This window comes from Leucobacter allii (assembly GCF_022919155.1).
GTDB lineage: Bacteria > Actinomycetota > Actinomycetes > Actinomycetales > Microbacteriaceae > Leucobacter > Leucobacter allii.
Genome location: NZ_CP095045.1, coordinates 2,262,428 through 2,318,661, shown reverse-complemented (window position 1 = coordinate 2,318,661; position 56,234 = coordinate 2,262,428). Strand labels below are relative to the sequence as shown.

Here is a 56,234-nt window from a genome sequence, read left to right as displayed (position 1 = left end):
CCCAGCTGCTCGGCGAGGCGCATCGCCTCGCCGCGGCGGGGAGGCTCGTGCTCGCGTCGGGGCGGCGCGCCGTGGAGCTCGTCGTCGAGGGCGGAGCCGTCCGCGGCGCCGTGCTCGCCGCGGCGGGCGAGACGGGCCGGACGGTCGGCGCGGAGGCGACGAACGGGGGCGGCCATGGCGGCTCCGTCCTCTCTCAGGGCGCGGAGGTCGTCGAGCGCGTGCGGGCGGACGCCGTCGTGCTCGCGACGGGCGGCTACGCAGGACTGTATCCGCGCACCTCGAACCGCGCGGGTGCTCGCGGCGAGGGCGTCGTGCTCGCGGCGCGCGCCGGCGCGCTCGTCGCCGACCTGGAGTTCGTGCAGTTCCACCCCACGGTGATCGCCGGGACGGGGTCCCTCGTCTCCGAGGCCGTGCGCGGCGCCGGCGCCGTGCTCCGCGACGGGGCCGGGCGGCGGTTCATGGCGTCGCAGGATCCGCGGGCCGAGCTGGCCCCGCGCGACGTCGTGTCGCGGGCCATCCACCGCGTGCTCCGGGAGCGCGGCGAGGATCGCGTCTGGCTCGACGCCACCGTGATCGAACGGGCCGAAGGCGACGGCACGTTGGCGCGACGGTTCCCCGCCATCTCCGCCGCGATGCGCTCCCACGGTCTGGACTGGGCGCGAGAACCCGTGCCCGTGGTCCCCGCAGCGCACTACGCGATGGGCGGCGTCGCGAGCGACACGGACGGCCGCAGCACGCTTCCCGGGCTCTTCGTCGCGGGCGAGACGGCGTCGACGGGCGTGCAGGGCGCCAACCGCCTCGCCTCGAACTCGCTGCTCGAGGGCCTCGTCTTCGGCGCCCGCGCCGGCCGGGCCGCGGCGGCGTTCGCCTCGGCGGCGCCCGAGGCGCGGCGTTGGGAGACGCGCGGAGCGACGCTCCCCGTGCTCGCGGAATCCGCCGTGGAAGCCAGCCGGCTCGTGGAGGCGAGCCGGGCCAGGGGGACGGATGGCGGCGTCTTCGCGGCACGCGGGGCGACCGCGCACGGGGCGGCGGCACGCGGGGCGGCCGCGCCGGGCACCGCGTTCGCGCCGCTCACGGAGCCGGCGAACATCGCGTCGAGATACGCGCCGCTCGACATCGCGCCGATCATGGATGCTCCGATGACGGGCGCGCTCCTCCCGGGCGGACCGATCGCGGGTGCGTCGGGGGCCGCTGCGCCGACCGGTGCCGCCGAGTGCCCGGTGACCGGCACGGACGAGGCGGCGGTGGCGGCGATGCTCGGGGCGGAGCTCGGCATCGAGCGCGACGCGGCCGGACTCGAACGCGCCGCGGCGGTGTTCCGCGCCGCATCGGGTCCGGTGGCGGATCTCGCGGAGATGATCCGCATCGCGGCGCTCGCCCGCACGGAGTCCCGCGGTGCGCACGCGCGCGCCGACTTCCCCGAGCGCGATCCCGCGCAGGCGCACCGCACCGCCTTCCGCTTCGTCTTCCCGGACGCCCCGGCTCGCACCGCCGTCCCGGATACGCATGTCCCCGATGCGCGCGCGTGGAGCGAGCTCGCACGCGCCTCCTGAACGCTCCGGATCGCACCCGCCAACGACCCCGGGCCCACCACCCCACCGTACCGAGCCGAACGGCATCCCCCGACACCCGCCCCCGATGCCCGCCGGGCATCGCCCCGATCCCCACGCCACGAGGAGCCCGTCACCGTGTTGACCCGTCAGACCATCGAAACCGTCGTGCAGGCCGCGCTCGCGGAGGACGCCCCGTGGGGCGATCTCACCGTCGAGCTCGCGATCCCCGAAGCCGCACGCCTGGGCGCCCGGCTCACCGCGCGGGAGCGCGGCGTCTTCGCGGGCGGGGCGCTGCTTCTCGAGACGTTCAGGCAGGCCGACCCCCGGATCGAGGTGCGCGCGGTGCACCCCGAAGGACGGCCGTTCGCCGCCGGCGAGGTGCTCGCCCGCATCGACGGACCGGCGCGCGGCGTGCTCACCGGGGAGCGCGTGGCGCTGAACCTGCTGCAGCGGATGAGCGGGATCGCGACCCTCACCGAGCGCTTCGTCGCCGCCGTCGCGCACACCGGTGCGCGCATCGCGGACACCCGCAAGACGACGCCGGGCCTGCGCGCGCTCGAGAAGCACGCGGTGCGGGCCGGCGGCGGCGCCAACCACCGCTTCGGCCTCTCGGACGCGATCATGGTGAAGGACAATCACCTCGCCGCCCTCGGCGCCGTGGACGCCGCGAGCACGACCGAGGCGCTGCGCGGCCTGCGGGCGCGCGCCGGCCACACGACGTCGATCATCGTCGAGGTGGATCGCCTCGATCAGATCGACGCCGTGCTTGCTGCGGCGCCGACGGGGATCCTGCTCGACAACTTCTCGACCGAGGACCTCGTGCGCGCGGTCGCGATCATCGACGGCCGGGCCGTCGCCGAGGCGAGCGGAGGCGTCACCCTCGACACCGTGGCGGCGATCGCGGAGACCGGCGTCGACGTGATCTCGGTCGGCCAGCTCACCCACGGCGCCCGGGCGCTCGATCTCGGTCTCGACGCGGACTGACGGGCGGCGAAGATGCGGATGAGGGCCGGCGCTCCGGCACCCGGGGATTCCTCCGGGACGTATCTCGACGCGGCGGCGACCGCCCCGCTGCGACCCGAGGCCCGAGCCGCGATGCTCGCGGTCCTCGACGCGGGGCAGGCCAACCCGTCGAGCGTGCACGCACCGGGTCACCGGGCGCGCACCGTGCTCGCGGGCGCCCGCCTCGCGGTGGCGACGGCGTTCGGGGCACGACCGGCCGACGTCGTCTTCACCTCCGGCGGCACCGAGGCGAACAACCTGGCGATCATCGGGCTCGCGCTCGCCAACCCGCGCGGCCGGCATCTCGTCACGACCCCGATCGAGCATCCCTCGGTGCTCGAGAGCTGCCGGTACCTCGAGCGGGTGTTCGGCTTTTCGCTCGATACGCTCGCGGTCGACGGGGACGGCCGGGTCGATCCGGCGGAGCTCGCCCGCGTCGTGCGCTCGGACACGGCGCTCGTCTCGATCGGGCTCGCCAACGGCGAGGTCGGCACCGTGCAGCCGATGCCCGAGCTCGCGTCGATCGCGCGGGACCACGGCGCGCTCGTCCACACGGACGCGGTGCAGGCGGCGGCGGCGCTGCCCATCGACTTCGGCGGCGCGTGGCCGGGCGCCCATGTCGATGCGATCACCGTCGCCTCGCACAAATTCGGCGGCCCGCAGGGGGCCGGCGCGCTGCTCGTGGGGCGGGGAACGCCGCTCGAGCCGCTGCTCCACGGCGGCGGGCAGGAGCGCGGCGCCCGCTCCGGGACGGAGAACGTCGCGGCGATCGCCGGCTTCGCCGCCGCCGTGCGGGCGAGCTCCGCGAGTCACGGCACCCAGGGGCTCGCGCTCGCGCGCAGCCGGGACGACCTCGTCGCACGGGTGCGCGCCGAGATCGCGGGCGCGCGGCTCACCGGGCATCCCGATGAGCGGCTCCCCGGGCACGCCTCCTTCGTCGTGCCGGGGGTGAGCGGCGAATCCCTGCTCGTCGCGCTCGACGCGGCCGGCTTCGCGGTGTCCTCCGGCTCGGCCTGCGCGGCGGGCAAGGACGAGCCCTCGCCCGTCCTCCTCGCGATGGGCATCGCGCCGGATCTCGCGCGGACCGCACTCCGCTTCACTCTCCCCGCACCGCTCGAGCCGGGCGCGATCGATCGCATCGTCGCGGTGCTCGCGGCCGAGCATCAGGCCGCGCTCGGGATCGGGGCGACGAAACTGCCGTAGAGCGGTGCGCGCACGAGCCGGGCGACCATGCGCGCGAGGGGCTGCACCGGGTCGAGCGTCAGCGCCTCGGCGAGCTGCCGCGTCGCCACGGTCTGGTTCCCGCTCAGCCACCACACCCACCCGCTGAGCGCGAGGAGCCCGGGGCGGTGGCTCGTCGGGGTCTCGCCGAGCGCGGTGAGGAGCCGCTCGCTGAGGGCCGGCAGCCGCGCCTGCTCGGCGAAGCCGGGGCACACCGCCGTCAGGATCCCGCGGATCGACCAGCCCTCCGCGGGGATCGCGCGGTCGTCGACGGACCCGTGCGGCCCCGGACCCGCGGACCCGTCGGCGCCGGTGTCGACGGCCACGCCGAGGAAGCGCTCGGGCCCCAACCGCTCGGCGAGCTCCTCGGCGAACTCCGGTCGAGTGAGGATCGCGACGGCGAGCAGCAGCCAGCGATCCGGGTCCGCCGCGCACCGCGCGAGCGCGGCGGTCGTGGGCGGCGCGAGCGGCGGGGCCCCGTCGCGCAGCGCGCGGGCGAGCGCCGCGGTCTCCGCGATCATGGCGCGGGCGCGGCGGCGGTCCGCGGCGCGGGAAGCGCCTCCCGCAGCGGTCGACGCGTCATCCGGATTCCCGGAACCGGAGGCGCCCGGGCTCCCGGAGCCGGAGGCGCGCGGGCTCCCGGAGCCGGAGACGCCTGGGCTCCCGGAACCGGAGGCGCGCGGGGGAACGGGCTCCGGCTCCGGGAGATCGGGTGAGGGAGCGCGCAGCGCCGCACGGACCTGCGCGGCGCGCTCCGGGTCGGGCTCGGGGATCTCCCCGAGCCGCGCGAGCTCGGGCACCGTCTCGCCCGCGTCCCGGGCTTCGCGCGCGATGGGCGAGGCCGTGATCTCCGCGAGGGGTCTCCCTCGGTCGGGCGCCCGGGGGTCGAGGAAGCTGATCCAGCCGTCCGGGGCGACGCAGCAGAGCTCCCGGAGCGCGACGCGCTCGCGGCGGAGCCGGCGTTCGATGCGGCGCGCGAACCGGCGCCACGGCGGCCCCTCGGCATCCGCGAAGCTCAGCGCGCTCGAGATGACGACGCCCACCGCCGTCGGACCGGCGCCGTCATCGTAGTCGGCGATGATCCGGCAGAGGAACTCGAGCAGCTCGACCGAGTCGGGTGCGGCGTCGGTGGGCGGCAGATCGGCGCGCAGGGCATGACCGGAGCGGTCGCCCTGGAAGAACAGCACGAAGAGGCTGTCCGGCGCCGTGTAGCCGATGAGCCTCGGGAGCGCGGCGAGGAAGTCCGCGCTGCTGCGGCAGCGCAGCACGTGGGGCGGCGGAGCGGGTGACGGGTGCATGCTCCGATCCTGCGCGAGCACGGCGACGGCGTGCCCGTTGTCCACAGGATGCGCGCCGGAATCGCCGGATCCGCGCGATGCCGCTCGCTGTGAGCGGCATCGCGCGCATCCGCTCAGACCGGCATCGCGCGCGTCCGATCCGACCGGCATCGCGCGCGTCCGATCCGACCGGCATCGCGCGCATCCGCTCAGACCGGCATCGCGCGTCCGATCCGACCGGCGTCGCGCGCGTCCGATCCTGCCGGCGGCGCGTCGCGGCTACTCGACGAGCTTGCCCGCGACCGAGTCGTCGAGCTCGTCCGAGGCGAGGCCGCGGAACGACTCCGGCGCCTCGGGCAGCGGGGCGAACTCCACGCCGCCGGCGGGGCTCCACAGGAAGTTGCCGCGCAGCGCCGCGTCCTGCTCCGGGTAGTCGGAGCGGTTGTGGCAGCCGCGCGTCTCGCGGCGCTCGATGGCGCACTCGAGCGTGGCCCGTGCGGCGAGCATGGAGCCGTAGAGATCGAAGGCGTGCGCGAGGTCGTCGAAGCCCGCGATGTCGGGATGCGCGGTGACCTTTGCGACCCGCTCCTCGAGCGCGTCGAGCTTCGCGAGACCCGCCCGCAGTCCGGCGTCGCTGCGCACGACGCCGGCGTGCTCCGTCATGATGTCGCGCAGCGCGCGCTGGAGGCGGCGCGGGCTCTCCGTGCTCCTGCCGGCCGCGCCGTCCGCGGTGAGGAGGTGCTGCATCTCCGCCCGCGCCTCGGCGACCGCGGCGGGATCGCGCCGCACGCTCGTGAGGCCCGAGACATACCCGGCCGCATCGGCGCCGGTGATCCGGCCGTAGACGAGCAGCTCGATGAGGGAGTTCCCGCCCAGGCGGTTCGCGCCGTGCAGGCCGCTCGAGGCCTCGCCGATCGCGTACAGCCCGTCGACGCCCGTCCCGTGATCCTCCGGGCGCACCCACACGCCGCCCATGGAGTAGTGCGCGGTCGGGGCGATCTCGATGGGCTGCTCCGTGATGTCGAGCATCTGCAGATCGATGAGCGTGCGGTAGACACGGGGGAGCTTCGCGAGGATCTGCTCGCGAGGGAGGTGGGAGACGTCGAGGAAGACCCCGCCGTTCGTCGTGCCGCGGCCCTCGGAGATCTCCGTGTAGCTCGCGAGGGCGATGCGGTCGCGCGTGGAGAGCTCCATGCGCTCGGGGTCGTACCGCTCCATGAAGCGCTCGCCGAGCGCGTTGCGCAGGATGCCGCCCTCGCCGCGGGCCGCCTCGGAGACGAGGGTGCCCGCGGCGTCCGCGGGCTCGAGGATCCCGGAGGGGTGGAACTGCACGAGCTCGGCGTCCCGGATCCTCCCGCCCGCGAGCGCAGCGAGCCGGAAGGAGTCGCCCGTGTTCTCGTCGCGCCGCGAGGAGGTGTTGCGCCAGATGCGGGTGTGCCCGCCGGCGGCGAGGATCACGGCGTCGGCGTGGATCACGATCGGCGAGCCGTCGACGATGTCGAAGCCGTAGGCGCCGAAGATCCGCCCGTCGCTCACGAGGAGCCGGGTGATGTAGACGGTGTCGATGATCGGCACGTCGAGCTCTCGGGCGCGTCGCATGAGCGTGCGCTGGATCTCGAGCCCGGTGTAGTCGCCGGCGTAGCAGGTGCGCCGGTACTTGTGCGCGCCGAAGAATCGCTGGCTGATGCGCCCGTCGGCCTCACGGGCGAATGGCATGCCCCAGCGCTCGAGGTCCTCGATGCCGCGCGCCGCCGCCTTCGCCACCACCTCGACGATCGCGGGATCGGCGAGGAAGTAGGACTCGCGCAGCGTGTCGGCCGCGTGCTGCTGCCAGCTGTCCTCGGGGTCCATCGTGCCGAGGGCCGCGTTGATGCCGCCGGCGGCGAGGGTCGTGTGGGCGTCGTGCGCGCGCCGCTTGCCGACGGCGAGCACCTGCACGCCGCGCTCGGCGAGCTCGATGGACGCGCGGAGCCCGGCGCCGCCGGTGCCGATCACGAGGACGGAGGTGGACATGAGCCGCTCTGCGGGACGGTCGGAAGATGCTGCGAAGGTCGTCATGCCGTCCACGCTAGATTCGGTACGATGATTACTCCAATGAATAGTGTCGATGATCACGATGCGATTAAGCTATGGATATGAACCTCGAGCAGTTGCGCGGCTTCGCGGAGATCGCCCAGACCGGTCACTTCACCCGCGCCGCCGAACGGCTGCATCTCGCGCAGCCCTCGCTCAGCAGGCAGCTGCAGACCCTCGAGGCGGAGCTCGGCGTCGAACTGGTCACCCGCGCGCGCGGGAACGTCTCCCTCACCGCGGCGGGGGAGCGGCTGCTGCCGATCGCGCGCCGGATGCTGGCGGACGCCCAGGCGGCGCGCGACGAGATGGCCGATCTCGCCGGGCTCCGCCGCGGCCGCATCCGGCTCGGCGCCACGCCGACGCTGTGCACGAGCCTCGTCGCCGACGTGCTCGCGGAGTACCGCGCCCGCTATCCGGGGATCGATGTCGAGATCCTGGAGCGCGGTTCGCGCAGCCTCATCACCGCGCTCATGGAGGGGGCGATCGACGTCGCCCTCATCGTCACGAGCGTGTCCTCCGGGGCGGCGCGCGCCGTGCTCGAACGCGAGCCGATCCTCGGGGAGCGGCTCGTGGTCGTCTCCGACCCGGGGCGTCCCGACCCCTTCGCGCGAGCTGAGGGCGGCGATGCGCGGGCGGTCGAACTGCACGAGCTCGCGCGGGTGCCGCAGATCCTCTTCCCCGAGAACTACGAACTGCGCGTCACCCTCGATGCGGCGTTCCGGGCGAGCGGGCACGCCCCGCTCGTCGCGGTCGAGGGCGCAGAGATGGACGCGGCGCTGAGCTTCGCGGGGCGCGGCATCGGCGTCGCCGTGGTGCCCGCCATGGTCGCCGCCGGCCACCCCGGGCTGCGCGCCGCACCGCTCGCCGACTCCGCCCTCGCCCGGACGGTCAGCATCGCGCGCCGCTCCGACACGGCGCCGACCCACGCGGGCGCCGCGCTGCAGGGCGTCATCCGCGACGTCGCCGACCGGGTCACGGCCCCCGGATCCGCGCTCGCCCGCACCGTGACCCGGGTGCGCTGAGCACGAGCTCCGCCGCGCGAGGGTCGCGTCAGGCCTGCCGCGCGAGGGTCGCGTCAGGCCTGCCGCGCGACGAGCTCGGCGATCGCGACGGGGGCGTAGGGCGAGGTGCAGCCCGCGGAGGTCGGGTAGTCCTCGAGCACGCCGAGCCGCCCGCCGATCGCGACCGCGCGTTCGCGCTCCTCGGGGAGGTGCACCCCGATCATCGTGAGGCACCAGTTCATGGCCCACTGGAGCCGCTCGGGCGCCTCCCGCATCTCGGCCTCGATCGCGTCGAGCAGCACGGGGACGTCGAGCCCGTCCGGCCGCTTCGCCACGCGCTCGCTCGTCAGCGCCCAGCCGGCGCTCGCGACGACGGGGTCCGGGTCGTCGATCCAGCGCAGCCGCAGCTCCTCCGCGTGCGGGCTCTTCTTCACCACGTACCCGACGAGCCAGTCCTGCACCTTGGGGACGCGGGCCGCGCGGAGCATCGCATCGAGCTCGGACTCCGAGAAGGCGCGCGGTCTCGCGATCAGGATCGCGACGAGCCGCTCCGGGGTCCCACCCTCGGCCCAGAGCTCGAGGGCGAGATCCTGGTTCGACCTCAACGCCTTCGCGACGGCGCGCAGCTTCGTGAGATTCACGCCGTGATCGTCGCCGTGCCGCTCGTTCACGGCCCGTGCCCTCGGGTCCTCGAGCGCGGCGAGGGCGGCGGAGACCTCGGCCGCCGTGCTGCCCGGATGGATCGGCTCCGACATCGCTGCTCCTGTCCTCCCGGGGCGCTACGCCCGCGCGACCTCGACCTGGGCGAGGTCCGCCTCGAGGGCCACCCAGCCGAGCATGGCGCACTTCACGCGCATCACGAACTTCGAGACGCCCTGCAGGGCGATCGCGTCGCCCAGGAGCTCCTCGTCCGGCTCGCCGTCGCCGCGGGACTGGATCATCTCGCGGAACGCCCCGATGCGCGCACGGGCGTCGTCGACGGTGAGGCGCTCGTCCCGCACGAGCTGGGACAGGATCGACGCCGAGGCCATGGAGATGGAGCAGCCCTGCCCCTCCCAGGCGAGCGCGTCGATCGCGCCCGTCGCGGGATCCACCGCGATGGAGAGGTCGATCTCATCGCCGCAGCTCGGGTTGAACTCGTGGTGCGAGGCCGTGACGTCCCCCGCGGGGGCGTCGAGCGGGCCCTTGCCCACCGGCCGCTTCGAGTGGTCGAGGATGAGTTCCTGGTACAGCCCGTCGAGCGCGCTCATGCGGCCTCCACTCCGAAGTACCGCTGAGCGCCGCGGAGCGCGTCGAGGAAGCGATCGACCTCGTCCTCGGTGGTGGTCAGATGGACGCTGGCGCGCGTCGAGGAGGCCATGCCGAGCGCTCGGTGGAGCGGCTGCGCGCAGTGGTGGCCGACGCGCACGAGCACGCCCTGCTCGTCGAGGAACTGCCCGACGTCGTGGGCGTGCAGTCCCTCGACCGCGACGGCGGCGAGCGCGACGCGCCGTGCGGGATCCGCCGGTCCCAGCAGGCGCACGCCCGGCATGGCGGCGATCCCCTCGACGAGCCGCTCGATGAGCGCGTGCTCGTGCGCGGCGGCGCGCGACATCCCCACCTCCTCGAGGAACGCGATCGCGGCGCCGAGCCCCACGGCCTGCGACACCGGCTGCGTGCCCGGCTCGAAGCGCAGCGGGGGCGGCATGAACTCGGCGCGCTCCATCGTCACCCGCGTGATCGCGGAGCCGCCCGTGCGCGCCGGGGGGAGGGCCGCGAGTATCTCGGACCGCCCGTAGAGCACGCCGAGCCCGTTCGGGCCGAGCGCCTTGTGCGCCGAGAACGCGGCGAAGTCGACGCCGAGCGCGCCGAGATCGACCGGGATGTGCGGCACGGACTGGCAGGCGTCGAGCACGGTGACGGCTCCCACGGAGCGCGCGAGCTCCGCGAGCTCCGCGACGGGCGACACGGCTCCGGTGACGTTCGAGACGTGCGCGAACGCGAAGACACGGGTGCGCCCGGAGAGGGCCTCGCGCGCGTCGTCGAGCGTCCAGGTGCCGTCCTCGCGCACGGGAACGTACCTGAACTCGGCGCCGGTCCTCGCGGCGAGCCGCTGCCAGGGGATGAGGTTCGCGTGATGCTCCGCCTCGGTCACGAGGATCTCATCGCCCGGCCCCAGGGCGAAGCGCTCGCTGCCGGGGACGCCGAGCTGCGCGGCGCGCGCGCCGTCCCCGAGCGCGGCGTTCGCCTCGGCCATGCCGAGCGCCACGAGGTTCAGCGCATCCGTCGCGTTCTCCGCCCAGACGATCTGCTCGGGCGCCCCGGCGCCGACGAAGCGCGCGACCGCGGCGCGGGCGCCCTCGAAGGCCTCCGTCGCCGCCCCGACGGCTCCGCTCGTGCCCCGATGCACGGCGGCGTTCGCGGTCTCGAGGAACGACCGCTCGGCGTCGAGCACGCGGGCGGGGCGCTGGGAGGTCGCGGCGGCGTCGAGGTAGGCGGACTGCGCCGCGCCGGTGTCGCGCGCGGCGGCGTCGTGCGCGGCGAAATAGGGGAACTCGCGGCGGAGCGCGGCGAGCTCGGCCGGGGTGAACGCGTCAGCAGGCATGATCTCCATTCTTCCACCTCCGGCTCGTGAGCGGCACCGGATCGGCGGGACGCGGCGCTCGCCGCGTCGCGGCGGCGGGACGTCCCGTGCAACGCCCGGGTCCGCATCGGTATTCCGGGGACGCGCGGCCGCAGCACGGCACCGGGCGGCCGCAGCACCGCGCCGGTCGCGCGGGATGGATCTCAATCGAGCGGGATCGGCCCCGTCCGGAGGGCGAGTCGCTCGGCGGCGGGGGTGAGCGCGACGTTCGCGATGCCCGAGAGCAGGGCGAGCAGCGCGGCGCCGAGCGGCAGCAGGAGGGCGGCCCGGGTGCCCGCCTGTTCGGCGACGGCCCCCGTGATCGCGGCCGCGGCGGACTGGCCGACCATGAGCGCCGAACCGAGCATGGACATCACGGTCGCCGAGCGGCCCTCCGGGCTGCGATGGGCGCCGAAACTGTACAGGGTGACGAGCAGCGGGCCGATCCCGATCCCCATGAGCGCGAGGCTCAGGAGCATGCGCGGCAGATCATCCGCCGTCTGGAGCAGGACCGCGCCCGAGACGATGAGGAGCGCGAACACCGGCCAGCGGGCGCGGAGGGTGAAGCGCGGCGGCAGGATCGCGACACCGATGGCGAAGATCGCGGAACCGACGCCCATGACGCCGTAGACGATGCCCGCCTGCTCCGCGGCTCCGCGATCCTGCATGAACGCCGTCAGCGCCGTGAGCATCGAGCCGAAGAACAGGCCGACGGAGAGGATGCCGAGCACGGTCACGAGCAGCGCCGGGCGTCCGAGCTCGGCGGCCGGGGCGAGCGTGGCCGCGCGCTCCTCGCTCGATTTCGCCGGCGCGCTCGTGCGGTGCAGTGCGAACGCCGTGACGAACAGCACGGTGAGCACGGCCGCGCCCGCCACCGGCGCCCAGGCCCCCCAGGCGGTGGCGAGGACGCCGACGATGACGGGACCGAAGACGAAGATGACCTCGTCGGCCGCCGACTCGTAGGCGAGGGCGGTCGACATCGTCCGCGAGCGGCGGGCGAGGGGCAGCTCGCCCTGGATGATGGTGACCAGGCGCGAGCGCGACATGGGCGAGATCTGCGGCACTGTGGCTCCGGAGAGGAACGCAGCGGCGAAGACGAGCCAGATCGGCGCGTCGCCGAATGCGAGCCAGGCGAGAAGACCCAGGAGCACGCTGTTGGCGGCTCCCGCGATGAGGAGCGTCGGGCGCTGGCCGAAGCGGTCGGCGGCGGCGCCGATGAGCGGCCCGACGCAGGCGACGCCGAGCCCGACCATCGCGGAGGTGAGCCCGCCCAGTTCGACCGACTCGCGGGCGGTGACGACGAGGGTGAGCACGCCGATCACCATCATCGCGAACGGCAGCCGCGCCACGAGGGCGACGGGGTAGTAGGCGAGGCCGGTGCGGGAGATCAGCCCGCCCGCGCGGGCGGCCGGAGCGGGGGATGCAGGCGTCGAGGGCATAGCCGACCGAGTCTAGCACGCGGCCCGGCTGCCGGATCGGATCCGGCCGTCCGCGCGGCGACCGCTCAGGAGGCTGAGGCGCCGGATCCCGACGCGGCGCGCCCGACGCCCTGCTCCGCGAGGAACGCGTCGAACTCGGCCGCGCTGTCGGGCGCTCCCGCGTATGCGACGCCGTTCACGAGCACGAACGGCGTCCCCGTGACCGCGGTCGCCGGATCCGCGGCGCCGGGGACCGCGTTCGCGAACACCCAGTCGCTCAGCTCCTGGGCGCGGTCGACGAGCGCGCCGTCCGCGATGCAGGCACGGGTCTCGTCGGCGAGGCCGTCGGCCTCGTCCGCGAGCTCCGCGACGATCGCGCCGTCGTCGTGGCCGGTCGTGCCCTCCGGGGGCTGGAAGTCGGTGTCGATGAGCGCCTGGTGGGCGTCCCAGGCGGCGTCGGGCTGGTGCGCGGCCACGCAGGTCATCGCGGCCGCCGCGCGCGAGGAGTAGCGGCTGCCGGCCGAGACCCGGTCGAGGAAGGTGAGGGGCACCAGCTCGACGACGGCGTCGCCGGACTCGACGAGCGACTCGAGACGATCCTCGTTCGCCTCCTCGAACATCGCGCAGTAGGGGCAGCGGTAGTCGAGATACAGCCGGATCGCCGCCGGGGGCGTGCCGTCCGCCCGCGCGGGCGGGGCGATCTCCTGGGGCGATACCCCCGACGCGGCGCGCTCCGTCGGGAGCACCGTGATCCCCTCGCGGCCGCCCGCGGCGAAGACGACGCCGCCCGTGGTCAGCACGGTCTCGGATGCGCCGGGGGCGGCCTCGGCGCCCGGCTCGGGGGACGAGGGAGCGGAGGGCGTCGGCGCCGACGGTGCGGCGGCCTCGCCCTCGCGCGCGAGCGCACCGGTGGCGAGCGAGCCGAGCACGAAGGCGCCGGCGACGAGGGCCGCGATGAGGGAGACGGCGCCGCCCGCGACGCCGACGATGCCCGGCCCCTTCGGCTGGCGCTTCACGAGGGCGACGATGCCGAGCACGAGGGCCGCCAGGCCGAGCAGCACGCCGAGGGGCAGGGTCACGGCGAAGCCGTAGAACGCGCTCACGAGCACCGTGAGCACCGCGAGCAGCCCGAGCGCCATCGCGGCGATGGCGAGCCCCCGCCCTGCGCGTCGCGTCGCGCCCGCGGCATAGGGATGGGGCGGCGGGCCGGGCTGCGGCGGGCTCGGCTGCGCGGGTCCGGGCTGCGGGGCGTCTGGCGTCTGCGGATCGCTCATGCCCTCATTCTGACATCTCCGCGCGGGGCGCGCCCCTACGATGGGAGCATGATCCTGCTCGCGGCGACGCCCATCGGCAACCTCGGCGACGCCTCCGCCCGACTCCGCGAGACGCTCGCCTCGGCCGCGGTCGTGGCGGCCGAGGACACCAGGCACACGGCGCAGCTGCTGCGCCTGCTCGGGATCGAGCACCGGCCGGAACTCGTCGCCCTGCACGATCACAACGAGCACGAGCGGGCGGAGGCCCTCGTCGAGCGCGCGCGCGAGCAGGACATCGTGCTCGTGAGCGACGCGGGCATGCCGACCGTCTCCGATCCGGGATTCCGCGTCGTGCAGCTCGCCGCCGAGCGCGGCGTCGCGGTGAGCGCGATCCCCGGCCCGAGCGCGGTCATCACCGCGCTCGCGGTCGCCGGGCTCCCCACCGACCGCTTCGCCTTCGAGGGATTCCTGCCGCGCAAGGCGGGGGAGCGGGGGCGGGCTCTCGCCGCCCTCGCCGCCGAACGCCGCACCCTCGTGTTCTTCGAGGCGCCGACCCGCCTCGCCGACAGCCTCGACGACCTCGCCTCCGCCTTCGGGGAGGAGCGCCCCGCCGCCGTCTGCCGGGAGCTCACGAAGCTCCACGAGGAGGTGCGTCGCGGCGCCCTCGCGGAGCTCGCGGCGTGGGCGCGCGCGGGCGTGCGCGGGGAGATCGTCGTGGTCGTCGGCGGGGCCCCGGAGCGCATCGTCTCCCCGGCGGCCGCGCTCGCCGAGGTGCAGCAGCGCGTCGCCGCGGGCGAGCGGCTGAAGGACGCGAGCCGTGCGGTCGCCGCGGCGACGGGCATCGCCGCGCGCGAGCTGTACGCCGCTGCACTCGCGGACCGCGCGCGCTGAGCGGACCGCGCGCCGAGCGGCGCGTGCGCGCGTTCGACGCGTGCGGCACCGCGCGGCCCCGCCGCTCCCAGGAGACGGGCAGCCGGATGCGAAATACTCGGACGCAGTACATGCCTGCGCGGCCCATTCCGAGCTGAAGGATCCTGACCCCCGTGAAACTCACCCGTGCCCTCATCCCCACCGTCGCCGTGGGCGCTCTGCTCCTCACCGGCTGCTCGACGGGGGGCGCGCCCACGAAGGACGCCGCAGGGGCCGAATGCCTCACGGGAGGCGCCGCGAGCGACGCCGTGGCCGTCTCCGGCGAGGTGGGCACGGACCTCGAGCTCACCTCCGAGGCCCCGTACGCGGCGGACGAGATCCAGCGCACCGTCCTGCAGGCGGGCGAGGGAGCGGTCCCCGAGGACGGCCAGAACGTCATGGTCGCGATGACCATGTTCAACGGCGCCGACGGCTCCGAGATCCAGCAGGTGCCCGCGAGCTCCGTGCCCTTCACCGAGTCCTCCCTCAACGCCTGGGCCTACGAGGGACTCCGCTGCGCCGTCGCCGGCGAGCAGATCGCGATCGTGGCGCCGTACGCCGACGTGTTCGGCGAGGCGACGCCCGAGGAGACCGGCGTCGAGGGCATCACGGAGGACGACTCCGTCGTCGTCGTCATGGAGACCACCGAGATCTCGGACGAGGCGCCCACGAGCGGGGAGCCCGGCACGCTGCAGGGCGACGAGCTGCTCTCGAAGGCCGAGGGCACGGCGCAGGACGCCCCCGAGGGCCTCCCGAGCGTGAAGCTCGCCGAGAACGGCGAGCCCACCATCACGATCCCCGAGGGCGTCGAGGCGCCCGGCGAACTGCAGGTCGCCACGCTCATCGCGGGCGACGGCGAGACCGTCGCGGAGGGCGACCGCGTCTACGTGAACTACCGCGGCGTCATCTGGCGCACCGGGGAGGAGTTCGACTCGAGCTGGAGCCGCGGCGAGCCCACCGACTTCCTCACGACCCAGGTGATCGGCGGCTTCTCCGAGGCACTCGTCGGCCAGAAGGTCGGCTCGCAGGTGATCTCGGTCGTCCCGGCGGAGGACGGCGGCTACGGCGCCGATCAGCTCCAGTCCATGGGGTACGAGGCCGACGACGTCATGGTCTTCGTCCTCGACATCCTCGGCACGGTCCACGCCGACGCCGCCGAGTAACGCCGCCGAGGAGTCCGTCGGACGCGCCGCGGCCCCGCCGCCCGGGAGGGACGGCGGGGCCGCGGCGCGTCCTCGGCTTCGCGACCCGAAGTAGGCTGGGGGCATGAAGCGCGTCGTCATCCTCGGCTCCACCGGTTCGATCGGCGAGCAGGCGCTCGACGTCATCCGGAAGCACCCGTCGCAGTTCCAGGTGGTCGGCCTCGTCGCCGGCGCGCAGGCCGAGCGCGTGCGGGCGCAGGCGGAGGAGTTCTCCGTCGAGCACACCGCGCTCGGCATCGACGACGCGGTGCGGCTCATCCGCGAGGTGCCGGCGGACGTGGTGCTCAACGGCATCACGGGATCGATCGGGCTCGGGGCGACGATCGCGGCGCTCGAGGCTGGGCGCACGCTCGCGCTCGCCAACAAGGAGTCGCTCATCGTCGGCGGCGACCTCGTCACCGGGCTCGCCGCCCCCGGCCAGATCGTTCCGGTCGACTCGGAGCACTCGGCCATCGCGCAGGCGCTGCGCGCCGGACGGGGAGACGAGGTCCGCCGCCTCGTGCTCACCGCCTCCGGGGGGCCCTTCCGCGGGCGCTCCCGCGCGCAGATGCGCGACGTCACGCCGGCCGAGACGCTCGCCCACCCCACGTGGGACATGGGCCGCATGGTGACCACGAACTCCGCCACCCTCGTCAACAAGGGGCTCGAGGTGATCGAGGCGCACCTCCTCTTCGGCGTCTCCTACGGCGACATCGAGGTGGTGGTGCACCCGCAGTCGATCGTGCACTCGATGGTGGAGTTCGTCGACGGCTCCACGATCGCCCAGGCCTCGCCGCCCGACATGCGCCTGCCGATCGCCCTCGGCCTGCACTGGCCGGCGCGGCTCGCGGGCGTCGGCGCCCCCCTCGACTGGCGGCGGGCCTCCTCCTGGGAGTTCGCGCCGCTCGACGCCGAGGCCTTCCCCGCGGTGGAGCTCGCCAAGGAGGTCGGCCGAGCGCGCCGCAGCTACCCGGCGGTCTACAACGCCGCGAACGAGGAGGCCGTCACGGCCTTCCACGACGGGCGCATCGGATTCCTCGACATCGTCGACACGATCCGCGAGGTGCTCGAGGCGCACAGCGCACCCGAGCAGCTGGACCTCCCCGCCCTCGCCGAGGCCGAGCGCTGGGCCAGGGAGCGGGCGCAGCGGAGCATCGCGGCGCGCGGCTGATGCCGAGACGCCTCCCCGAAACCCCACAGCGGGGGCGGATACGCTGACCGGGTGACTGAGGTGCTGCTCTACATCCTGGGGATCCTGATCGTCGTGGTCGGGCTCGCCGTCTCCATCGGGCTGCACGAGATCGGGCACCTCGTGCCCGCGAAGCTCTTCGGGGTGAAGGTCACGCAGTACATGGTCGGTTTCGGCAAGACGATCTGGTCGCGCAGGACGGGCGAGACCGAGTACGGCGTCAAGCTCATCCCGCTCGGCGGCTACGTCGCCATGATCGGCATGTACCCGCCGCAGAAGCCCGGCGAGGCCGCCAGGGCGTCGACGACGGGCTTCTTCAACTCGGTGCTCGACGAGGGCACGACGGCCGTGAAGTCGGCGGCGCGCGGCGCCGCGGGCGGACGGCTCGACGAGGAGATCGAGCGGATCGGCGACGGGCCCGCGCCCCGTCCCGCCGACGGCGAGGCGCCCCGCGGCCTCGCCGGCATCGTGGACGATGCGCGGCTCGCGAGCGCCGAGACCATCGGAGACGACGACGCCCGCACCTTCTACCGGCTGCCGGTGTGGAAGAAGATCGTCGTCATGCTCGGCGGTCCGTTCATGAACCTGCTGCTCGCCGGCGTGTTCTTCACGATCGTGCTCGTCGGCTTCGGCCTGCCCCAGAACAGCACGACGCTCGGGCAGCTCAGCGAGTGCCTGCGGCCGGCCTCCAGCAGTGCGACGGACTGCGGAGCCGACGCGCCGGCGGCACCCGCGGCGGCGGCGGGACTCCTGCCCGGGGACCGCATCGTCGCCGTCGACGGCGACGCGATCGCCGACTGGGACGCCTTCCGCGCCGCGGTGGCGCAGTCGCCCGGCCGGGCGCTCGACGTCGTGATCGAGCGCGACGGCGCCGAGCGCAGCGTCGAGCTCACCCCGGTGGCCAACGAGCGCCTGGTGACGGACGCCGACGGCGAGATCGTGACCGGCGCCGACGGCGAGCCCCTCACCGAGACCGTCGGCATGGTGGGGGCCACCCCGGCGACCGAGACGGTGCCGCAGCCGATCTCTGCCGTCCCCGCGTACGTCGGCGAGAACATCTCGAACGTCGCCGGCGTCATCGTGGGGCTGCCGCAGCGCATGGTGGACATCTGGAACGCCGCCTTCGGCGCCGAGGAGCGCGATCCGAACGGCCCGATCAGCGTCGTCGGCGTCGGCAGGCTCGCCGGCGAGGTCGCGAGCCTCGACGCTCCCGTCGCCGCGAAGGCGCAGACCATGTTCGGCCTGCTCGGCTCGCTCAACGTCGCGCTGTTCGTCTTCAACCTGGTCCCGCTCATGCCGCTCGACGGCGGCCACGTCGTCGGCGCGCTCTACGAGGGGCTCAAGCGCGGCATCGCCCGGTTGCGCGGCAAGCGGGATCCCGGTCCCGTCGACACCGCCAAGATGGTGCCGGTCACGCTCGCGGTCTCCCTCGTGCTCGGGGCGATGACGGTGCTGCTCGTCTACGCCGACATCGTGAAGCCGGTCTCGCTCTTCGGATAGCGCGACGGCCCGGGCGGGTATCCCCAGCCCCGGCGAGTACACTCGAGGGGTGGCAGCAGTCAATCTGGGTATGCCGAGCGCCCGCGCCGTGCTCGCACCGCGGCGCCGTGCGCGCGAGATCTCCGTCGGCTCCGTGCGGGTCGGCGGCGACGCGCCGGTGTCCGTGCAGTCAATGACGACGACGCCGACGACGGACATCAACGCGACGCTGCAGCAGATCGCGGAGCTCACGGCCGCCGGCTGCGACATCGTGCGCGTCGCCTGCCCGTCGCGCGACGACGCCGAGGCGCTGCCGATCATCGCGAAGAAGAGCCAGATCCCCGTGATCGCCGACATCCACTTCCAGCCGGCCTACGTCTACGCCGCGATCGACGCGGGCTGCGCGGCCGTGCGGGTGAACCCGGGCAACATCCGCAAGTTCGACGACCAGGTCGGCGAGATCGCCCGGCGGGCGAAGGCCGCGGGCGTCTCGCTCCGGATCGGGGTCAACGCCGGATCGCTCGATCGCCGCCTCCTCGAGAAGTACGGCAAGGCGACGCCGGAGGCGCTCGTCGAGAGCGCGGTCTGGGAGGCCTCGCTCTTCGAGGAGCACGACTTCCACGACTTCAAGATCTCCGTGAAGCACAACGACCCGATCGTGATGGTCCAGGCCTACCGGCAGCTCGCCGCCCGCGGCGACTGGCCGCTGCACCTCGGCGTCACCGAGGCGGGACCGGCGTTCCAGGGCACCATCAAGAGCGCGACCGCGTTCGGGATCCTGCTGTCCGAGGGCATCGGCGACACGATCCGCGTCTCCCTCTCCGCCCCGCCCGTGGAGGAGGTGAAGGTGGGACTGCAGATCCTGCAGTCCCTGAACCTCCGCGAGCGCAAGCTCGAGATCGTCTCCTGCCCCTCATGCGGGCGGGCCCAGGTCGACGTCTACACCCTCGCCGACGAGGTGACGAAGGGGCTCGAGGGCATGAGCGTGCCGCTGCGCGTGGCCGTGATGGGGTGCGTCGTGAACGGTCCGGGCGAGGCCCGCGAGGCCGACCTCGGTGTCGCCTCGGGCAATGGCAAGGGGCAGATCTTCGTGAAGGGCGAGGTCATCAAGACGGTGCCGGAGTCGGAGATCGTCGCCACGCTCATCGCCGAGGCCAATCGCCTCGCCGCCGAGATGCCCGCCGCCGCGGGCACCGGAGCGCCTGAGATCGTCACGGCCTAGCCGGATCGCGCCGAATGGGTCCGGCCGGTGCGGCCGGCCCCGGGGCCGCGGGTGCGCCGGGGCCGTGGATCGCGCCGTGCTAGGGTGCCGGCATGCCGCGCATCGACACCGCCGTCCGAGAGATCCCCGCGTCGCCCGAACGGGTCTACGATGCCTTCATCGCCCCCGAGGCCCTGCGCGCGTGGCTGCCGCCCGAGGGCATGCGCGGCGAGTTCAGCCGATTCGATGCGAGGCCGGGCGGCTCCTATCGGATGGTGCTGCACTACGCCGACCCCGCAGCATCCCCGGGCAAGCACGGCGACGGCAGCGACGTGATGGAGGCGAGGTTCGCCGAGCTCGTGCCGGGGGAGCGGGTCGTGCTCAAGGTCGACTTCGACTCCGATGACCCGGCATTCCAGGGGACGATGCGGATGACGTGGAGCGTCGTCCCGACCGCGGCGGGCAGCCGGGTCGAGATCCGGGCCGAGGACGTGCCGCCGGGGGTGACGGCCGCGGAGCACGCCGTCGGGCTCGCCTCTTCGCTCGCGCAGCTCGCCGCGTGGCTCGAGCGCTGAGGAGCCCGCATGACCGCTCGCTCACCGCGACGACGTCTCGCCCTCGGGCGCGGCGGCCCTCCCGGCGGCGCTCCTCCCGGCGGCGCTTCCCCCCGCGGGAGACCGCCCGAGGAGCGCGAGCCCGATCGCGCCGCTCGGCACGTCCGCCGAGGTGACGCGCACCCGTGCGGGCGTGCCCGCGGCGAGACCGTCCGCCGGGCAGAACGCCGTGACGGCGGGCTCCGCGAGCTGCACGCGGGCGCGGTCGCCGCGCACCTCGATCACGACGGCGTCGAAGGCCTCGCCCACGCGATCCCGCACGAGCGCCGCCTCCACGCGGTCGAGCGCGGCCGAGGAGATCCGCCCCGCCCGCTGATTCGAGGCGCGCATGAGCCCGGGCACCTCGGGCAGGCTCTCCCGAGCCCACTCGGGCACCTCGCGACCGGCGCAGAGCGCCGCGCAGACGACGAGGCCCCAGCGGTCCACGAGGCGGCGCAGCGGCGCGGTGACGTGCGCGTAGGGAGCGGCGATGGCCGCCTGGCGCGGATCTGCGGGCCGGGCGAGCCGGGGCTCGCCGCCGGTCTCGTCGAAGGCCGCGTAGTCGGCGCCGCGGAAGAGGGCCGCGGCGGCCTGCAGCACCGCGGCCGTGGCGGGCGTCCCCGGTGCGAGCCCGCGCAGGTAGTCGCCGTAGCCGAGCCCCGCCGGCCAGGGACGGCCGAGCGCGGAGACCCGCGCGCGGAACTCCGCGAGCGCCGCGGCGTCCGGCTCGGGCATGGTGCGCAGGATCCCGATCCCGCCCGCGAGCATGATCCCGCCCGCGGCCATCCCCGCCAGCAGCGACAACTGCGCGTTCCACTCCTCGACGGGCAGGGGGAAGCGGCGCTCGATGCGATACCCCGAGCCGTCCCTGACGATCTCCTCCTCGGGAAGGTTCAGGCTGGCGCCGCCGCGCGAGCGCTCCTGCGCGATCCGGAGCGCGCCGAGCTCCGGGAGCAGCGCGAGCGGCCCCGCCGCGGCGCCGGCGTCGATCGCGCGCTGCGCTGCGGCGTAGTCGAGCCGCGCCCGCGAGCGCACCCGGGCGCGCTCGACGCGGGCCGCGACCTCGGCCCCCGCCGCGTCGAGGTCGATCGTCCAGACGAAGGCCGGGCGCTCCTCTCCGGGCAGGAGGGACGCGCGTCCCTCGCTGAGCTCGCGCGGGTGGAGCGGCACCGAGCCGTCGGGCAGGTACAGCGTCTGGCCGCGGCGCCGCGCCTCCGCGTCGAGGGCCGCGCCGGGTCGCACGAAAGCGGGCAGATCCGCGATGGCGTAGCGCACCCGCCAGCCCGAGCCGCGCGCCTCGAGATGGAACGCCTGGTCGAGGTCCTTCGCGCCGAGCGGGTCGAGCGTCGCGAAGGGGATCTCCCGCAGGTCCGCGAGCGGCGCGGGCTCCGGCGCCGACGCGGCGGCCTCGGCCCGGGCCGCCGCCGGGAACTCCGCGGGGACCTCGAACTCCTCGCGGAGCGCGGCGAGCGCCGCCGCGAGCTCTCCGTGGGTCGAGCGCGGCGCGAGCCGGGTGTGCCGAGCGGGCATGCGGCCAGCATAGCGGGGACGGTCGGGCGGTCCGTCGCCGCGCGCCGCCCGGCAGCGGCGGGCCCGGCGCCTCGTAGACTGGAGCCGTGGATCAGCAGCCGAAGCCTCCCGCGGCCACCGCCGCGCCCGACGCGCGCCGCGACGACGTCGATCGGCTCCTCGACGCGCTCATCGACGAGGCGGGCATCGACGGGCAGCGCGCTCTCGTGCGCCGCGTGCTCGCCGCGGGGCTCGGGCTCGGGCAGGACCGGCCCACGCGGCTCGACCTCAAGATCACCGCCGCCGCGGTGGAGGAGATGCGCGCGGCGTTCCGGCTCTTCGCCCCGTTCCGCGGGACCCCCAAGGTCACCGTGTTCGGCTCGGCCCGGACGCAGAGCCACGACCCGCTCTGGCGCGGCGCCGAGGAAGCGGCGGCCGGGCTCGCCGAGCTCGGCTGGATGGTCGTCACGGGCGCCGGCCCCGGCATCATGGAGGCGGCGGCCACCGGAGCCGGCCCCGAGCGCTCGCTCGGCGTCTCGATCCGGCTGCCCTTCGAGGAGTCGCCCCACGCCGTGGGCTCGGGCGACGCGCACCGCGTCGCCATGAAGTACTTCTTCACCCGGAAGCTCATGCTCGTGAAGGAGTCGAGCGGCTTCATCTGCCTGCCCGGCGGCTTCGGCACGATGGACGAGACCTTCGAGCTGCTGACCCTGCAGCAGACGGGCAAGATGGACCCGGCCCCGATCGTGCTGCTGGATCGACCGGGCGGCACCTTCTGGCGCGGCTTCGCCCGCTTCGTCACCGAGGAGCTCGCGGGCTCCGGGCTGATCGCCGTGAACGACCTCGACCGCGTGCTCGTCACGGACTCGGTGCCGGCCGCGGTCGCCGAGATCTCGGGCTTCTGGCGGAACTACGACTCGCTGCGCTGGGTGGGGGAGCGGCTCGTGCTCCGCCTGCGGCGCGCGCCCGGCGACGGGGAGCTCGCGGAGCTCAACGAGCGCTTCTCCGGGATCTGCGCGAGCGGCCGGATCGAGGCGGCGGAGGCGCTCCCCGAGGAGCGGGACGACCGCGACCGCCTCGAGCTGCCGCGGCTCGTGCTGACGCCGCGGCGGCGCGCGGTCGGCGACCTCTACCGGCTCATCCGCGCACTCGGCGAACTGCCGAGCGCGCCGTCGGAAGCCCGCCCGGCGCCTCCCGCGGGCTGACGTCTCCGCCGGGGCGGCGGGCTCGCCGGGTGCCGCGCGCCCGGGCCCGGCCCACGGCTCACGCGGCGACGTAGGCGGCGAGGTGCTCGCCCGTGAGCGTCGACCGTGCGGCGACGAGCTCCGCCGGGGTCCCCTCGAAGACGATCTGGCCGCCCTGCTGGCCCGCGCCGGGGCCGAGGTCGATGATCCAGTCGGCGTGCGCCATGACGGCCTGGTGGTGCTCGATCACGATGACGCTCTTGCCGGCGTCGACGAGCCGGTCGAGGAGGCCGAGCAGCTGCTCGACATCGGCGAGGTGCAGCCCCGTCGTGGGTTCGTCGAGCACGTAGACGTCAGCGTCCTCGAGCATGTGGATCGCGAGCTTCAGCCGCTGGCGCTCGCCGCCGGAGAGCGTGGAGAGCGGCTGGCCGAGGGTGAGGTAGCCGATGCCCACGTCCACGAGGCGGCCGAGGATCCTCGCCGCCTTCGGGACCTTCGTCTCGGCAGCGGAGAAGAACTCGAGGGCCTCGGTCATCGGCAGGTCGAGCACCTCGGCGATGCTCCTGCCCCCGAAGGTGTACTCGAGCACCGCGGAGTCGAAGCGCTTGCCCTCGCACACCTCGCAGACGCTCTCCATCGTGGCCATCATGCCGAGGTCCGTGTAGATGACGCCGGCGCCCTTGCACTCCGGGCACGCGCCCTCGGAGTTGGCGCTGAAGAGCGCGGGCTTCACGCCGTTCGCCTTCGCGAAGGCGGTGCGCACCGGATCGAGGAGTCCCGTGTAGGTGGCGGGGTTCGAACGGCGCGAGCCCTTGATCGCCCCCTGGTCGACGGCGACGACGTCGGGGCGGCCCGAGACGTAGCCGCCGATGAGCGTGCTCTTGCCCGAGCCGGCGACGCCGGTCACCGCGCACAGCACGCCGAGGGGCACGTCCACGTCGATGTCCCGCAGGTTGTGGCGGTCGGCGCCGCGCACCTCGAGCGCGCCCCGCGCGGTCCGCACCGTCTCCTTCACCCGGGCGCGGTCGTCGAGGTGCCGGCCCGTGAGCGTGCCCGAGGCGCGCAGTCCCTCGACCGTGCCCTCGAAGCAGATCTCGCCGCCCGCCGTGCCGGCACCGGGCCCCAGATCGACGACGTGGTCCGCGATCGCGATCATCTCGGGCTTGTGCTCGACGACGAGCACGGTGTTGCCCTTGTCCCGCAGCTTCAGCAGCAGCTGGTTCATGCGCTGGATGTCGTGCGGGTGGAGGCCGATCGAGGGCTCGTCGAAGACGTAGGTGGCGTCCGTGATGGGTGAGCCGAGGTGGCGGATCATCTTGGTGCGCTGCGACTCGCCGCCCGAGAGCGTGCCGGTGGGGCGGTCGAGCGAGAGGTAGCCGAGGCCGATCTGCACGAAGGAGTCGAGCGTGTCGACGAGCTTCGCGACGAGCGGGGCGATGCCGGGATCCTCGATGCCGCGCACCCACTCGGCGAGGTCGGTGATCTGCATCGCGCACACGTCCGCGATCGAGCGGCCGTCGATCTTCGAGGAGCGCGCCGTCGGGTTCAGGCGCGTACCGTCGCAGTCCGGGCAGGCGCGGAACACGATGGCGCGGTCGACGAAGGCGCGGATGTGGGGCTGCATCGCCTCGCGGTCCTTGGAGAGCATCGACTTCTGGATGCGGGGGATCAGCCCTTCGTAGGTCACGTTGACGCCGTCGGCCTTCACCTTCACCGGCTCCTTGTGGAGCAGGTCGTGCAGCTGCTCCGCGGTGAAGTCGCGGATCGGGGTGTCCATCGGCAGCAGGGCGGCGAAGACGCGCCCGTACCAGCCGTCCATGCTGAAGCCCGGGACCCGCAGCGCGCCCTCGCTCAGGGACTTGTCCGCGTCGTAGAGCTCGTCGAGGGCGAAATCGCTGACGGTGCCCCGGCCCTCGCACGTCGGGCACATGCCGCCGAGGATCTCGAAGCTGCGGCGCTCCTTCACCTGCTTGCCGCCCTTCTCGAGCGTCACCGCGCCCGCGCCGCTGATCGAGGCGACGTTGAAGGAGAAGGCCTGGGGTGAGCCGATGCGGGGCGAGCCGAGGCGGGAGAACACGATCCGGAGCATCGCGTTCACGTCGGTCGCGGTGCCGACCGTCGAGCGGGGGTTGGCGCCCATGCGCTCCTGGTCGACGATGATGGCGGTCGTGAGCCCCTCGAGCACGTCGACGTCGGGGCGGCTCTGGGAGGGCATGAAGCCCTGCACGAAGGCGCTGTAGGTCTCGTTGATGAGGCGCTGGGACTCGGCCGCGATGGTGCCGAAGACGAGCGAGCTCTTCCCCGAGCCGGAGACGCCGGTGACGGCGGTGAGCCGGCGCTTGGGGAGGTCGACGCTGACGTCCTTCAGGTTGTGCTCGCGGGCGCCCTGCACCCGGATGCGATCGTGGGTATCGGCGATGTGCGTGGTGGTCATGGAGCCAGAGTAGTGGGGGCGCCGCGCGTGCGACTTCTCGAATCCTGATCGCTTCCCGCCCGCCGCGCCGTCCCGACCGGGCGGCGCTTGCTAGGCTCGCCCTATGAGCCTCCCCGAGCATTGGATCCCGCACCGCCGCGAGGACGGCGAGCTCGTCGGCTGGATCGCTCCGGAGGGGGAGGGCTTCGTCCCGATCGATCTGCTCGGGCGGCAGCGCGCCGATGCGCCGATCGACTGGCTCCCGGCCGAGGAGCTCCTCGAGGAGCTCGGGATCGGATACCTCGCGGAGATCTACGCGCTGCGCCGCGAGGACGGCGAATGGATCCGCGCCCGCATCGTGGAGGCCTCGCCCGACGGCATCGGCGTCGCGGAGGACGATCTCGGCGACATCGGCGCCGTCGTGGAGCGCTTCCGCCTGCCGTTCCCGCTCGACGACCGTCTGGTGCTCCTCGCCGACGCCCCCGGCCCCGTGCGCGGCCCCTTCGGCTGATGGCGGGACCGACCGGCGATCGGGGCGCCTCCGCGCCCCGTCGCCCGGCCGTCCCCGCGCTCCTCGCCGCGGCGTGCGTCTGCGCGATGGCGCCGGCGTGGTTCGTGCTGCACAGCGTCTGGCTCGGGGCCGTGCTCGGCGCTGCGGGCCTCGCGATCGCCGCGGCGGCCGGAGGCGCTGCGGGCCCCGCGCGGGATCCGGGAGCCGCGCGGGATCCGAACGCCGCGCGAGATCCGGTCGGCGCGCCCGCCGCGGCGCGGACGCCGTCGCTGCTGCGCGATCTCTCGCTCATCGTCGTCGGTCTCGCGGTCGTCCGGGCGATCCCGCTCGCCGCGAAGCTCGACACCTGGTCGATGGCGAAGTTCGCGCTCGCGCTCGGCGGCGCCGTGCTCGTGCCCTACCTCCTCTCCCGCTTCGTCTACCGGGACCGGGCCATCGGATTCCCCTGGCGCGGCGGCGGCCGGTGGGGGCGCATGCACTGGGGCTGGCTCGCCGCCGTGCTCGTGCTGGGCTGGCTGATCCTGCCCGCCTACTTCATCACCTCGGGGGTCTACCGGAACTGGCCGGCGGTCGATTCCCCCGAACTCATCGCCCGGCTCTTCCTCGGCGTGGGCGCGGTCGGGATCTGGGACGAGCTCTTCTTCATCTGCACGGTGTTCGTGCTCCTGCTGCGCCACTTCCCGTTCCGGGCGGCGAACGCGCTGCAGGCCGTCGTGTTCGTGTCGTTCCTGTGGGAGCTCGGCTACCGCGCCTGGGGGCCGCTGCTCACGATCCCCTTCGCGCTCGTGCAGGGGCTCATCTTCCTGCGCAGCCGCTCGCTCGCCTACGTGGTGACCGTGCACCTGCTGTTCGACGCCGTCGTGTTCGCGGTGCTCGTGCACGCGCATCAGCCGGAGCTCTTCGACTGGTTCCTCGTCTCGCGGTGACCGGCCGCGCAGCCGCCCCGCGACGAGGGGCCGGAACCCGGCCGGCGCCGTCGCCGGGACTCCCGAACCGTCGGCTCAGCCGGCGAGGAGGGCGGCGAGCCGACGCACCGCGAAATCGTAGCCCTGCACCCCGGCCCCGACGATGACGCACTCCGCGATCCCCGAGACGTAGGAGCGGTGGCGGAACTCCTCGCGCGCGTGCACGTTCGAGATGTGGACCTCGGCGACGGGGAGGCGCACGCCCGTCAGCGCGTCGCGGAGCGCCACCGAGGTGTGCGTGAGGGCGCCCGGGTTGATGACGACCGCGACGCAGTCCTCCCGCGCGGCGTGGATGGCGTCGATGAGCGCGCCCTCGTGGTTGCTCTGCACCGCGCGCACCTCGAGCCCGAACTCCGCGGCCACGCGCGCGACGAGCGCCTCCACGTCGGCCAGCGTGTCCTCGCCGTAGATCTCCGGCTCGCGCGTGCCGAGCAGATTGAGATTCGGGCCGTTCACCAGCAGAATCCGTCTGGTCATGGTCGTGTCCCTCCGCAGAAGCCGTCGCCTCCATGGTAGTCCTGCGCGGCCCGCGGGGCGGCCCCGCGGCTTTGCCTCGGCGCTCCGGCCGGACTACCGTGAGGGGGTGACCGAGCAGCAGCCCCTCCCGCAGAAGAGCTTCGACCCGACGACCTTCCGGGAGAAGCCGGTCTCCTTCGTGCGGCGCAGCGGGCGCATGACGCCGTCGCAGGAGCGCGCCTGGGAGGCGCACCGGGAGCGCTACGTGCTCGACATCCCGCACGGCCCGGCGGCGACGAGCGTCGCGGCCGGGGCGACGGGGGACCCGGCCGCGATCTACGGGCGCGCGGCTCCGCTCGTCGTCGAGGTCGGCTCGGGGCAGGGGCACGCGATCCTGCACGCCGCGAGCACGCGGCCCGACACCGACTTCCTCGCGGTCGAGGTCTTCCGCGCGGGCCTCGCGCGCACCATGATCCGCGCGGAGCTCGCGGATCTGTCGAACCTGCGCCTGGCCGAGGTGAACGCTCCCGAGCTGCTCGAGCACTACCTGCCCGCCGGGTCCGTCGACGAGATCTGGGTGTTCTTCCCCGATCCCTGGGCGAAGGCGCGCCACCGCAAACGCCGGCTCGTCAGTCCCGACTTCGCCCGCATCGCGCATCGCGCGCTCCGCCCCGGCGGCCGGCTCAGGCTCGCCACCGACATCGAGGACTACGCCGAGCACATGCGCGAGGTGCTCGACGACGCCGACGGCCTCGCCAGGGACTTCCCCGGCGACTGGGCCGAGCGCTTCGCGGGCCGCATCCTCACCGCCTTCGAGCAGAAGGGCATCGACAAGGGGCGGAGCATCCGGGACCTGAGCTACCGCCGCGCCTGAGGCCGGCCTGCGTCGCTCCGCCCGGCGCCGCGCCCGTCCCGCACCGGAGTACGGTGGGGGTATGAGCTCCGATCCGGTACGGCGGCGCCCCCGCGCCCCCGAGGTCCATGCGGCCACTGAAATCCCCGAGGCCGTCGACACCCCCGAGGCCGTCGAGCGCTGGGAGCGCGCCGGGGGCGCGTGGCGCATCGCCGAGGTCGGAGCGGACGCGGTGAGCGTCGAGCTGCTGCGCTGCGACGGCGGCGAGGTCGCGGATCTGCTGCGGCTCACCGGGGAGCGGGATATCCGCTGGGCGCGCGCCCGGCGGGCGATCGAGGGGGGTCCGGCATGAGCGCGGGCGACGGCGCATCGACCACGGCATGGGCGAGGGGGCTCGGGCTCGCGGCGCCGGTCGTCTGCGCGCCCATGGGCGGCGTCGCGGGAGGCGCGCTCGCCGCGGCGGTCTCCCTCGCGGGCGGGCTGGGGACGATCGGCATGGGGAGCGCCGGCTCCGTGCCGGCGCTCGAGCGCGAGCTCGCGGCCCGCGAGACCGCGCTCGCGCACGCCGGGACCGACCCCGCCGCCTCGCCCTTCGGCATCGGGCTCGTCGCGTGGGGGATCGCCCGTGATCCCGCGCTCCTCGAGCGCGCCCTCGCCGCGGGCCCGACGCTCGTGTCCGTGAGCTTCGGCGAATGGGGCGCCCCGGATCCCGGCGCCGCGTGGATCCCTGCGGTGCACGGCATCGGCGCGCTCGCGGTGACCCAGGCGGCCACGGTCGCCGAGGCCCGAGCCGCCGCCGACGCGGGCGTCGACGCGGTCGTCGCCCGGGGCCGGGAGGGCGGCGGGCACGGCGACCACCGGGAGCCGCGCGACGCACTGCTCGCCGAGGTGCGCGCTGCGGTCGGGATCCCGGTGCTCGCCGCCGGCGCGGTGGCGGGAGCGGCGGACCTCGCACGCGTGCTCGACGCGGGAGCCGCGGCGGCGTGGGTCGGCACGGCGTTCGCCGCATGCACGGAGGCGCTCACGCCCGCGGCCGCCCGCGAGGTGCTGTTCGCGAGCCGCGGCGAGGAGACGCTCGTGTCGCGGGTCTACGACGTGGCGCTCGGCCGGCCGTGGCCGGCGCGCTTCCCCGAGCGCCTCATCCGCACGCCGTTCGTCGACCGCTGGCACGGACGCGAGGACGCGCTCGCAGCGGACGAGGCGGCGCGAGCGGAGTTCCGCGCGGCCGCGGCCGCGGGCGACTACCGCGTGGTGCCCGTCGACGCCGGCACCGGCGTCGACGCCCTGACCGAGGAGCGCTCGGCGGCCGAGGTGCTCGCCGCGCTGACCGGCCGCTGAGGCGGTCCCGCGCGCCGCCGGACGCGGGACCGTCGGTCGCGGAGCCGCGGAGCCGCGGAGCCGCGGAGCCGCGGACCGCGGATCGCGGGACCGCGGGACCGTCGGTCGCGGGGTCGCGGGATCAGCCCGCGAGCCGCGGGTCGAAACTCGGATCGGGATAGCTCGGCGCGCAGCCGACGCTCGGGGCGTCGGGCTGCAGCTCGAAGTGCCACGGCTCGTTGTCGTAGCTGCGGCAGAGGCCGTAGGCGGCGCCGTACTGCTCGAGCCAGAGGGTCGCGTCGACACCGCCGAGGTCGACTGCCCGGCCCGCGACGTGCTCCGAGGTCTCCGCTGAGGCGACCCACCGCGCCGCCTCCTCCGCGGAGCCGTACTCCGAGACCGCCTCGCGCTGCATCCGGTCCTGGTACGCCGCCGAACGCCAGCCGCTGTTCACGGTGAACTCGACGCCGTCGCCCGCAGCATCGCCCGCGGCCGTCTGCAGTGCGGCGAGGAGCGCCGGATCCAGACCGGAGACGCCGGGCAGCTCCGTGTCCCAGACCCCGGCGCCCTCCGGGAGCACGCCGTCTGCGGCCCCGGGCTCCCCGCCGAGGAGCGCGGCCAGGGGGTCAGAGGCGACGGGCGAGGGGTCGGCCTCGCCGGCGGGAGCCGCGGGACGCCACCACGCCGCGACGAGCCGCGCGGTGAGGACGGCGCCGCCCGCAACGAGTGCGGCGGCGAGGAGGAAGGCGAGCGCCCTGCGGCCGGGCCGCGGTGCGGACCGGGGACGGGCGGGGGAAGCGGGGGACGGGAGCTGCACGGTCATGACGGCGAGTCCACCAGACGGCGTGTTGCCGGAGCGTATGCGATTTCCGATACGCCGACGATACGCCCGCGCTCGTAGCATGGGGGCATGCGCGTACTGATCGTCGAGGACGAGCCGCTGATGGCGGAGGGGATCAGGGACGGCCTGCGCCTCGAGGCCATCGCCGCCGACATCGCGCCCGACGGCGACACCGCCCTCGAGCTGCTCGCGATCACCGAGTACGACATCGCGGTGCTCGACCGGGACATCCCCGGCCCCTCGGGGGACGAGATCGCGGCGCGGATCGTCGCCTCGGGGAGCGGGCTGCCGATCCTCATGCTCACCGCGGCGGACCGCCTCGACGACAAGGCCTCGGGCTTCGAGCTCGGCGCCGACGACTATCTGACGAAGCCGTTCGCGCTGCGCGAGCTCGTGCTGCGACTGCGCGCGCTCGACCGCCGGCGCGCGCACCATCGGCCGCCGGTGCGGGAGCTCGGAGGCCTGCGGCTCGACGCCTTCCGGCGGGAGGTGACCCGCGACGGCCGCTACGTCGCGCTCACCCGGAAGCAGTTCGCCGTGCTGGAGGTGCTGCTCGCGGCCGAGGGCGGTGTGGTAAGCGCGGAGACCCTGCTCGAGCGCGCCTGGGACGAGAACGCCGATCCGTTCACGAACGCCGTGCGCATCACGGTCTCCGCGCTGCGCAAGCGCCTGGGGCCGCCCGGCATCATCGCGACCGTGCCAGGGGTCGGCTACCGCATCGAGCCGGAGGCTCCGATGCCTCCGGAGGGACGGCCCGGCACGTCACGGGGCGCCCCGTGACCCCGGCCGCCCCGCGGCGGCCCGGACCGGGCGTGCGCGCGCAGCTCGCGCTGAGCTACGCGCTCGTCATCATGGTCTCTGGCGGTCTGCTGCTCGCCGTCGTCTACGTCTTCCTCCTGCGCTATGTGCCGCCCGACGCCACGCCGACCCCCGGCGGCTTCGTCCCCGGACGCGACGATCTCGTCCGCGCCTTCGTCCCTGCGGCCGCATGGGCGTTCTGCGGGCTGCTCGCGGCCGGTCTCTTCGGCGGCTGGCTGCTCGCCGGGCGCATGCTCGCTCCGCTCACCCGCATCACCCGGGCGGCCCGGGCGGCGTCGGCCGGGTCGCTCTCCCATCGGATCGAGCTGCCTGGGAGGCAGGACGAGTTCCGCGAGCTCGCCGACAGCTTCGACGCCATGCTCGGGCGACTGGAGCGGCAGCTCGCCGAGCAGCAGCGCTTCGCCGCCAATGCGTCCCACGAGCTGCGCACGCCGCTCGCCATCACCCAGACGCTGCTCGAGGTGGCCGAGAGCGACCCGGATGCCCCGCGGACGGAGCTGCTGGCCCGGCTGCGCGAGGTCAACGCGCGCGCGATCCGGCTCACCGAGGCGCTGCTCGCGCTCAGCCGCGCCGATCAGCGCGTCTTCGTCCCCGAGCCCGTGGACCTCTCGCTGACCGCGGAGGAGGCCGCCGAGGCGCTGCTGCCGCTCGCCGAGCGTCGCGGCATCGCGCTCGAGGTCGCCGGCGACGCGGCCGTGGCGCCCGGCTCGCCCGAACTGCTGCTGCAGCTCGTGACGAACCTCGTGCAGAACGCCATCGTCCACAACGTCGCGGGCGGCTTCGTGCGCGTCTCCACGGCGAGCGCCGACGGCGCCGCGACGCTCCACGTGGAGAACTCGGGCGAACCGGTGCCGGCCGAGGCGGTCGCGACGCTCGCGGAGCCGTTCCGGCGGGGCGCCGAGCGGGTGCGCGGGGAGCACCAGGGCGTGGGGCTCGGCCTCGCGATCGTGCGGAGCATCGTGCGGGCCCACGACGGCGAACTGCGGCTCGCCGCGCGCGGGGACGGCGGGCTCGACGTGCGCGTGGCGCTCCCGCTGCGCGCCTCAGCGCTCGGAGAGGAATCCGCGCAGCAGGGCCGCTGAGCCCTCGATGTGCTCGAGCATCGCCTCTGCCGCCGATTGCGGGCGCCCGGCGAGGATCGCCGTCACGACGGCCTCGTGCTGCGCGTCCGAGTGCGCGAGGTTCGGGCGGAGCATCGGGATCGCGTCGAGGAGCGCGTTCACGCGGGTGCGGAGGTTCGCGACCAGGGGGACGAGGCTCGGGGATCCGGAGAGCTCGGCGATGAGCAGGTGCAGCCGGGAGTCCAGCCGCCGATGGCTCGCGTCGTCCGATCCGGCGCAGTCCTCCAGCGCGCGCGCGAGCGCGGCCCGCTCCTCGGCGCTGAGCTCGCGCGCGGCGGCCTCCCGCGCCGCCCCCACCTCGAGGACGCGTCGCAGCGTCGTCGTGTCCTCGACCTCCGCGGAGCCGGGCTCGGAGCCGCCGGCCCCGAGGGCCGCCGCCGGGGAGCCGGTGGGGAGCTCGTCCACGACGAAGGTGCCGCCGTAGCGGCCCCTCCGGGACACGACGAAGCCCGCCTCGCCGAGCGTCGCGAGGGCGTCGCGCACGGTGTCGCGGCTCACCTTGAGCATGCCGGCGAGCTCGCGCTCGGCCGGCAGCCGCTCCCCGGGGGAGATGAGGCCGAGGCGGACGGACTGCAGGAGGCGCTGCATGGTCTCCTCGTAGGCGTTCGTCGGGCGGACGGCCCGGACGAGGAGTTCGAGGCCCTCAGCAGAGGCGGTCACGTCGGCGCCTCAGACCGGCGTCGTGTAGGCGCTCGTGAGGCCGCCGTCGACGAGGAAGGTGGCGGCCGTGATGAAGGATGCGTCGTCGCTCGCGAGGAAGGCGACGGAGGCCGCGAGCTCCTCCGGCCGCGCGAAGCGGCCGACGGGGATGTGCACGAGGCGCCGGGCGGCGCGCTCGGGGTCCTTCGCGAAGAGCTCCTGCAGCAGCGGCGTGTTCACCGGTCCGGGGCAGAGGGCGTTCACCCGGATGCCCTGGCGGGCGAACTGCACGCCGAGCTCCCGGGTCATCGCGAGCACGCCGCCCTTCGAGGCCGTGTAGGAGATCTGCGAGGTCGCCGAGCCCATCACGGCCACGAAGGAGGCGGTGTTGATGATGGAGCCCGAGCCCTGCCGCGTCATGTGCCGCAGCGCCGCCCGCGAGCAGAGGTACACGCTCTTGAGATTCACGTCCTGCACCTTCTCCCAGGCGGGAAGCTCGGTGACCTCGATCGAGTCGTCGTCGTCGGGGGAGATGCCGGCGTTGTTGAAGGCGATGTCGACCGACCCGAAGGCCTCGGCCGCCGTGTCGAAGAGGTGGTTCACCTGCGTCTCGTCGGTGACGTCGACCCGCACGAAGCGGCCGTCGACCGCATCGGCCGCCGCCTGCCCGCTCGCGGGGTCCATGTCGCCGATGACGATCGTGGCGCCCTCGGCGCGCATGCGCCTGGCGGTGGCGAGGCCGATGCCGCTGCCGCCGCCGGTGATGACGGCGACCTTTCCGGCGAGCCGCTGGGTGAGGTCGATGGGGGCGATATCGTTCATGGGGTTCCTTCGGATTCGGGGCTGCGGGTTACTCGGCGGCGAAGAAGACGTTCTTCGTCTCGGTGAAGTGGAGCGGGGCGTCGGGGCCGAGCTCTCGGCCGATGCCGGACTGCTTGAACCCGCCGAACGGGGTGGTGTACCGGACGGAGGAGTGGGAGTTGACGGACAGATTGCCGCCCTCGACGCCGCGGGCGACGCGGATGCCGCGCGCGAGGTCGCGCGTCCAGATCGAGCCGCTCAGGCCGTAGTCGGTCGCGTTCGCGAGCGCGATCGCATCGGCCTCGTCCTCGAAGGGGAGCACGGCCACGACGGGGCCGAAGACCTCCTCGGTGGCGATCCGCGATCCGCGTTCCGGCGTCACGACGGTCGGCGCGAACCAGGCGCCCGGCCCCTCGGGCGCGGTGCCGCGGAAGGCGACGGGCACGTCCTCGGTGAGGAAGGCCGCGACGCTCTCGCGGTGGGCGAGCGTGACGAGCGGGCCGACCTCGGTCGACTCGTCCGTCGGGTCGCCGACCCGCACGCCCTGCACCGCCCGCTCGAAGCCCTCCATGAAGCGGTCGTAGACGCTGCGCTGCACGAGCAGCCGGCTCCGCGCGCAGCAGTCCTGCCCGGCGTTGTCGAAGACCGAGTAGGGCGCGGTCGCGGCGGCCTGCTCGATGTCTGCGTCGGCGAAGACGATGTTCGCGCTCTTGCCGCCGAGCTCCAGGGTGACGCGCTTCACCTGCTCGGCGCAGCCGGCCATGATCCGCTTGCCGACGGCGGTCGAGCCGGTGAAGACCACCTTGCGCACCTCCGGATGGGTGACGAAGCGGTCGCCGACGACGGAGCCGCGACCGGGGAGGACCTGGAAGAGCCCCTCGGGGAGGCCGGCCTCGAGCGCGAGCTCGCCGAGGCGGATGCTCGTGAGGGGCGTCCACTCCGCCGGCTTCAGGAGCACGGCGTTCCCGGCGGCGAGGGCCGGTGCGAAGCCCCAGGAGGCGATCGTCATGGGGAAGTTCCACGGCGTGATGACCCCCACGACGCCGAGCGGCTCGTGGAAGGTCACGTCGAGTCCGCCCGCGACGGGGATCTGCTGGCCGATGAGCCGCTCGGGCGATCCCGCGTAGTACTCGAGCACGTCGCGCACGTGCCCGGCCTCCCAGCGCGACTGCGTGATCGGGTGCCCCGAGTTCGCCGTCTCGAGCCCGGCGAGGTGCTCGAGATCGCCGTCGACGGCGTCCGCGAAGCGGCGGAGCGACCGTGCGCGGTCGGCGGGCGCGAGCCGCGCCCACGTTCGCTGCGCGGTCGCGGCGCGCGCGATCGCGGCGTCCGTGTCCGCGAGGTCGAGGTGGGCGACCTCGCGGACGACGGTCCCGTCGGCCGGGTTGATGACGGTGTAGCTCATGATGCTCCTGACGCTCGGGGCGCTGGCGCGCCGGTGCGGGACCGCCGGTGGGCGCGGGCGGCGCGGACGAGGCCTGCGAAGAGGCGGCGATCCGCCGCGTTCTCCTCGGGGTGCCACTGGACCGCGATGCCGAAGGGCACCGCGTCGAGTTCGAGGGACTCGATCACGCCGTCCGCGGTGCGGCTGGTGACGGTGAGGCCGTCGCCGACGCGGTCGATCCCCTGATGATGGTAGAGGTCGGCGACGGCCCGCGGTTCGTCGCCGAAGAGGCCTCCGATCCTGCTGCCCGGGTCGACCTCTACCTCGATGCGGTTGAAGCGGCCGGCGCCGAGCTGGTAGCGGTCGTCGCCCACGAGGTCGGGCAGATGCTGGGTGAGCGTGCCGCCGCGCTCGACGTTGAGCACCTGCGCGCCGCGGCAGATCCCGAGGAAGGGGAGTTCGATGTCGATCGCCGCCTGCAGCACCGCGGCCTCGAACTCGTCCCGATCGGTGCGCGGCGCCCCGGTGCGCTCGTGCGGCCGCTGCCCGTAGCGCGCGGGATCCACGTCGGCGCCCCCGGAGAGCACGAGCCCGTCGAGCGCCCCGACGATCGCCTCGGCGACGCCGGGGGCGACCGGCTGCGGCGGGAGGACGACGGCGATGCCGCCGGCGTCGGTGACGCCGCGCAGGTAGACCTCGGGGAGGAAGGATGCGCGGACGTCCCAGACCCCGGTCCGGGCCTGCTCGAGGTAGCTCGTGATGCCGATGATCGGCGCGGGATCCATGGCGGCTCCTGGTGCTCGTGGGGGAGGGGGGTCAGAGTCGTTCGAAGCCGCGCACGCGCTCCCAGTCGGTGACGGCGGCGTCGAAGGCGGCGACCTCGATCCGCGCGGCGTGCACGTAGTGCTCGACCACCTCGTCGCCGAAGGCCCGTCGGGCGAGCTCCGAGCGCTCGAACAGGTCCGCGGCCTCGCGGAGGGTGGTGGGCACGCGGGCGATGTCGCTGTCGTAGGCGTTGCCCGCGAGCGGCTCGCCGAGTGCGAGCCCGCGCTCGATGCCGTCGAGCCCGGCGGCGAGCATGCCCGCGACCGCGAGGTACTGGTTCACATCGCCGCCCGGCACGCGGTTCTCGACCCGCATGGCGTGCCCCCGGCCGACGACGCGCAGCGCGCAGGTGCGGTTGTCGTGCCCCCAGGCGACGGCCGTCGGCGCGAAGCTGCCGTCGACGTAGCGCTTGTAGGAGTTGATGTTCGGGGCGAAGAGGAGCGTGAACTCGCGCATGGCGGCGAGCTGGCCGGCGACGAAGCTGCGGAACAGCGGGGACATGCCGTCCGGCGCGTCGGCGTCGGCGAAGACGGGTGCGCCCGCGGCGCTGCGCAGGCTCGTGTGCACGTGGCAGCTGTTGCCCTCGCGCTCGTTGAACTTCGCCATGAAGGTGAGGCTCTTGCCGTGCGCGTCGGCGATCTCCTTGGAGCCGCTCTTGTAGATGGAATGGTTGTCGCAGGTGGTGATCGCGTGGGCGTAGCGGAAGGCGATCTCCTGCTGGCCGAGATTGCACTCGCCCTTCACGCCCTCGCAGTACATGCCGGCGCCGTCCATGGAATTGCGGATGTCGCGCAGCAGCGGCTCCATCCGCGTCGAGGCGTGGAGGGCGTAGTCGACGTTGTAGTCGCTGCCCGGGGTGAGGTCGCGGTAGCCCTTGCGCCACGCGGAGCGGAAGTCGTCCTCGAAGACGATGAACTCGAGCTCGGTGCCGACGAAGGGCACGAGGTCGCGCTCGGCGAGCCGCTCCACCTGGCGCCTCAGGATCTGCCTGGGGGAGACGGCGATGGGGGCGTGGTCGGCGGCAGTCGTGAGGTCGGCGATGACGAGCGCGGTGCCCGGGAGCCAGGGGGCGAGGCGGAGCGTCCCGAGATCCGGGATCATCGCCATGTCGCCGTAGCCGCTCTCCCAGCTGGTGAGCGCGTAGCCGTCGACCGTGTTGAGCTCGACGTCGACGGCGAGGAGGTAGTTGCAGCACTCCGAGCCGTGCTCCATGGCGTCCTCGAGGAAGAGCCTCGCGGAGATGCGCTTGCCGACCAGCCGACCCTGCACGTCGGTGAACGCGACGATCACGGTGTCGATCTCGCCCGCGGCGACGGCCCGCCTCAGCTCGTCCGGGGTGAGGTTGCCGCTGTTCGGGATCATGTGGGCTCCTTGCTCGTCGTCGAGACCGGGTGTCACGTCAATGGTCGATCGCTCGACCATTAAAGCACGTCCCCCTCGGTGATCGCGCGGAAGAATTTACATAAAGGTGGTGGTAAACGACCAATAGATCGCTATAGTCGGTCTCGACATCGCACCACCGCAGCGTCGACGACGCACGACGCGCACCGATCACACCGCAGTGAAAGGGGCCGAGATGGCCAAGGACACGTTGAGAGTCTCCGGGGTGACGTACACCACCGCGGAATCCGGGTACTTCGAGAAGCGCAAGCTCAAGCGCGCCGCCGGCGTCTGGGGGCTCTGGGGCCTCGCCGTCGGGGCCGTGATCTCCGGCAACTTCTCCGGATGGAACTTCGGCATCGAGGCGGCCGGCTTCGGCGGCATGCTCATCGCCTTCGCCATCCTCGTGGTCATGTACTACGGCCTCGTCTTCTCCATCGGCGAGATGGCCGCAGCCATGCCGCACACGGGAGGGGCCTACTCCTTCGGCCGCGCGGCGATGGGGCCGTGGGGCGGCTTCGTGACGGGGCTCGCGGAATCCATCGAGTACGTCGCGACGACCGCGGTCATCGTCTACTTCTCCGCGGGCTACGCCAACGGCGTCACGGAGGGGCTCATGGGGTTCAGCCTGCCGAACTGGGTGTGGTGGATCATCCTCTACGCCGCCTTCGTGGCGCTCAACACGGCGGGCGCGGCCATCTCGCTCAAGTTCGCGATCGTCGTCTCCTTCGTCTCGATCGGCGTGCTCGTGCTCTTCGCCGTCATGGCGTTCGCGAGCGGCACCGTGAACTGGGGGAGCCTCCTCGACATCGCGCCCGACCCCGGGCAGTCCGCCTTCCTGCCGCACGGCGTGCTGCCGATCCTCTTCGCGCTGCCCTTCGCCATGTGGCTCTTCCTCGGCATCGAGGAGCTGCCCCTCGCTGCGGAGGAGTCGCACGATCCCGTCCGCGACATCCCGCGCGCCGGCCTCTGGGCCCGCGGCACCCTCATCGTCACCGGCCTCCTCGTGCTCCTGCTCAACACCGCCGTGCTCGGCGCCGAGGCCACGGGTGTCGCGGGGGAGCCGCTCCTCGACGGCTTCCGCGCGATCCTCGGCGACGATCTCGCCTGGGTCGCCGGTCTCCTCGCCCTCTTCGCGCTGTTCGGCCTGCTCGCTTCGCTGCAGGGAATCATGTTCGCCTACGGGCGCAACCTCTACTCCCTCTCCCGCGCGGGCTACTACCCCAAGTTCCTCTCGCTCACGGGCTCGCGCCAGACCCCCTGGGTCGCGCTCATCGCCGGGGCGATCATCGGCCTCGCCGCGCTCGTCATCGTGGAGCTCACGGGCGGCGACAGCGGCGTCGGCGGCGCCGTCGTCCTGAACATCGCCGTGTGGGGCGCCGTGCTCGCCTACTTCATGCAGATGCTGTCCTTCATCATCCTGCGCCGCAAGTACCCCGATGCGAAGCGACCGTATCGCAGCCCCTGGGGCGTGTTCGGCGCCGCGGCGGCGGCCGTGATCTCGGCGCTCATCTTCCTCGGCTTCCTGCTCAACGAGACCTTCCGTCCGGCCATCGTGGCGATCGTGGTGGTCTACGTCGTCGGCCTGCTCATCTTCGGGCTCTACACCCGCCACCGCCTCATCCTCTCGCCCGAGGAGGAGTACGCGGTCTCGGGCGGGCTCCACGGCGACCCGCAGCGCGAAGGCTACGGCGGGGAGGTCGAGGAGGAGCTCCTGGCGCTCGACGGCACGGACGCCGCCGGCGATCCCGATCGGCCGCGCGCCGTGTAGAGTGAGACCGCAGCAGCACATCTGAATACCGGCCATCACGTCATGGCGGGAGAGCCCGGGCCGAGCGCCCGGCGCCGTAGGAGCAACCCCTCCCCGGGAATCTCTCAGGCCCCCGTACCGTCACGACACGGCGACTCTGGAAAGCGGCAGGCGCGCGAGCGCCGGCTCACCGACGGTGCAAGGATGCGCCCGCCCGGGCGGGCGCATCCGAATCTCTCAGGTACCCATCACAGAGCGGGGAGGATCCTCTCGTCCGCTTCGTGCCCCGCACGACGTCCCCTCGGAGATCCTCGTGAGCCCCACCCCTCCAGCCAGCGCCTTCGCCGACCGGCACATCGGCGTGACCGCCCCCGCCGATGTGCGGGCCATGCTCGACCGCCTCGGCTACGCCGAGCTCGACGAACTCGTCGACGCCGCGGTCCCGAGCGCCATCCGCATGGACGGTCCGCTCGACCTCCCCGCCGGCGTCGGCGAGGAGCAGATCCTCGCCGAGCTCCGCGGCTTCGCGGCGAAGAACACCCCGATGGTCCAGATGATCGGGCAGGGCTTCTCGGACACGCACACGCCCCCGGTGATCCGTCGGAACGTCCTCGAGAGCCCCGCCTGGTACACCGCGTACACGCCGTACCAGCCGGAGATCTCGCAGGGACGCCTCGAGGCGCTCCTGAACTTCCAGACGATGGTCTCCGACCTCACGGCGCTGCCCGTGGCGAACGCCTCGATGCTCGACGAGAGCTCCGCGGCCGCCGAGGCCGTGCTCCTCATGCGCCGCGCCGGCAAGGCGTCGCCCACCGCGAAGGCCGTGCTCGACGCCGCGCTCTTCCCGCAGACCATCGCCGTGATCCGGGGCCGCGCCGAGGCGCTTGGCTTCGAGGTCGAGGTCGCCGACCTCGGCGCCGGGCTGCCCGAGGGGGAGCTCTTCGGCATCGTGCTGCAGCAGCCGGGCGACCGCGGCGCCGTCGTCGACCACGCGGCGACGATCGCCGCGGCGCGGGAGCGCGGCGCGATGGTGACCGTGATCGCCGATCTGCTCTCCCTCACCCTCATCGTGCCGCCGGGCGAGCAGGGCGCCGACGTCGCCGTGGGCAGCACCCAGCGCTTCGGCGTGCCGCTCTTCTTCGGCGGCCCCCACGCGGCGTACCTCGCGGTCCGCGCCGGGCTCGAGCGCTCGCTCCCCGGCCGCCTCGTCGGCGTGTCCAGGGACGCCGCGGGCCGACAGGCCTATCGGCTCGCGCTGCAGACCCGCGAGCAGCACATCCGCAGGGAGAAGGCGACGAGCAACATCTGCACCGCGCAGGCGCTGCTCGCCATCACGGCGTCGATGTACGCCGTGTACCACGGCCCCGAGGGGCTCCGGGCCATCGCCGAGCGCGTGCACGCGCACGCGAGGGCGCTCGCCGCGGCGCTCGCCGCCGCGGGGATCCCGCTCGCCTCGGCCTCGTTCTTCGACACGGTCGTCGCCGAGGTCCCCGGCCGCGCCGACGCGGTGATCGCGGCCGCGGCCGCGGCCGGGATCAACCTGCGCCGCATCGATGCGGGCACGGTCGGCGTCTCGACCGACGAGACCACGACGGCCGCGCACATCGCCGCCGTGGCGCGCGCCTTCGGCGCCGCCGAGCCGAGCGCGCCGGCGCCGGGCGCCGCGTTCCCGCCGGCGCTCGCCCGCACGAGCGACTACCTCAGCCACCCGATCTTCGCCACCGTGCGCTCCGAGACCCAGATGCTGCGGTACCTGCGCCGCCTCGCGGACCGCGACCTCGCGCTCGACCGCACGATGATCCCGCTCGGATCCTGCACGATGAAGCTCAACGCGACCGCCGAGATGGAGGCCATCTCCTGGCCGGAGTTCGCGGGCATCCACCCGTACGCGCCCGCCGAGCAGACCGTCGGCTGGCGCGAGCTCATCGCGGAGCTCGAGCGCCGACTGGTCGCCATCACCGGGTACGCCGGCATGTCGCTGCAGCCGAACTCGGGCGCGCAGGGCGAGCTCGCCGGCCTCCTCGCCATCCGCGGCTACCACCGCTCACGGGGCGAGGCGGACCGCACGGTCTGCCTCATCCCCGCCTCGGCGCACGGCACGAACGCGGCCTCCGCCGTGCTCGCCGGGATGCGCGTCGTCGTCGTGCGGAACACCGACTCCGGGCACATCGACCTCGACGATCTGCGCGCGAAGGTCGAGGCGCATCGCGACCAGCTCGCCGCGATCATGATCACCTACCCCTCCACCTACGGCGTCTACGACACGGACGTGCACGAGGTGTGCGGGCTCGTCCACGCCGCCGGCGGACAGGTCTACATCGACGGCGCCAACATGAACGCCCTCGTCGGCATCGCGCAGCCCGGGCGCTTCGGCGGCGACGTGTCGCACCTCAACCTGCACAAGACCTTCGCGATCCCGCACGGCGGCGGCGGCCCGGGCGTCGGCCCCATCGGGGTCGCCGAGCACCTGCTCCCGTTCCTCCCCGGCGATCCGCGCGGCGGGGGAGCGACGGGCGGCGCGGCGGTCGTCGCGACGATCTTCGGCTCCGCCGGGGTCCTCCCGATCTCCTACGCGTACATCGCGCTCATGGGAGCCGAGGGGCTCGCGCGGGCGACGCGGACGGCGCTCCTCAGCGCGAACTACATCGCCGCGAGGCTCGCCGAGCACTTCCCCGTGCTCTTCACGGGGGAGTCCGGCCTCGTCGCGCACGAGTGCATCCTCGACCTCCGCGAGCTCACCGCGCGTTCGGGCGTCACCGCCGAGGACGTCGCGAAGCGCCTCATCGACTTCGGCTTCCACGCGCCGACGCTCGCCTTCCCCGTCGCCGGGACGCTCATGGTCGAGCCCACGGAGTCCGAGGACCTCGGCGAGATCGAGCGCTTCATCGCGGCCATGATCGCGATCCGCGGCGAGATCGCGGACGTCGCCGAGGGCCGCTGCCCCCTCGGCGACTCGCCGCTGCGGCTCGCCCCGCACACGGCCGAAGCGCTGCTCGACGCGGACTGGGACCGGGCATACACCCGCGAGCGGGCCGCGTACCCGGTCGCCTCGCTCCGCGCCGACAAGTACTTCCCGCCGGTGGGGCGGATCGACGGTGCGCACGGCGATCGCAACCTCGTCTGCTCCTGCCCGCCGCCCGAGGCCTTCGCATGACCTGCCGAGCCGCGACCCCCGCGAATCCCACCCCGACGAATCCGACTCCCGCACACCCGACCCCGACGACACCGACCGACGAGAGCAGGACACCATGAGCGACCCCAGGCGCACCGCGCTCGGCGCCGAGCACGACGCGCTCGGCGCGACCTTGACCGACTTCGGCGGCTGGGAGATGCCGCTGCGGTACGGCTCCGAGCTCGCCGAGCACCGCGCCGTCCGTGAGGCGGCCGGGCTCTTTGACCTCTCCCATATGGGGGAGCTGCGCGTCACCGGAGCCGACGCCGCCGTCTTCCTCAACAGCGCACTCGTGGGGGACCTCGCGAGGGTCGCCGTGGGCCGCGCGAAATACTCGCTGATCTGCGCGGAGGACGGCGGGATCATCGACGACCTCATCGTCTACCGGCTCGGGGACGCGGAGTTCCTCGTCGTGCCGAACGCGGGCAACGCCGGGACCGTCGCGGCGGCCCTCGCGGAGCGCGCCGACGGCTTCGAGGTCCGTGTCGCCGACGAGACCGCGGAGACGAGCCTCATCGCCGTGCAGGGCCCGGCCTCGGCCGCGATCCTCGACGGGCTCCTGCCCGAACAGGATCGGGAGGCCGTCGCCGGCCTGCGGTACTACGCCGCGGCGCAGCTCGCGGTCGCCGGCGTGCCCGTGCTCCTCGCCCGCACCGGGTACACGGGCGAGGACGGGTTCGAGCTCTACGTGCCGAACGCGCGGGCCGCGGAGCTCTGGCGCGCCCTCCTCGCCGCGGGCGGGCCGCAGGGCCTCGTGCCGGCCGGACTCGCCGCGCGCGACTCCCTGCGGCTCGAAGCCGGGATGCCGCTCTACGGGCACGAGCTCAGCCTCGAGCTCACCCCCTTCGACGCGGGTCTCGCCCCCGTCGTCTCCTTCGCGAAGCCCGAGCGCTTCGTCGGGCGCGACGCGCTCGAGCGCCGTCGCGACGCACCCCCCGGCCTGACGCTCGTCGGGCTGCGGGGCGAGGGACGGCGCGCGGGGCGCGAGGGCTACGCGGTGCACGCCGCAGGGTCCGGGGTCGAGGCGGCGGCGATCGGCCGCATCACGAGCGGGCAGCCGAGTCCCACGCTCGGCGCCCCCATCGCGCTCGCCTATCTCGATCCCGCGTCGGCCGAGCCGGGCACCCGCGTCGAGGTCGACCTCCGCGGCAAGCGCGAGCCCTTCATCGTCGTCCCCCTGCCCTTCTACCGGCGCGGCGGGTGAGCGCGCCGCGAGACGGCGCACGAACCGCACCGGCGTCGGCGCGATCCGCTCCGACCGCTTCTGATCCGTACCGACCACCGAACACCGTAAGGAACCCCTCATGAGCACCGTCAAGTCAGGCCTCCGCTACTCCGCCGAGCACGAGTGGATCGACGCCGGCAGCCCCGCGACGATCGGCATCAGCGAGGTCGCCGCCGATGCGCTCGGCGAGATCGTCTACGTCGATCTGCCCGAGCTCGGTGCGACCGTCGCCGTCGGCTCCGTCATCGGCGAGGTAGAGTCCACGAAGTCCGTCTCCGAGCTCTTCTCACCGGTCGCCGGGGAGGTCGTCGAGGTGAACGCCGCCGTCGTCGACGACCCGGCGCTCATCAACAGCGATCCCTACGGCGCCGCCTGGCTCATCAGGGTCGCCGTGAGCGAGGAGGGGCCGCTGCTGAGCGCAGAGCAGTACGCCGCCGACAACGGGGCCGAGCTCTGAGCGCGCGCGTGGCCCTACGATGATGCCATGACCGGAACATCTGCGGGCCGGCGCTCGCTCGCGCAGCGACTCGACGCCCTGCCCTTCACCAGGAAGCACGGCAGACTGCTCACCGGCTCCGGAGTCGGCTGGGCGCTCGACGCGATGGACGTCGGGCTCATCTCCTTCATCATCGCCGCGCTGACGCAGCAGTGGGGGCTCGACAAGGGGGAGAGCGGGCTCATCGCCTCGATCGGCTTCGCCGGCATGGCGATCGGCGCGAGCCTCGGCGGCCTGCTCGCCGATCGCTTCGGCCGCCGGCAGGTCTTCGCGATCACGCTGCTCGTGTACGGGCTCGCGACCGGGGCGAGCGCGCTCGCCGGCGGCGTCGCCGTGCTGCTCGTGCTCCGCTTCTTCGTGGGTCTCGGTCTGGGGGCCGAGCTGCCGGTCGCCTCGACCTACGTGAGCGAGTTCGCACCGGCGCGCATCCGAGGTCGGCTCATCGTCATCCTCGAGGCGTTCTGGGCGGTCGGCTGGACGGCCTCGGCCGTGATCGGCTACTTCGTCGTGCCGGCCTCGGCGGACGGCTGGCGCTGGGCCTTCGCGCTCGGCGCCGTCCCCGCCGTGTACGCGCTCGTGGTGCGCTGGGGGCTCCCCGAGTCGCCGCGCTGGCTCGCGGGGCGCGGACGCACCGCGGAGGCCGAGCGGATCGTCTCGGAGTTCGAGGCCGCGGCCGGCGGGCGCACGGTGAGCGAGGGGCCGTGCGCGAAGGCGCCGCGGCGACCGAGTCCGCCGCGGCGACCGAGTCCGCCGCGGCATCCACCGCGGCGCCCGATGCCGCCGCCGCGGCGCCGCTCGCCGCCTCGGCCGGGAGTCGCCTGGCGGGGCTCTGGACCGCCGAGTTCCGCGGGCGGACGGTCGCGATCTGGGTGGTCTGGTTCTGCGTGAACTTCGCGTACTACGGCGCGTTCATCTGGATCCCGAGCATCCTCGTGGACGCGGGATTCAGCCTCGTGCGCTCCTTCGGCTTCACCCTCATCATCACGCTCGCCCAGCTCCCCGGCTACGCCGTCGCGGCGTGGCTCATCGAGCGCTGGGGGAGGCGGCTCACCCTCTCGGTCTTCCTGCTGGGCTCGGCGGTCTCCGCGATCGTCTTCGGTACGGTGCACGCCGAGGCGGCGATCATCGCCTCGGGCATGGCGCTCTCGTTCTTCAACCTCGGCGCCTGGGGCGCCCTCTACGCGGTGACGCCCGAGATCTACCCCACCTCGCTGCGTGCGACGGGCGCGGGCTGGGCGGCGGGAGTCGGGCGCATCGCGTCGATCGCGGCGCCGCTCCTCGTCCCGGTGCTCCTCGCCGCGGGGGGATCCGGCCTCACCTTCGGGGTCTTCGCGATCTTCTTCCTGCTCGCGGGGGCGCGGCCTGGGGGCTCGTCGATCGTCGGGGCGAGACGCTCGACGACCGCTGAGGCGCTAGCCTGGAGGCATGGCAGGACGGAAGCAGGGGGCGAGCATCGGCGTCGGCATCGCGCTCGGAGCGGCGATCGGCACGGCGCTCGGCGTCGCGACCGGCAACGTGGGCCTGTGGATCGGCGTCGGGATCGCGGTCGGCGTCGTCGTCGGCCTGCTGCTCGGCGCGGGCAAGGCCGACGACGGCGAACGGACGGGCGACGGCTCCGAGCAGTGACCCTCCGTGCAGGGGGAGCGCATAGCGTTCAGAAAACGCTGGATATCCTCGCCGGGGAGGCGCAGAATGGACCGATGGGGGTCGAGGAACCGGGAGAGTTGCCGACCTGTCCCAGGTGCCGGATCACGGTGATGTGGCCGGTCCGCGACGGGTGGCAGTGCGAGGACTGCGAGTACCATGCGCGCGCGGATGGGCGCGTCTACGCGGATGCCGGGCGGCACGCGGATCGCGGCGCCGAACCGGCCCCCTGAACCGGGGTCTGCCCCCGTCGGCGGGGCGGCTCAGGCGGCGTCGGCGCGCTCCCGCGCCTCGAGCACCCGGTCCATGTGGGTCCTCGCCCACTCCTCGATGGCCTGGAGCGGTTCTTGCAGGGTCGTCCCGAGCTCGGTGAGCGCGTACTCCACGCGCGGCGGCACCTCGGGGTACGCGGTGCGCGAGACCAGCCCGTCGCGCTCGAGCGCGCGCAGGGTCTGCGTGAGCATCTTCTGGGAGACCCCCTCCACGCGGCGGGCGATCTCGGAGAAGCGGCGCGGACCGTCGCGGAGCGCGCCGATGACCAGCACGGTCCAGCGATCGCCGATGCGGTTGAGCAGCTCCCGGGTGGGGCACTCCCTGGCGTAGGGGTCGAACGCCAGCGTTCGCTCCAGCGTCATGCCAGCCTCCTCGAACTCGGCGCGGGCCCCGACTCGGTTACCGCGAAGTGCCTACTTCCCCTGGGGAAGCAAGTTACCTACAGTAAGTATTGCACGTCGCGCGTGCGACCGCGCGACCTCGATCGAAAGGACAGCAGCACATGGCACGCATCACCGTTCTCGGAGGCACCGGATACGCCGGGAAGCACATCGTCGCGGCGGCCGCGCAGCGCGGGCACGACGTGGTGGCCTACAGCAGGTCGACCCCTGAGGCTCCGATCGCGGGCGTCGAGTACCGCACCGGCAACGTCTCGGACCCCGAAGTGATCGCGGCCGCCGTCTCGGGCAGCGACGTGGTGATCTCGGCGCTGTCGCCGCGCGGCGAGCTGGAGGGCCAGGGGAAGCTGCGCGCGTTCGAAGCGGAGATCGCGCGGCTCGCGCAGCAGGGCGGGGTGCGCTTCGGCGTGGTCGGCGGCGCCGGATCGCTCCAGGCTGCCCCCGGCGGCCCGCTCGTCATCGACACGCCCGACTTCCCCGACGCGATCAAGCCCGAGGCGCGCGAGCTCGGCAGCGTGCTCGAGGATCTGCGCGCGAGCGATGAAGCCCTCGATTGGTTCTTCCTGAGCCCCGCGGGCGGCTTCGGCGCCTGGGCGCCCGGCGAGGCGACCGGCGACTACCGCGTGGGCGGCGACGTGCTGCTCGTCGATGAGGAAGGCCAGTCCTTCATCTCAGGCGCCGACCTCGGCCTCGCCGTCGTGCGCGAGATCGAGGAGCCCGCGCACCGGCGCCAGCGCTTCACCGTCGCCTACTGAGCCGCGCGACCGCCCGCGGGCCGGCCGTGCGCCGGGCGCCCGGGCGGTCCCGCCCGGCACCGTCCCCGTCAGTCCCCGCCCGCGTGCGGGAGGGGCTCCGAAGATGCGCTAGGCTGGTCGAGTTGCCATTGCTCGCCTCCGTAGCTCAGGGGATAGAGCGCCGGTTTCCGGTACCGTAGGTCGGGGGTTCGAATCCCTCCGGGGGCACTGCAACGCGAGACACCCTCTCCGCTTCGGCGGAGGGGGTGTTCTGCTCCTCGGGGTCGCCCCGGCGCACCGATGGGGCTCGACCCGACTGTGAGAAGATAGGGCGCATCATGTTCCTCGCAGTGCACGGACCGGTCGACGCGCCTCCGGTCCTTCTGCTCCACGGGGGCGGCGTCGCCGGATGGATGTGGGACTCGCTGAGAGATGAGCTGCGTGCCGACCACCGCGTGCTGGTCCCCGATCTGCCCGGTCACGGAGCTTCGGCCGGCGCCCCGTACCTCTCCCACGACGCGACGATCGACGATCTAGCACGGCTCCTCGCGACGCACGCGCCGGATCGCCCGTCGGCAGTGGTCGGGTTCTCCCTCGGGGCACAACTCGCCATCCGATTGGCCTCCGAGCGACCGGACTGGTCTCAGACGCGGTCGTCGTGAGCGGGCAGGCGCATGCGTTGCCGTTCACCTCGCTCACCCTTGCCATGCTGAGTGTGGCAGCTCCACTCGCGCGCGTCCGGTGGTTCGCGAAACTGCAGGCTCGAGAGCTGCGTGTTCCCGCTCGGCTGATCGGGCAGTATCTGCGCACGAGCGCGGGTATCTCGAAGGGCTCACTGCTCGCGTCCGTCGAAGACAATCTCCGATTCGTGCTCCCTGAGGCCTGGGCGAAGTTCCCAGGACGGGCGCTCATCCTCGTGGGACAGCGCGAGCGTCGGCTCATGCGGGAATCGGCGAGCGGCATCCATCGCGCGCTCCCGGGCAGCGAGCTGATCACGGTCGGCGGCTGCGGCCACGGCATTCCGTTGGAGCGCGCCGCGTGGTTCAACGCACTCGTCGGCGACTGGCTCCGCCAGACCTCCTGACGCGCGGCCTCGCGCTCCGGGTCGTGAAGATCCACGAGCCCCGCGACCCGCGCCGCACGGAGACGTCGACGGGAATGACGTGAAGCGGGGGTATGCGGGCCTGAAACGCCCGAATGCGTCATTCCCGCGCGGGTTCGGGGCGGAGGAGACCGCGGGCGACGGACGGAGTTCGGGGCGGAGGAGGCCGCGGGCGACGGCCGGAGACCGGGGCGGCGGAGGGAGTGCTCGCGCCCGACGCGGCGCAAGCCCTTGACGCCCGCGCTCGCGAAGTGGTCGACTGGCCGACAGGAGCGGCCTCGCCGCTCCCCGACACGGAGGAGGCGGGCATGGGATGGCGGAGCGCGCGCGTGCGCGGCGAAGCGGCGCGGGCCGGCGGGATCGATACGGTGAAGCCCGCCGATACGGCAAAGTCCGCCGATACGGTGAAGCCCGCCGATGCGGCGAAGCCCGCGGCCGCGGCCGGCTCCGCGGACGCGGCCGGATCCCGGGACGGGCGCGGCCGGCGCGGCGGGCGCGACGGTCGCGGCGGGCGAGACCGCAACGGCGGCAACGGCGGCCACGACGGCCACGGCGGCCGCGCGACCGGGACACCGCGGGCGCCGTGGGGGAGCGGGGGCCGCATCAACCCCTTCACCTTCGGCCTCCTCGGCGCGCTCGGCGTCCTCGTCGCGCTGCTCATCGGCTCGATCGTGGGACAGCTCGGCACCGTCCTCGTCTACGTCGGCGTCGCGCTCTTCCTCTCGCTCGGTCTCGACCCGATCGTCTCGGCGATCGAGCGCCGCCTGCCGCGGCCCGCCGCCGTGGCCGTCGTCGTGGGCGTCGTCGTCCTCGCGTTCGCCGGCATCCTGCTCGCCATCGTCCCCGTGCTCGTGCGCCAGATCGCCAACCTCGTCGACTCGGCGCCGCAGATGGTCGACGACGTGACCGGGAGCGCGTGGTACGCGCAGCTCACCGAGCAGTTCGGCTCGAATTTCGACGACGCGGTGTCCGGGGTGCTCGGCTTCCTGCAGGACCCGGGGAACCTCGGCCAGATCGGGGGCGGGCTCGTCGCGGTCGGCGCCGGGATCGCGGGCGGCATCACGGGGATCATCATCGTGCTGATCCTCACCCTCTACTTCATGGCCTCGATGCGCGCCATGAAGCGCCTCGCGGTGCGCTTCGTGCCCGCCTACCAGCGCCCCCGCTTCCGCGAGCTCCTCGAGGACGTCTCGGGCGCGGTGGGCCGCTACGTGATCGGACAGGTGAGCCTCGCGCTCATCAACGGGATCCTGAGCCTCGTCTACCTGAGCATCATCGGGGCGCCGCTGCCGGCGCTCCTCGCGCTGATCGCCTTCGTCGGCTCGCTGATCCCCCTCGTGGGCACCCTCTCGGCGTCCATCGTCATCTCCCTGGTGTGCCTCGTGGAGTCGCCGCCGACCGCGCTCGCCGCGGCGATCTACTACCTCGTCTACATGCAGATCGAGGCGTACGTGCTCAGCCCCCGCATCATGAGCAAGGCCGTCGCCGTCCCGGGGTCCCTCGTCGTGATCGCCGCCGTCGGCGGCGGCGCGCTCGGCGGGATCCTCGGCGCCCTCGTCGCGATCCCCGTCGCCGCGAGCATCATCATCATCGTGCAGAAGGTCGTCTTCCCCGCGCAGGACGAGAAGTCCTCGCCCCCGGAGGCGCGCCTCGCGCCGCCCCGGGCCGAGGCGTAGGCTCGAGACGACCGCGCACCGACCGCCCGCCGCGAGGGGCGGCGGACGGCTCCGCACCCGGGCGGTCCCCGGGAGGACCGAGGAGGCAGGATCGCATGGCCACCGTCGCCGAGCACATCGTGGCAACGCTGAAGACCAACGGAGTCGAACGGGTCTACGGGTTGCCGGGGGATTCCCTCAACGGCTTCACGGACGCGCTCCGCCGAGACGGATCGATCCGCTGGATCCACGTGCGCCACGAGGAGTCGGCGGCATTCGCCGCCTCCGCGGACGCGGCGACGACGGGGGAGTTGGCCGTGGTCGCCGGATCCTGCGGACCGGGCAACCTGCACTTCATCAACGGGCTCTACGACGCGAACCGCTCCCGGGTGCCCGTGCTCGCGATCGCCGCGCACATCCCGACGAGCGAGATCGGCAGCGGCTACTTCCAGGAGACGCGCCCCCAGGAGCTGTTCCGCGAGGCGAGCGTCTACAGCGAGTACGTCGCGAGCCCCAGCCAGATGCCCCGCGTGCTCGAGATCGCGATGCGCACGGCCGTCGAGCGCCGCGGCGTCGCCGTGGTCGTGATCCCGGGGGATGTGGCGCTCGCCGACAGCCTCGCCGCCGCCGCGCACCGGATCGAGCGGGCCGCGCCCGTGGTCGTGCCGAATCCGTCCGAGCTCGACCGCGCAGCCGAGATCCTCACCGGCGCGAAGCGCGTCACGATCCTCGCGGGCGCCGGGGTCGCCGGGGCGCACGCGGAGGTCGTGGCGCTCGCGGACCGCCTCGCCGCTCCCGTCGTGCACGCGCTGCGCGGCAAGGAATGGATCGAGTACGACAACCCCTTCGATGTCGGCATGACCGGACTGCTCGGCTTCGCCTCGGGGTACCGGGCCATGGACGCCGCCGACGCGCTGCTCATGCTCGGCACGGACTTCCCCTACACACAGTTCTACCCGGAGGGTGCGGCGATCATCCAGGTCGACATCCGCGGCGAGCAGATCGGCCGTCGGCGCCCGGTCGACCTCGGACTCGTCGGCGACGCCGGGGAGACGGCGCGCGCGCTGCTCGGCCGCATCCCGGGGGGTCGGGATCGCGCGCACCTCGACGATGCCCGGGCGCACTACGCGAAGACCCGCGCCAAGCTCGACGAGCTCGCGGTGCCCGCGAAGCGGGGGCAGCCCATCCATCCGCAGCACCTCACACGGCTCCTCGACGAGGCGGCGGCCGCGGATGCCGTCTTCACCGCGGACGTGGGCTCGCCCACGGTCTGGGCGGCGCGCTACCTCACGATGAACGGACGGCGCCGCCTCATCGGCTCATTCACCCATGGCTCCATGGCGAACGCGCTGCTGCACGGCATCGGCGCTCAGGCCGCGCATCCCGGACGGCAGGTGGTCGCACTCGCGGGCGACGGCGGCCTCGCCATGATGCTCGGCGAACTCATCACGCTCACCCAGAACCGGCTGCCCGTGAAGACGATCGTGGTGAACAACTCGTCGCTGAACTTCGTGGAGCTCGAGATGAAGGCCGCCGGGTTCGTCACCTACGGCACGGATCTCGAGAACCCCGACTTCGCGGAGGTCGCGCGGGCCCTCGGCATCTTCTCCCGCCGCGTCGAACGCTCGGAGGAGCTGCCGGACGCGCTGGCCGAGGTGCTCGCGCACGACGGACCCGCCCTCCTCGATGTGGTGACCGAGCGCCAGGAGCTCTCCATGCCGCCGGCGATCAGCGCGGAGCAGGTGAAGGGCTTCGCCCTGTACGCGATCCGCACCGTCATGTCCGGACGCGGCGACGAGCTGCTCGACCTCGCCCGCGCCAACTGGCGGCAGCTGTTCTGAGGAGGGGCGGGATGCGACTCGAGGATCGGACGGCGACGCCGGAGGAGCACCAGCGGCTCGCCGAGGCGGCGGGGTGGCAGGGGCACTTCGATGATGAGCTCCGGGCGGCTTCGCTGGCGGCCTCGCTCGCGGGCACGGTCTGCGTCGACGACGCGGGCCGCGTCATCGGCATGGCGCGGGCCGTCGGCGACGGCTGGCAGTACGCCTACATCCAGGATGTGATCGTGCATCCGGCGCACGAGGGCGAGGGGATCGCGACGGCGCTCGTCGAGCGCCTCGTCGAGCAGCTCAGGCCGCCGCCCGGCGCGGAGCTCTTCCTCGGCCTGTTCGCGAGTCCCGAGGCCGTCGGCGTCTACGAACGGCTGGGATTCTCCGCCGAGGACGCGCTCGGCATGCACCGCAGGATCCGCGCCGCGGAGGAATAGCCTGGCGCGGCGGGAGGCGCCGGAGACGTTCGCCCGCCCCGCGCGGGCGTCCGACCCCCGCCCGCCGGCTGTCAGATCCGGGTCCTCCGCGTCAAGCCCCGTGCGGCCGCGTGCGGGCGACCCTACGCTGACCGCATGAGCCGATCGCCCGAGCGCGCCCCAGACCCCTCGTCCGATGCCGCCCGTCCCGCGGATGCCGGCGGCACGCGGCTGCGCCGGGTCGTCACGGGACCCATGCTGTTCGCCTTCATCCTCGGCGACGTGCTCGGCGCCGGGGTCTACGCGCTCATGGGAGTGCTGTCGGATCGGGTCGGCGGAATGCTCTGGGCGCCGCTGCTCCTGGCCCTGCTGCTCGCGCTCCTGACCGCGGGATCGTACGCGGAGCTCGTCACGAAGTACCCTCGCGCCGGCGGCGCCGCCGTCTTCGCGGAGCGGGCGTTCCGGCGACCCCTGGTCTCCTTCCTGGTCGGCTTCAGCATGCTCGCCGCCGGCGTGACGAGCGCCGCGGGCCTCGCGATCGCGTTCGCGGGGGAGTACCTCAGCACCTTCGCGCGGCTGCCGACCGCCCCGGTCGCGATCGCCTTCCTCGCGGTCGTCGCCCTGCTCAACGCGCGCGGCATCCGGGAGTCGCTGCGGGCGAACCTCGTGATGACCGCGATCGAGGTCTCGGGGCTCGTGGTGGTGGTCTGCGCGGTCGCCGCGCTCGTGGCCGGCGGAGGCGGGGAGCTCGCCCGCGTCGGGGAGCCCCCCGCGGGCGCCGGCGTCGCCGGGGCGATCCTCGCCGGCGCCGTCATCGCCTACTACTCCTTCGTCGGATTCGAGACCTCGGCGAACGTCGTCGAGGAGGTGGCGGATCCGACGCGCACCTACCCCCGGGCGCTCTTCGCGGCGCTGCTCGCAGCGGGTCTCGTCTACGTGCTCGTCGGGCTCGCGAGCGCCATCGCGCTCCCTGCGGACGAGCTCGCCGCATCGAGCGGCCCGCTGCTCGCGGTCGTCGAGGCGACGGGCGTCGGCGTGCCGGCGTGGGCGTTCAGCGCCATCGCCCTCGTCGCCGTCGCGAACGGGGCGCTGCTCACCATGATCATGACGAGCCGTCTCGCCTACGGGATGGCGGATCAGGGGCTGCTGCCCGGGGCGCTCGCACGCGTGCTTCCCCGGCGACGCACCCCGTGGGTCGCGATCGTCGCGACCACCGCGGTCGCCGCGCTCCTCGTCCTCGTCGGGGACCTCGCGACCCTCGCCGAGACGGTGGTGCTGCTCCTGCTGTTCGTCTTCCTCAGCGCGAACGTGTCGGTGCTGGTGCTGCGGCGGGATCGCGCGGAGCACCCGCATTTCCGCGTCTGGACGTTCGTCCCGGTGCTCGGGATCGGCTCCTGCCTCCTGCTGCTGGCTCAGCAGCGCCCCGTCGTCTGGGCCTTCGGAGCCGCGCTGCTCGCGCTCGGCGCGGTGCTGCACCTCCTCGCCCGCTGGGGCGATCGGGCGCGGCGCCGCCGGGACGCGCCCCGCTCCTGAGCGGGAGGCCGCGCCGGCATCGCGTCCGCGGTGCGCCCGCGGTGCGCGGGGAGGGCGGCGGCCCGGAGTAGAATCGATCCTCGTGACGCCACAAGAACTCGCCATCGTCCTCGCCCGCATCCTCACCGAGCTCGTCGCCGCCCGGGGCTCGGAGATCCCGGTCACCGAGCAGGACACGCAGGTCGAGCGGCCCAAGAACCGCGATCACGGCGACTGGGCGTCGAACGCCGCGATGAAGTTCGCGAAGCGCCTCGGGATGCCCCCGCGCGAGCTCGCCGAGCAGATCGCGGCCCGCGCCGCCGAGACGGACGGCGTCGCGAAGGCCGAGGTGGCCGGCCCCGGTTTCATCAACCTCACCCTGGACGCCGCGAGCGCGGGCGAGACGGCGCGCCGCGTCGTCGAGCAGGGCGAGCACTACGGGCGCAGTGACGCGCTCGCGGGACAGCGCATCAACCTCGAGTTCGTCTCCGCCAACCCGACGGGGCCGCTGCACATGGGGCACACCCGGTGGGCGGCGCTCGGGGACTCGACGGCGCGCGTGCTGCGCGCCGCGGGCGCGGAGGTGACGAGCGAGTACTACATCAACGACGCCGGCGCGCAGATGGACAAGTTCGGGCGATCCGTCCTCGCCGCGGCGCTCGGCGAGGACGCGCCGGAGGACGCGTACCCCGGCGCCTACATCCAGGCGCTCGGCGCGCAGCTGCGCGAGCGGCTCCCCGGTCTCGCCGAGCGCGCCGCCGCGGATCGCCCCGCCGCCCTCGCCGAGGCGCAGGAGCTCGCGTACCAGCTGCAGCTCGCCGAGATCAAGGACTCGCTCGAGCGCTTCAACGTCCACTTCGACGTGTACTTCTCGGAGCGCACGCTCCACACCGCGGGCGAGCACGGCGAGCCCAGCCCGATCGCCGCGGCGATCGACCGGCTCCGCGAGCAGGGGCACGTCTTCGAGGAGGACGACGCGATCTGGGTGCGCACCACCGCGTTCGGCGACGACAAGGACCGCGTCTTCACCCGGGGCAACGGCGTCTACACCTACTTCGCGGCCGACGCGGCGTACTACCTCTCGAAGATGGACCGCGGCTTCGGCGAGAAGATCTACCTGCTCGGCGCCGACCACCACGGCTACATCGGTCGGCTCACGGCGATCGCCGGCGCGGCCGGCGATGACATCGAGACGGACATCACCGTGCTCATCGGGCAGCTCGTCAACCTCAACGGCGCGCGTCTGTCCAAGCGCGCCGGCAACATCGTCGAGCTCGACGACCTCCTCGAGTGGCTCGGCTCCGACGCGCTGCGCTACTGGCTCGCCCGCTACCCCGCGGACTCCCCGCTCTCGCTCGACGGCGAGAAGCTCCGCAGCCGGACGAACGACAACCCGGTGTTCTACGTCCAGTACGCCCACGCGCGCACCTGCGCCGTCGACCGCAACGCCGCCGCGGCCGGGGTCGACCGCAGCGGTTTCGCGCCCGAGCTGCTCACGCACGAGGCCGAGACGGAACTGCTCGGCAAGCTGCAGCAGTACCCGGGGATCGTCGCGGGCGCCGCCGAGCTGCGCGAACCGCACCGGATCGCGCGCTTCCTCGAGGAGCTCGCGGCCGCCTATCACCGCTGGTACGACAACTGCCGCGTGCTGCCCCTCGCCGAGGAGCCGGTGGGCGATCTGCACCGCACGCGCCTCTGGCTCAACGACGCCGCCGGCCAGGTGCTGCGCAACGGCCTCGATCTCATCGGCGTGAGCGCGCCCGAGCGGCTCTGAGACCGGGGCCCGACGATGGCGCAGCGCACCTCGCGGTGGTGGACGAAGCTCGTGGGCGTGCTCGTCGTGCTCGTCCTCCTCGCGGGGGCGGGCGAACTGGCGCTGCGGCTGATCATCCCCGGCATCGTCCAGGGCGCGATCCGCACGCAGCTCCACCTCACGGACGACCACCCGGTCGACGTGTCGCTCGGCGGTTCGGCGCTCCTGGCGGCGCTCGGCGGCGGCGTCGGGGACGTCACGGTCGAGGTGCCGAACGCGCCGCTGCTCGAGGGGGTGGAGGCCGATGCGACCGTGCACGCGGCCCGCGTGCCCTTCTCCCCGACCACGGGGGAGATCACCGGCGGCACGGCGCAGCTGCGGGTCTCGAAGGAGCAGCTCGGCAACGTCATCGAGCTCGTCACCCAGGGCCTCGCGCAGACGGGCACCGTCCGCGACGGCAGCCTCGTCGTGGGCCGCTCGGTGGATCTCTTCGGGCAGTCGATCGAGCTCTCGGCGAGCATCGGGCTATCCGTCGTCGACGGTCAGGTCGAGATCGAACCGCGGGGCGTGCAGGCCGCGGGGCTCGACCTCAGCGCCGAGCAGATCTCCGCGGCGACCGGGTCGCTGCTCGACCCGATTCTCAGCCCGCAGGCCCTCTGCGTCGACGACCGCCTGCCGCGCGGCGTCGAGCTCACCGGCATCGATCTCTCCAGCACGGGGTCGGCGACGATCTCCGCCGATCTCGCCCCGGGGATCCTCTCCGATCCCGCCGAGCAGGAGCTCGGCAGCTGCGGCTGAGACGCCTCAGAGCCCGATGGCGCGCAGCGCCAGCCACGCCGCGGCGCGATCGTCCGCGCGGTCCATCGCGAGGCCCGTCAGGTCCTCGATGCGGCGGATGCGCGAGACGAGCGTCTGGCGATGGATCCCGAGGCGGGCGGCGCTCGCGCGGTGCGCGCCGTGCTCCGTCAGGTACACCCGGAGCGTCTCGGCGAGTTCGCCCGGGGCGCCCGCGGCGTCGCGAAGCGGCTCGAGGAGGGTCGTGAGGCGAGCCTGCGCGCCGTCGCCGACGGCGTCCAGCGCGCGGGCGACGCTCGGCAGCTCCGCGTAGGAGACCGCGGGGCGGCCGTCCTCGAGGGCGGCCTCGAGCGCCTGGTGCGCCTGCGCGGCGCTCCGGGCGAGCGCCTCCACGGGGGCGGGCGAACCGTGGCCCAGGTGGACCCGGAGCCCCGCCACCGGGGCGAACTCCCGCACGCGCGCGGCGAGACCGGCGACGAGGTCGTCGCGCACGAAGCCGCGCACGTGCCC

General features: G+C 73.9%; 50 protein-coding genes, 1 tRNA gene, 1 pseudogene and 2 riboswitches (2 of these 54 running past the window's edge). Of the genes and pseudogenes, 34 read left to right on the top strand and 18 right to left on the bottom strand.

Annotated features, from left to right (window positions below):
* From MUN78_RS10785 to MUN78_RS10775, 3 genes are all read left to right on the top strand, one after another.
* Window positions 1-1,553: the 3' portion of an L-aspartate oxidase gene (locus tag MUN78_RS10785; protein ID WP_244726383.1), read on the top strand. 421 nt of this gene lie to the left of the window's left edge; only the last 1,553 of its 1,974 coding nucleotides appear in the window; its start codon lies beyond the left edge, outside the window; the stop codon is at window positions 1,551-1,553.
* A gap of 135 nt (window positions 1,554-1,688) precedes the next feature.
* Window positions 1,689-2,537: a carboxylating nicotinate-nucleotide diphosphorylase gene (gene nadC, locus MUN78_RS10780; RefSeq protein ID WP_244726381.1), complete on the top strand. Its 849-nt coding sequence runs from the start codon at window positions 1,689-1,691 to the stop codon at window positions 2,535-2,537.
* A gap of 18 nt (window positions 2,538-2,555) precedes the next feature.
* Window positions 2,556-3,758, top strand: a complete 1,203-nt coding sequence (locus tag MUN78_RS10775) for a cysteine desulfurase family protein (RefSeq protein ID WP_244726379.1) — start codon at window positions 2,556-2,558, stop codon at window positions 3,756-3,758.
* Here the strand turns inward: MUN78_RS10775 and MUN78_RS10770 are convergent.
* Complete coding sequence (locus tag MUN78_RS10770) at window positions 3,719-5,074, bottom strand: DUF4192 family protein (RefSeq protein ID WP_244726377.1); 1,356 nt, start codon at window positions 5,072-5,074, stop codon at window positions 3,719-3,721. The genes MUN78_RS10775 and MUN78_RS10770 overlap by 40 nt on opposite strands.
* Before the next feature lie 258 nt (window positions 5,075-5,332).
* The gene (locus MUN78_RS10765) at window positions 5,333-7,111 is read right to left on the bottom strand and encodes an FAD-binding protein (RefSeq protein WP_244726375.1); all 1,779 of its coding nucleotides are present in this window, start codon (window positions 7,109-7,111) and stop codon (window positions 5,333-5,335) included.
* Between the two features lie 77 nt (window positions 7,112-7,188).
* On the opposite strand from MUN78_RS10765, the gene MUN78_RS10760 reads away from it, so the two are divergent.
* A complete protein-coding gene (locus MUN78_RS10760) occupies window positions 7,189-8,148 on the top strand; it encodes a LysR family transcriptional regulator (RefSeq protein ID WP_244726373.1) in 960 nt (319 codons plus the stop codon).
* Window positions 8,149-8,201: 53 nt separating this feature from the next.
* Here the strand turns inward: MUN78_RS10760 and MUN78_RS10755 are convergent, their stop codons facing one another.
* From MUN78_RS10755 to MUN78_RS10735, 5 genes are all read right to left on the bottom strand, one after another.
* Window positions 8,202-8,882 (bottom strand): DNA alkylation repair protein, encoded by a 681-nt coding sequence (locus MUN78_RS10755; protein ID WP_244726371.1) that lies wholly within the window; start codon window positions 8,880-8,882, stop codon window positions 8,202-8,204.
* Between the two features lie 24 nt (window positions 8,883-8,906).
* Window positions 8,907-9,377: a Fe-S cluster assembly sulfur transfer protein SufU gene (gene sufU / locus MUN78_RS10750; protein ID WP_244689771.1), complete on the bottom strand. Its 471-nt coding sequence runs from the start codon at window positions 9,375-9,377 to the stop codon at window positions 8,907-8,909.
* Window positions 9,374-10,720 carry an aminotransferase class V-fold PLP-dependent enzyme gene (locus MUN78_RS10745; protein ID WP_244726369.1) on the bottom strand — a complete coding sequence of 449 codons (1,347 nt, stop codon included), beginning with the start codon at window positions 10,718-10,720 and terminating at the stop codon, window positions 9,374-9,376. Before MUN78_RS10745 ends, sufU begins: the two co-directional genes overlap by 4 nt.
* A gap of 173 nt (window positions 10,721-10,893) precedes the next feature.
* Entirely contained in the window at window positions 10,894-12,168 is a 1,275-nt protein-coding gene (locus tag MUN78_RS10740) for an MFS transporter (protein WP_244726367.1), read from the bottom strand.
* Window positions 12,169-12,233: 65 nt separating this feature from the next.
* Complete coding sequence (locus tag MUN78_RS10735; RefSeq protein ID WP_244726365.1) at window positions 12,234-13,421, bottom strand: DsbA family protein; 1,188 nt, start codon at window positions 13,419-13,421, stop codon at window positions 12,234-12,236.
* A 48-nt stretch (window positions 13,422-13,469) separates the two neighbouring features.
* Between MUN78_RS10735 and rsmI the strand changes: the two genes are divergently transcribed.
* The 6 genes from rsmI (at window position 13,470) to MUN78_RS10705 (ending at window position 19,934) form a co-directional block, all read left to right on the top strand.
* Entirely contained in the window at window positions 13,470-14,291 is an 822-nt protein-coding gene (rsmI, locus tag MUN78_RS10730; RefSeq protein WP_244726363.1) for a 16S rRNA (cytidine(1402)-2'-O)-methyltransferase, read from the top strand.
* 152 nt (window positions 14,292-14,443) lie between these two features.
* A complete protein-coding gene (locus MUN78_RS10725) occupies window positions 14,444-15,472 on the top strand; it encodes an FKBP-type peptidyl-prolyl cis-trans isomerase (protein ID WP_244726361.1) in 1,029 nt (342 codons plus the stop codon).
* Window positions 15,473-15,575: 103 nt separating this feature from the next.
* The gene (locus MUN78_RS10720; RefSeq protein WP_244689759.1) at window positions 15,576-16,661 is read left to right on the top strand and encodes a 1-deoxy-D-xylulose-5-phosphate reductoisomerase; all 1,086 of its coding nucleotides are present in this window, start codon (window positions 15,576-15,578) and stop codon (window positions 16,659-16,661) included.
* A gap of 51 nt (window positions 16,662-16,712) precedes the next feature.
* Complete coding sequence (locus tag MUN78_RS10715) at window positions 16,713-18,179, top strand: M50 family metallopeptidase (protein ID WP_244726359.1); 1,467 nt, start codon at window positions 16,713-16,715, stop codon at window positions 18,177-18,179.
* A 70-nt stretch (window positions 18,180-18,249) separates the two neighbouring features.
* Window positions 18,250-19,380 carry a flavodoxin-dependent (E)-4-hydroxy-3-methylbut-2-enyl-diphosphate synthase gene (gene ispG, locus MUN78_RS10710; protein ID WP_244694039.1) on the top strand — a complete coding sequence of 377 codons (1,131 nt, stop codon included), beginning with the start codon at window positions 18,250-18,252 and terminating at the stop codon, window positions 19,378-19,380.
* Window positions 19,381-19,472: 92 nt separating this feature from the next.
* Entirely contained in the window at window positions 19,473-19,934 is a 462-nt protein-coding gene (locus MUN78_RS10705; RefSeq protein ID WP_244726357.1) for an SRPBCC domain-containing protein, read from the top strand.
* Between the two features lie 21 nt (window positions 19,935-19,955).
* Here the strand turns inward: MUN78_RS10705 and MUN78_RS10700 are convergent, their stop codons facing one another.
* Window positions 19,956-21,482, bottom strand: a complete 1,527-nt coding sequence (locus MUN78_RS10700; protein WP_244726355.1) for an RNB domain-containing ribonuclease — start codon at window positions 21,480-21,482, stop codon at window positions 19,956-19,958.
* Between the two features lie 86 nt (window positions 21,483-21,568).
* Here MUN78_RS10700 and MUN78_RS10695 point away from each other — a divergent pair, with 86 nt between their 5' ends.
* Window positions 21,569-22,666, top strand: coding sequence for an LOG family protein (locus MUN78_RS10695; RefSeq protein WP_429952175.1), 1,098 nt, complete (start codon window positions 21,569-21,571; stop codon window positions 22,664-22,666).
* A 58-nt stretch (window positions 22,667-22,724) separates the two neighbouring features.
* On the opposite strand, the gene MUN78_RS10690 is transcribed toward MUN78_RS10695, so the two are convergent.
* Window positions 22,725-25,079, bottom strand: coding sequence for an ATP-binding cassette domain-containing protein (locus MUN78_RS10690; RefSeq protein WP_244726354.1), 2,355 nt, complete (start codon window positions 25,077-25,079; stop codon window positions 22,725-22,727).
* Window positions 25,080-25,182: 103 nt separating this feature from the next.
* Here MUN78_RS10690 and MUN78_RS10685 point away from each other — a divergent pair, with 103 nt between their 5' ends.
* On the top strand, window positions 25,183-25,569 hold the full coding sequence (locus MUN78_RS10685) for a hypothetical protein (RefSeq protein WP_244689752.1): 387 nt from the start codon (window positions 25,183-25,185) through the stop codon (window positions 25,567-25,569).
* Window positions 25,569-26,495 (top strand): CPBP family intramembrane glutamic endopeptidase, encoded by a 927-nt coding sequence (locus tag MUN78_RS10680; protein ID WP_244726352.1) that lies wholly within the window; start codon window positions 25,569-25,571, stop codon window positions 26,493-26,495. Before MUN78_RS10685 ends, MUN78_RS10680 begins: the two co-directional genes overlap by 1 nt.
* A 75-nt stretch (window positions 26,496-26,570) precedes the next feature.
* Here the strand turns inward: MUN78_RS10680 and aroQ are convergent, their stop codons facing one another.
* Complete coding sequence (aroQ, locus tag MUN78_RS10675; protein WP_244726350.1) at window positions 26,571-27,011, bottom strand: type II 3-dehydroquinate dehydratase; 441 nt, start codon at window positions 27,009-27,011, stop codon at window positions 26,571-26,573.
* A gap of 106 nt (window positions 27,012-27,117) precedes the next feature.
* On the opposite strand from aroQ, the gene trmB reads away from it, so the two are divergent.
* From trmB to MUN78_RS10660, 3 genes are all read left to right on the top strand, one after another.
* Window positions 27,118-27,864, top strand: coding sequence for a tRNA (guanosine(46)-N7)-methyltransferase TrmB (trmB, locus tag MUN78_RS10670; protein ID WP_244726348.1), 747 nt, complete (start codon window positions 27,118-27,120; stop codon window positions 27,862-27,864).
* A 61-nt stretch (window positions 27,865-27,925) separates the two neighbouring features.
* Window positions 27,926-28,195, top strand: coding sequence for a hypothetical protein (locus MUN78_RS10665; protein ID WP_244726346.1), 270 nt, complete (start codon window positions 27,926-27,928; stop codon window positions 28,193-28,195).
* A complete protein-coding gene (locus MUN78_RS10660; RefSeq protein WP_244726345.1) occupies window positions 28,192-29,181 on the top strand; it encodes a nitronate monooxygenase in 990 nt (329 codons plus the stop codon). The genes MUN78_RS10665 and MUN78_RS10660 overlap by 4 nt, the downstream gene beginning before the upstream one ends.
* A 121-nt stretch (window positions 29,182-29,302) precedes the next feature.
* On the opposite strand, the gene MUN78_RS10655 is transcribed toward MUN78_RS10660, so the two are convergent.
* Window positions 29,303-29,983 (bottom strand): M15 family metallopeptidase, encoded by a 681-nt coding sequence (locus tag MUN78_RS10655; protein ID WP_244726343.1) that lies wholly within the window; start codon window positions 29,981-29,983, stop codon window positions 29,303-29,305.
* An 87-nt stretch (window positions 29,984-30,070) separates the two neighbouring features.
* On the opposite strand from MUN78_RS10655, the gene MUN78_RS10650 reads away from it, so the two are divergent.
* Entirely contained in the window at window positions 30,071-30,781 is a 711-nt protein-coding gene (locus MUN78_RS10650; RefSeq protein ID WP_244689743.1) for a response regulator transcription factor, read from the top strand.
* 71 nt (window positions 30,782-30,852) lie between these two features.
* On the top strand, window positions 30,853-31,902 hold the full coding sequence (locus tag MUN78_RS10645) for a sensor histidine kinase (protein WP_244694037.1): 1,050 nt from the start codon (window positions 30,853-30,855) through the stop codon (window positions 31,900-31,902).
* On the opposite strand, the gene MUN78_RS10640 is transcribed toward MUN78_RS10645, so the two are convergent.
* Genes MUN78_RS10640 through MUN78_RS10620 form a run of 5 tightly spaced genes read right to left on the bottom strand, consistent with a single transcriptional unit; the run spans window position 31,864 to window position 36,952 of the window.
* Window positions 31,864-32,601: a FadR/GntR family transcriptional regulator gene (locus MUN78_RS10640; RefSeq protein ID WP_244689741.1), complete on the bottom strand. Its 738-nt coding sequence runs from the start codon at window positions 32,599-32,601 to the stop codon at window positions 31,864-31,866. The two genes, MUN78_RS10645 and MUN78_RS10640, sit on opposite strands and share 39 nt — an antisense overlap.
* Before the next feature lie 9 nt (window positions 32,602-32,610).
* Entirely contained in the window at window positions 32,611-33,402 is a 792-nt protein-coding gene (locus MUN78_RS10635; protein ID WP_244689740.1) for a 3-oxoacyl-ACP reductase, read from the bottom strand.
* A 28-nt stretch (window positions 33,403-33,430) separates the two neighbouring features.
* The gene (locus tag MUN78_RS10630; protein ID WP_244730065.1) at window positions 33,431-34,789 is read right to left on the bottom strand and encodes an aldehyde dehydrogenase family protein; all 1,359 of its coding nucleotides are present in this window, start codon (window positions 34,787-34,789) and stop codon (window positions 33,431-33,433) included.
* On the bottom strand, window positions 34,783-35,550 hold the full coding sequence (locus MUN78_RS10625; protein WP_244689738.1) for a gamma-glutamyl-gamma-aminobutyrate hydrolase family protein: 768 nt from the start codon (window positions 35,548-35,550) through the stop codon (window positions 34,783-34,785). Before MUN78_RS10625 ends, MUN78_RS10630 begins: the two co-directional genes overlap by 7 nt.
* Before the next feature lie 31 nt (window positions 35,551-35,581).
* On the bottom strand, window positions 35,582-36,952 hold the full coding sequence (locus MUN78_RS10620) for a glutamine synthetase family protein (protein ID WP_244689736.1): 1,371 nt from the start codon (window positions 36,950-36,952) through the stop codon (window positions 35,582-35,584).
* Window positions 36,953-37,166: 214 nt separating this feature from the next.
* Here MUN78_RS10620 and MUN78_RS10615 point away from each other — a divergent pair, with 214 nt between their 5' ends.
* The 6 genes and pseudogenes from MUN78_RS10615 to MUN78_RS10590 all read left to right on the top strand — a co-directional run bounded on the left by MUN78_RS10615 (window position 37,167) and on the right by MUN78_RS10590 (window position 45,239).
* The gene (locus tag MUN78_RS10615) at window positions 37,167-38,741 is read left to right on the top strand and encodes an amino acid permease (RefSeq protein ID WP_244689734.1); all 1,575 of its coding nucleotides are present in this window, start codon (window positions 37,167-37,169) and stop codon (window positions 38,739-38,741) included.
* Window positions 38,742-38,777: 36 nt separating this feature from the next.
* Window positions 38,778-38,871: riboswitch (glycine riboswitch) on the top strand.
* 4 nt (window positions 38,872-38,875) lie between these two features.
* A riboswitch (glycine riboswitch) is annotated at window positions 38,876-38,976 on the top strand.
* 51 nt (window positions 38,977-39,027) lie between these two features.
* Window positions 39,028-41,874 (top strand): aminomethyl-transferring glycine dehydrogenase, encoded by a 2,847-nt coding sequence (gcvP, locus tag MUN78_RS10610; RefSeq protein WP_244730063.1) that lies wholly within the window; start codon window positions 39,028-39,030, stop codon window positions 41,872-41,874.
* 94 nt (window positions 41,875-41,968) lie between these two features.
* Window positions 41,969-43,096, top strand: a complete 1,128-nt coding sequence (gcvT, locus tag MUN78_RS10605; RefSeq protein WP_244726341.1) for a glycine cleavage system aminomethyltransferase GcvT — start codon at window positions 41,969-41,971, stop codon at window positions 43,094-43,096.
* A gap of 100 nt (window positions 43,097-43,196) precedes the next feature.
* Entirely contained in the window at window positions 43,197-43,574 is a 378-nt protein-coding gene (gene gcvH, locus MUN78_RS10600; RefSeq protein ID WP_244726339.1) for a glycine cleavage system protein GcvH, read from the top strand.
* Between the two features lie 27 nt (window positions 43,575-43,601).
* Window positions 43,602-45,021, top strand: a pseudogene (locus MUN78_RS10595) (MFS transporter).
* Between the two features lie 17 nt (window positions 45,022-45,038).
* Complete coding sequence (locus MUN78_RS10590) at window positions 45,039-45,239, top strand: glycine zipper domain-containing protein (protein WP_244689726.1); 201 nt, start codon at window positions 45,039-45,041, stop codon at window positions 45,237-45,239.
* Window positions 45,240-45,520: 281 nt separating this feature from the next.
* On the opposite strand, the gene MUN78_RS10585 is transcribed toward MUN78_RS10590, so the two are convergent.
* Entirely contained in the window at window positions 45,521-45,892 is a 372-nt protein-coding gene (locus MUN78_RS10585) for a winged helix-turn-helix transcriptional regulator (RefSeq protein WP_244689725.1), read from the bottom strand.
* A 140-nt stretch (window positions 45,893-46,032) separates the two neighbouring features.
* Between MUN78_RS10585 and MUN78_RS10580 the strand changes: the two genes are divergently transcribed.
* From MUN78_RS10580 to MUN78_RS10535, 10 genes are all read left to right on the top strand, one after another.
* Window positions 46,033-46,683: an NAD(P)-dependent oxidoreductase gene (locus tag MUN78_RS10580; protein ID WP_244726337.1), complete on the top strand. Its 651-nt coding sequence runs from the start codon at window positions 46,033-46,035 to the stop codon at window positions 46,681-46,683.
* 134 nt (window positions 46,684-46,817) lie between these two features.
* Window positions 46,818-46,890, top strand: a tRNA-Arg gene (locus MUN78_RS10575).
* A 110-nt stretch (window positions 46,891-47,000) separates the two neighbouring features.
* Complete coding sequence (locus tag MUN78_RS10570; protein ID WP_244726336.1) at window positions 47,001-47,324, top strand: alpha/beta fold hydrolase; 324 nt, start codon at window positions 47,001-47,003, stop codon at window positions 47,322-47,324.
* A 53-nt stretch (window positions 47,325-47,377) separates the two neighbouring features.
* Window positions 47,378-47,746 carry an alpha/beta fold hydrolase gene (locus MUN78_RS10565; protein ID WP_244726334.1) on the top strand — a complete coding sequence of 123 codons (369 nt, stop codon included), beginning with the start codon at window positions 47,378-47,380 and terminating at the stop codon, window positions 47,744-47,746.
* A gap of 326 nt (window positions 47,747-48,072) precedes the next feature.
* Window positions 48,073-49,440, top strand: coding sequence for an AI-2E family transporter (locus MUN78_RS10560; RefSeq protein ID WP_346730557.1), 1,368 nt, complete (start codon window positions 48,073-48,075; stop codon window positions 49,438-49,440).
* 95 nt (window positions 49,441-49,535) lie between these two features.
* Window positions 49,536-51,260: a ubiquinone-dependent pyruvate dehydrogenase gene (gene poxB, locus MUN78_RS10555; RefSeq protein ID WP_244726332.1), complete on the top strand. Its 1,725-nt coding sequence runs from the start codon at window positions 49,536-49,538 to the stop codon at window positions 51,258-51,260.
* An 11-nt stretch (window positions 51,261-51,271) separates the two neighbouring features.
* Complete coding sequence (locus MUN78_RS10550) at window positions 51,272-51,685, top strand: GNAT family N-acetyltransferase (protein WP_244726330.1); 414 nt, start codon at window positions 51,272-51,274, stop codon at window positions 51,683-51,685.
* 234 nt (window positions 51,686-51,919) lie between these two features.
* Complete coding sequence (locus MUN78_RS10545) at window positions 51,920-53,197, top strand: APC family permease (RefSeq protein WP_429952323.1); 1,278 nt, start codon at window positions 51,920-51,922, stop codon at window positions 53,195-53,197.
* Window positions 53,198-53,279: 82 nt separating this feature from the next.
* The gene (gene argS / locus MUN78_RS10540) at window positions 53,280-54,950 is read left to right on the top strand and encodes an arginine--tRNA ligase (protein ID WP_244689716.1); all 1,671 of its coding nucleotides are present in this window, start codon (window positions 53,280-53,282) and stop codon (window positions 54,948-54,950) included.
* Between the two features lie 15 nt (window positions 54,951-54,965).
* On the top strand, window positions 54,966-55,727 hold the full coding sequence (locus tag MUN78_RS10535) for an LmeA family phospholipid-binding protein (protein WP_244689714.1): 762 nt from the start codon (window positions 54,966-54,968) through the stop codon (window positions 55,725-55,727).
* Between the two features lie 6 nt (window positions 55,728-55,733).
* Here MUN78_RS10535 and MUN78_RS10530 read toward each other — a convergent pair whose 3' ends face one another.
* Window positions 55,734-56,234, bottom strand: the 3' end of a protein-coding gene (locus MUN78_RS10530; protein WP_244726326.1) for a PucR family transcriptional regulator. 936 nt of this gene lie beyond the right edge of the window; the window shows 501 of its 1,437 coding nt (coding positions 937-1,437); the start codon falls outside the window, past its right edge; the stop codon is at window positions 55,734-55,736.

Bases quoted from the DNA above. Each gene is read 5' to 3' on its own strand.
- gcvH (WP_244726339.1), top strand. From the start codon at position 43,197: ATGAGCACCGTCAAGTCAGGCCTCCGCTACTCCGCCGAGCACGAGTGG.
- MUN78_RS10650 (WP_244689743.1), top strand. From the start codon at position 30,071: ATGCGCGTACTGATCGTCGAGGACGAGCCGCTGATGGCGGAGGGGATC.
- MUN78_RS10535 (WP_244689714.1), top strand. From the start codon at position 54,966: ATGGCGCAGCGCACCTCGCGGTGGTGGACGAAGCTCGTGGGCGTGCTC.
- MUN78_RS10745 (WP_244726369.1), bottom strand. From the start codon at position 10,720: ATGGAGATCATGCCTGCTGACGCGTTCACCCCGGCCGAGCTCGCCGCG.
- MUN78_RS10625 (WP_244689738.1), bottom strand. From the start codon at position 35,550: ATGGATCCCGCGCCGATCATCGGCATCACGAGCTACCTCGAGCAGGCC.
- ispG (WP_244694039.1), top strand. From the start codon at position 18,250: ATGCCGAGCGCCCGCGCCGTGCTCGCACCGCGGCGCCGTGCGCGCGAG.
- MUN78_RS10655 (WP_244726343.1), bottom strand. From the start codon at position 29,983: ATGACCGTGCAGCTCCCGTCCCCCGCTTCCCCCGCCCGTCCCCGGTCC.
- MUN78_RS10570 (WP_244726336.1), top strand. From the start codon at position 47,001: ATGTTCCTCGCAGTGCACGGACCGGTCGACGCGCCTCCGGTCCTTCTG.
- MUN78_RS10690 (WP_244726354.1), bottom strand. From the start codon at position 25,079: ATGACCACCACGCACATCGCCGATACCCACGATCGCATCCGGGTGCAG.
- MUN78_RS10705 (WP_244726357.1), top strand. From the start codon at position 19,473: ATGCCGCGCATCGACACCGCCGTCCGAGAGATCCCCGCGTCGCCCGAA.
- MUN78_RS10550 (WP_244726330.1), top strand. From the start codon at position 51,272: ATGCGACTCGAGGATCGGACGGCGACGCCGGAGGAGCACCAGCGGCTC.
- MUN78_RS10580 (WP_244726337.1), top strand. From the start codon at position 46,033: ATGGCACGCATCACCGTTCTCGGAGGCACCGGATACGCCGGGAAGCAC.
- MUN78_RS10585 (WP_244689725.1), bottom strand. From the start codon at position 45,892: ATGACGCTGGAGCGAACGCTGGCGTTCGACCCCTACGCCAGGGAGTGC.
- MUN78_RS10765 (WP_244726375.1), bottom strand. From the start codon at position 7,111: ATGACGACCTTCGCAGCATCTTCCGACCGTCCCGCAGAGCGGCTCATG.
- MUN78_RS10680 (WP_244726352.1), top strand. From the start codon at position 25,569: ATGGCGGGACCGACCGGCGATCGGGGCGCCTCCGCGCCCCGTCGCCCG.
- aroQ (WP_244726350.1), bottom strand. From the start codon at position 27,011: ATGACCAGACGGATTCTGCTGGTGAACGGCCCGAATCTCAATCTGCTC.
- rsmI (WP_244726363.1), top strand. From the start codon at position 13,470: ATGATCCTGCTCGCGGCGACGCCCATCGGCAACCTCGGCGACGCCTCC.
- MUN78_RS10660 (WP_244726345.1), top strand. From the start codon at position 28,192: ATGAGCGCGGGCGACGGCGCATCGACCACGGCATGGGCGAGGGGGCTC.
- MUN78_RS10685 (WP_244689752.1), top strand. From the start codon at position 25,183: ATGAGCCTCCCCGAGCATTGGATCCCGCACCGCCGCGAGGACGGCGAG.
- MUN78_RS10755 (WP_244726371.1), bottom strand. From the start codon at position 8,882: ATGTCGGAGCCGATCCATCCGGGCAGCACGGCGGCCGAGGTCTCCGCC.
- MUN78_RS10770 (WP_244726377.1), bottom strand. From the start codon at position 5,074: ATGCACCCGTCACCCGCTCCGCCGCCCCACGTGCTGCGCTGCCGCAGC.
- MUN78_RS10615 (WP_244689734.1), top strand. From the start codon at position 37,167: ATGGCCAAGGACACGTTGAGAGTCTCCGGGGTGACGTACACCACCGCG.
- MUN78_RS10665 (WP_244726346.1), top strand. From the start codon at position 27,926: ATGAGCTCCGATCCGGTACGGCGGCGCCCCCGCGCCCCCGAGGTCCAT.
- MUN78_RS10620 (WP_244689736.1), bottom strand. From the start codon at position 36,952: ATGATCCCGAACAGCGGCAACCTCACCCCGGACGAGCTGAGGCGGGCC.
- sufU (WP_244689771.1), bottom strand. From the start codon at position 9,377: ATGAGCGCGCTCGACGGGCTGTACCAGGAACTCATCCTCGACCACTCG.
- MUN78_RS10760 (WP_244726373.1), top strand. From the start codon at position 7,189: ATGAACCTCGAGCAGTTGCGCGGCTTCGCGGAGATCGCCCAGACCGGT.
- MUN78_RS10700 (WP_244726355.1), bottom strand. From the start codon at position 21,482: ATGCCCGCTCGGCACACCCGGCTCGCGCCGCGCTCGACCCACGGAGAG.
- gcvT (WP_244726341.1), top strand. From the start codon at position 41,969: ATGAGCGACCCCAGGCGCACCGCGCTCGGCGCCGAGCACGACGCGCTC.
- MUN78_RS10645 (WP_244694037.1), top strand. From the start codon at position 30,853: ATGGTCTCTGGCGGTCTGCTGCTCGCCGTCGTCTACGTCTTCCTCCTG.
- MUN78_RS10545 (WP_429952323.1), top strand. From the start codon at position 51,920: ATGCTGTTCGCCTTCATCCTCGGCGACGTGCTCGGCGCCGGGGTCTAC.
- poxB (WP_244726332.1), top strand. From the start codon at position 49,536: ATGGCCACCGTCGCCGAGCACATCGTGGCAACGCTGAAGACCAACGGA.
- MUN78_RS10590 (WP_244689726.1), top strand. From the start codon at position 45,039: ATGGCAGGACGGAAGCAGGGGGCGAGCATCGGCGTCGGCATCGCGCTC.
- MUN78_RS10735 (WP_244726365.1), bottom strand. From the start codon at position 13,421: ATGAGCGATCCGCAGACGCCAGACGCCCCGCAGCCCGGACCCGCGCAG.
- MUN78_RS10635 (WP_244689740.1), bottom strand. From the start codon at position 33,402: ATGAACGATATCGCCCCCATCGACCTCACCCAGCGGCTCGCCGGAAAG.
- MUN78_RS10775 (WP_244726379.1), top strand. From the start codon at position 2,556: ATGAGGGCCGGCGCTCCGGCACCCGGGGATTCCTCCGGGACGTATCTC.
- MUN78_RS10740 (WP_244726367.1), bottom strand. From the start codon at position 12,168: ATGCCCTCGACGCCTGCATCCCCCGCTCCGGCCGCCCGCGCGGGCGGG.
- MUN78_RS10560 (WP_346730557.1), top strand. From the start codon at position 48,073: ATGGGATGGCGGAGCGCGCGCGTGCGCGGCGAAGCGGCGCGGGCCGGC.
- MUN78_RS10720 (WP_244689759.1), top strand. From the start codon at position 15,576: ATGAAGCGCGTCGTCATCCTCGGCTCCACCGGTTCGATCGGCGAGCAG.